56 protein-coding genes (2 of these 56 running past the window's edge) are annotated in these 57363 nt (G+C 63.3%); 18 read left to right on the top strand and 38 right to left on the bottom strand.

The window, feature by feature from the left end; translation table 11 throughout:
• Together VL15_RS29075 and VL15_RS29070 are read right to left on the bottom strand one after the other, a co-directional pair.
• Positions 1–526, bottom strand: the 5' portion of a protein-coding gene (locus VL15_RS29075) for a hypothetical protein (protein WP_048250139.1). The gene continues 659 nt to the left of window position 1, outside the view; the window shows 526 of its 1185 coding nt (coding positions 1–526); the start codon lies at positions 524–526; the stop codon falls past the left edge of the window.
• 175 nt (positions 527–701) lie between these two features.
• Positions 702–1487, bottom strand: coding sequence for an NAD(P)H-dependent oxidoreductase (locus VL15_RS29070; protein WP_048250138.1), 786 nt, complete (start codon positions 1485–1487; stop codon positions 702–704).
• An 86-nt stretch (positions 1488–1573) separates the two neighbouring features.
• On the opposite strand from VL15_RS29070, the gene VL15_RS29065 reads away from it, so the two are divergent.
• On the top strand, positions 1574–2467 hold the full coding sequence (locus VL15_RS29065) for a LysR family transcriptional regulator (protein ID WP_048250137.1): 894 nt from the start codon (positions 1574–1576) through the stop codon (positions 2465–2467).
• A 220-nt stretch (positions 2468–2687) separates the two neighbouring features.
• Entirely contained in the window at positions 2688–3098 is a 411-nt protein-coding gene (locus VL15_RS29060; RefSeq protein ID WP_048250136.1) for a DUF2471 family protein, read from the top strand.
• 113 nt (positions 3099–3211) lie between these two features.
• On the opposite strand, the gene VL15_RS29055 is transcribed toward VL15_RS29060, so the two are convergent.
• Positions 3212–5245: an NADPH-dependent 2,4-dienoyl-CoA reductase gene (locus tag VL15_RS29055; RefSeq protein ID WP_048250135.1), complete on the bottom strand. Its 2034-nt coding sequence runs from the start codon at positions 5243–5245 to the stop codon at positions 3212–3214.
• A 76-nt stretch (positions 5246–5321) separates the two neighbouring features.
• On the opposite strand from VL15_RS29055, the gene VL15_RS29050 reads away from it, so the two are divergent.
• The 6 genes from VL15_RS29050 (at position 5322) to VL15_RS29025 (ending at position 13043) form a co-directional block, all read left to right on the top strand.
• Positions 5322–6431: an AraC family transcriptional regulator gene (locus VL15_RS29050; RefSeq protein WP_048250134.1), complete on the top strand. Its 1110-nt coding sequence runs from the start codon at positions 5322–5324 to the stop codon at positions 6429–6431.
• 608 nt (positions 6432–7039) lie between these two features.
• Entirely contained in the window at positions 7040–9316 is a 2277-nt protein-coding gene (locus VL15_RS29045; RefSeq protein WP_080970988.1) for a GH92 family glycosyl hydrolase, read from the top strand.
• Positions 9317–9854: 538 nt separating this feature from the next.
• A complete protein-coding gene (locus tag VL15_RS29040) occupies positions 9855–10652 on the top strand; it encodes a hypothetical protein (protein WP_048250133.1) in 798 nt (265 codons plus the stop codon).
• Positions 10609–11592 (top strand): hypothetical protein, encoded by a 984-nt coding sequence (locus VL15_RS42850; protein WP_196319636.1) that lies wholly within the window; start codon positions 10609–10611, stop codon positions 11590–11592. Before VL15_RS29040 ends, VL15_RS42850 begins: the two co-directional genes overlap by 44 nt.
• A 306-nt stretch (positions 11593–11898) precedes the next feature.
• Positions 11899–12444, top strand: coding sequence for a hypothetical protein (locus VL15_RS29030; protein ID WP_230684554.1), 546 nt, complete (start codon positions 11899–11901; stop codon positions 12442–12444).
• On the top strand, positions 12441–13043 hold the full coding sequence (locus VL15_RS29025) for a hypothetical protein (RefSeq protein ID WP_048250131.1): 603 nt from the start codon (positions 12441–12443) through the stop codon (positions 13041–13043). The genes VL15_RS29030 and VL15_RS29025 overlap by 4 nt, the downstream gene beginning before the upstream one ends.
• A gap of 97 nt (positions 13044–13140) precedes the next feature.
• Here the strand turns inward: VL15_RS29025 and VL15_RS29020 are convergent, their stop codons facing one another.
• From VL15_RS29020 to VL15_RS29010, 3 genes are all read right to left on the bottom strand, one after another.
• Positions 13141–13620 (bottom strand): aconitase X swivel domain-containing protein, encoded by a 480-nt coding sequence (locus tag VL15_RS29020; protein WP_048250130.1) that lies wholly within the window; start codon positions 13618–13620, stop codon positions 13141–13143.
• Positions 13613–14860, bottom strand: a complete 1248-nt coding sequence (locus VL15_RS29015; RefSeq protein WP_048250129.1) for an aconitase X — start codon at positions 14858–14860, stop codon at positions 13613–13615. Before VL15_RS29015 ends, VL15_RS29020 begins: the two co-directional genes overlap by 8 nt.
• A 230-nt stretch (positions 14861–15090) precedes the next feature.
• A complete protein-coding gene (locus VL15_RS29010; protein WP_048250128.1) occupies positions 15091–15519 on the bottom strand; it encodes a MarR family winged helix-turn-helix transcriptional regulator in 429 nt (142 codons plus the stop codon).
• A 112-nt stretch (positions 15520–15631) separates the two neighbouring features.
• Between VL15_RS29010 and VL15_RS29005 the strand changes: the two genes are divergently transcribed.
• From VL15_RS29005 to VL15_RS28985, 5 genes are all read left to right on the top strand, one after another.
• Positions 15632–16552, top strand: coding sequence for a LysR family transcriptional regulator (locus VL15_RS29005; RefSeq protein WP_048250127.1), 921 nt, complete (start codon positions 15632–15634; stop codon positions 16550–16552).
• A gap of 107 nt (positions 16553–16659) precedes the next feature.
• A complete protein-coding gene (locus tag VL15_RS29000) occupies positions 16660–17091 on the top strand; it encodes a MarR family winged helix-turn-helix transcriptional regulator (RefSeq protein WP_048250126.1) in 432 nt (143 codons plus the stop codon).
• A 64-nt stretch (positions 17092–17155) separates the two neighbouring features.
• Positions 17156–18247 carry an HlyD family secretion protein gene (locus VL15_RS28995; protein ID WP_048250125.1) on the top strand — a complete coding sequence of 364 codons (1092 nt, stop codon included), beginning with the start codon at positions 17156–17158 and terminating at the stop codon, positions 18245–18247.
• 13 nt (positions 18248–18260) lie between these two features.
• On the top strand, positions 18261–19835 hold the full coding sequence (locus tag VL15_RS28990) for a DHA2 family efflux MFS transporter permease subunit (RefSeq protein ID WP_048250124.1): 1575 nt from the start codon (positions 18261–18263) through the stop codon (positions 19833–19835).
• Positions 19836–19845: 10 nt separating this feature from the next.
• The gene (locus VL15_RS28985) at positions 19846–21267 is read left to right on the top strand and encodes an efflux transporter outer membrane subunit (RefSeq protein ID WP_048250282.1); all 1422 of its coding nucleotides are present in this window, start codon (positions 19846–19848) and stop codon (positions 21265–21267) included.
• An 82-nt stretch (positions 21268–21349) separates the two neighbouring features.
• Here the strand turns inward: VL15_RS28985 and VL15_RS28980 are convergent, their stop codons facing one another.
• From VL15_RS28980 to VL15_RS28970, 3 genes are all read right to left on the bottom strand, one after another.
• A complete protein-coding gene (locus VL15_RS28980) occupies positions 21350–21826 on the bottom strand; it encodes a hypothetical protein (protein ID WP_155420317.1) in 477 nt (158 codons plus the stop codon).
• Between the two features lie 160 nt (positions 21827–21986).
• On the bottom strand, positions 21987–22619 hold the full coding sequence (yfcF, locus tag VL15_RS28975; protein ID WP_080970987.1) for a glutathione transferase: 633 nt from the start codon (positions 22617–22619) through the stop codon (positions 21987–21989).
• 142 nt (positions 22620–22761) lie between these two features.
• Positions 22762–23172: a TIGR02594 family protein gene (locus tag VL15_RS28970; protein ID WP_048250122.1), complete on the bottom strand. Its 411-nt coding sequence runs from the start codon at positions 23170–23172 to the stop codon at positions 22762–22764.
• Between the two features lie 272 nt (positions 23173–23444).
• On the opposite strand from VL15_RS28970, the gene VL15_RS28965 reads away from it, so the two are divergent.
• The gene (locus VL15_RS28965; protein ID WP_048250121.1) at positions 23445–23900 is read left to right on the top strand and encodes a carboxymuconolactone decarboxylase family protein; all 456 of its coding nucleotides are present in this window, start codon (positions 23445–23447) and stop codon (positions 23898–23900) included.
• Here the strand turns inward: VL15_RS28965 and VL15_RS28960 are convergent.
• Positions 23851–24753: a LysR family transcriptional regulator gene (locus VL15_RS28960; protein ID WP_048250120.1), complete on the bottom strand. Its 903-nt coding sequence runs from the start codon at positions 24751–24753 to the stop codon at positions 23851–23853. The genes VL15_RS28965 and VL15_RS28960 overlap by 50 nt on opposite strands.
• 174 nt (positions 24754–24927) lie before the next feature.
• Here VL15_RS28960 and VL15_RS28955 point away from each other — a divergent pair, with 174 nt between their 5' ends.
• The 3 genes from VL15_RS28955 (at position 24928) to VL15_RS28945 (ending at position 28533) form a co-directional block, all read left to right on the top strand.
• Positions 24928–25839 carry a LysR substrate-binding domain-containing protein gene (locus tag VL15_RS28955; RefSeq protein WP_048250119.1) on the top strand — a complete coding sequence of 304 codons (912 nt, stop codon included), beginning with the start codon at positions 24928–24930 and terminating at the stop codon, positions 25837–25839.
• Positions 25840–25962: 123 nt separating this feature from the next.
• Positions 25963–27279, top strand: coding sequence for an MFS transporter (locus tag VL15_RS28950; protein ID WP_048250118.1), 1317 nt, complete (start codon positions 25963–25965; stop codon positions 27277–27279).
• Positions 27280–27291: 12 nt separating this feature from the next.
• Positions 27292–28533, top strand: a complete 1242-nt coding sequence (locus tag VL15_RS28945; protein ID WP_048250117.1) for a metal-dependent hydrolase family protein — start codon at positions 27292–27294, stop codon at positions 28531–28533.
• Between the two features lie 262 nt (positions 28534–28795).
• Here VL15_RS28945 and VL15_RS28940 read toward each other — a convergent pair whose 3' ends face one another.
• From VL15_RS28940 to VL15_RS28870, 16 genes are all read right to left on the bottom strand, one after another.
• Positions 28796–29092 carry a hypothetical protein gene (locus VL15_RS28940; protein WP_048250280.1) on the bottom strand — a complete coding sequence of 99 codons (297 nt, stop codon included), beginning with the start codon at positions 29090–29092 and terminating at the stop codon, positions 28796–28798.
• A 290-nt stretch (positions 29093–29382) separates the two neighbouring features.
• A complete protein-coding gene (locus VL15_RS42215) occupies positions 29383–30057 on the bottom strand; it encodes a hypothetical protein (protein ID WP_155420316.1) in 675 nt (224 codons plus the stop codon).
• A gap of 56 nt (positions 30058–30113) precedes the next feature.
• Positions 30114–30671 carry a hypothetical protein gene (locus VL15_RS40775; protein WP_230684553.1) on the bottom strand — a complete coding sequence of 186 codons (558 nt, stop codon included), beginning with the start codon at positions 30669–30671 and terminating at the stop codon, positions 30114–30116.
• A 213-nt stretch (positions 30672–30884) separates the two neighbouring features.
• A complete protein-coding gene (locus tag VL15_RS40770) occupies positions 30885–33791 on the bottom strand; it encodes a KAP family P-loop NTPase fold protein (protein ID WP_080970986.1) in 2907 nt (968 codons plus the stop codon).
• 552 nt (positions 33792–34343) lie between these two features.
• Positions 34344–34634: a hypothetical protein gene (locus VL15_RS40765; RefSeq protein ID WP_080970985.1), complete on the bottom strand. Its 291-nt coding sequence runs from the start codon at positions 34632–34634 to the stop codon at positions 34344–34346.
• A gap of 69 nt (positions 34635–34703) precedes the next feature.
• The gene (locus VL15_RS28915) at positions 34704–36113 is read right to left on the bottom strand and encodes a DUF2130 domain-containing protein (protein ID WP_048250112.1); all 1410 of its coding nucleotides are present in this window, start codon (positions 36111–36113) and stop codon (positions 34704–34706) included.
• Positions 36114–36202: 89 nt separating this feature from the next.
• A complete protein-coding gene (locus VL15_RS42845; protein ID WP_196319635.1) occupies positions 36203–36595 on the bottom strand; it encodes a hypothetical protein in 393 nt (130 codons plus the stop codon).
• A gap of 19 nt (positions 36596–36614) precedes the next feature.
• Complete coding sequence (locus tag VL15_RS42840) at positions 36615–36944, bottom strand: hypothetical protein (RefSeq protein ID WP_196319634.1); 330 nt, start codon at positions 36942–36944, stop codon at positions 36615–36617.
• 104 nt (positions 36945–37048) lie between these two features.
• The gene (locus tag VL15_RS28905; protein WP_048250111.1) at positions 37049–38911 is read right to left on the bottom strand and encodes a methyl-accepting chemotaxis protein; all 1863 of its coding nucleotides are present in this window, start codon (positions 38909–38911) and stop codon (positions 37049–37051) included.
• Between the two features lie 158 nt (positions 38912–39069).
• Complete coding sequence (locus tag VL15_RS28900) at positions 39070–39729, bottom strand: OmpA/MotB family protein (RefSeq protein WP_048250110.1); 660 nt, start codon at positions 39727–39729, stop codon at positions 39070–39072.
• A 39-nt stretch (positions 39730–39768) separates the two neighbouring features.
• Positions 39769–40533: a flagellar motor protein gene (locus VL15_RS28895; RefSeq protein ID WP_048250109.1), complete on the bottom strand. Its 765-nt coding sequence runs from the start codon at positions 40531–40533 to the stop codon at positions 39769–39771.
• Between the two features lie 13 nt (positions 40534–40546).
• Complete coding sequence (locus tag VL15_RS28890) at positions 40547–41791, bottom strand: Crp/Fnr family transcriptional regulator (protein WP_048250108.1); 1245 nt, start codon at positions 41789–41791, stop codon at positions 40547–40549.
• 274 nt (positions 41792–42065) lie between these two features.
• Positions 42066–42494: a lytic transglycosylase domain-containing protein gene (locus VL15_RS28885; protein WP_419188703.1), complete on the bottom strand. Its 429-nt coding sequence runs from the start codon at positions 42492–42494 to the stop codon at positions 42066–42068.
• A gap of 89 nt (positions 42495–42583) precedes the next feature.
• Positions 42584–42973: a hypothetical protein gene (locus VL15_RS28880; RefSeq protein ID WP_048250106.1), complete on the bottom strand. Its 390-nt coding sequence runs from the start codon at positions 42971–42973 to the stop codon at positions 42584–42586.
• 14 nt (positions 42974–42987) lie between these two features.
• Positions 42988–43365 (bottom strand): hypothetical protein, encoded by a 378-nt coding sequence (locus tag VL15_RS28875; RefSeq protein WP_048250279.1) that lies wholly within the window; start codon positions 43363–43365, stop codon positions 42988–42990.
• 196 nt (positions 43366–43561) lie between these two features.
• The gene (locus VL15_RS28870; protein ID WP_048250105.1) at positions 43562–44224 is read right to left on the bottom strand and encodes a glutathione S-transferase family protein; all 663 of its coding nucleotides are present in this window, start codon (positions 44222–44224) and stop codon (positions 43562–43564) included.
• 289 nt (positions 44225–44513) lie between these two features.
• On the opposite strand from VL15_RS28870, the gene VL15_RS28865 reads away from it, so the two are divergent.
• On the top strand, positions 44514–45869 hold the full coding sequence (locus VL15_RS28865; RefSeq protein WP_048250104.1) for a polyhydroxyalkanoate depolymerase: 1356 nt from the start codon (positions 44514–44516) through the stop codon (positions 45867–45869).
• A 107-nt stretch (positions 45870–45976) separates the two neighbouring features.
• Here VL15_RS28865 and VL15_RS28860 read toward each other — a convergent pair whose 3' ends face one another.
• The 12 genes from VL15_RS28860 to kdpA all read right to left on the bottom strand — a co-directional run.
• On the bottom strand, positions 45977–46441 hold the full coding sequence (locus VL15_RS28860; protein ID WP_048250103.1) for a DUF3761 domain-containing protein: 465 nt from the start codon (positions 46439–46441) through the stop codon (positions 45977–45979).
• 62 nt (positions 46442–46503) lie between these two features.
• Positions 46504–46641: an HHHH-motif protein gene (locus tag VL15_RS42835; RefSeq protein WP_164992092.1), complete on the bottom strand. Its 138-nt coding sequence runs from the start codon at positions 46639–46641 to the stop codon at positions 46504–46506.
• A 326-nt stretch (positions 46642–46967) separates the two neighbouring features.
• A complete protein-coding gene (locus VL15_RS28855) occupies positions 46968–47402 on the bottom strand; it encodes a cupin domain-containing protein (protein WP_048250102.1) in 435 nt (144 codons plus the stop codon).
• 86 nt (positions 47403–47488) lie between these two features.
• Positions 47489–48256 carry an ABC transporter ATP-binding protein gene (locus VL15_RS28850; protein WP_042973307.1) on the bottom strand — a complete coding sequence of 256 codons (768 nt, stop codon included), beginning with the start codon at positions 48254–48256 and terminating at the stop codon, positions 47489–47491.
• A gap of 24 nt (positions 48257–48280) precedes the next feature.
• On the bottom strand, positions 48281–48994 hold the full coding sequence (locus VL15_RS28845; RefSeq protein ID WP_048250101.1) for an ABC transporter permease: 714 nt from the start codon (positions 48992–48994) through the stop codon (positions 48281–48283).
• A complete protein-coding gene (locus tag VL15_RS28840; protein ID WP_048250100.1) occupies positions 48991–49680 on the bottom strand; it encodes an ABC transporter permease in 690 nt (229 codons plus the stop codon). The genes VL15_RS28845 and VL15_RS28840 overlap by 4 nt, the downstream gene beginning before the upstream one ends.
• A 175-nt stretch (positions 49681–49855) precedes the next feature.
• Entirely contained in the window at positions 49856–50629 is a 774-nt protein-coding gene (locus tag VL15_RS28835; RefSeq protein ID WP_048250099.1) for an ABC transporter substrate-binding protein, read from the bottom strand.
• 307 nt (positions 50630–50936) lie between these two features.
• Positions 50937–51659, bottom strand: coding sequence for a response regulator (locus tag VL15_RS28830; RefSeq protein WP_048250098.1), 723 nt, complete (start codon positions 51657–51659; stop codon positions 50937–50939).
• Positions 51656–53356: a DUF4118 domain-containing protein gene (locus VL15_RS28825; protein WP_048250097.1), complete on the bottom strand. Its 1701-nt coding sequence runs from the start codon at positions 53354–53356 to the stop codon at positions 51656–51658. Before VL15_RS28825 ends, VL15_RS28830 begins: the two co-directional genes overlap by 4 nt.
• 80 nt (positions 53357–53436) lie before the next feature.
• A complete protein-coding gene (kdpB, locus tag VL15_RS28820; protein WP_048250096.1) occupies positions 53437–55485 on the bottom strand; it encodes a potassium-transporting ATPase subunit KdpB in 2049 nt (682 codons plus the stop codon).
• Between the two features lie 47 nt (positions 55486–55532).
• Positions 55533–56243 (bottom strand): K(+)-transporting ATPase subunit C, encoded by a 711-nt coding sequence (kdpC, locus tag VL15_RS28815; protein WP_196319632.1) that lies wholly within the window; start codon positions 56241–56243, stop codon positions 55533–55535.
• A gap of 10 nt (positions 56244–56253) precedes the next feature.
• A protein-coding gene (kdpA, locus tag VL15_RS28810; RefSeq protein ID WP_048250095.1) for a potassium-transporting ATPase subunit KdpA crosses the window boundary here: on the bottom strand, positions 56254–57363 show its 3' portion. It continues 594 nt past the right edge of the window; the window shows 1110 of its 1704 coding nt (coding positions 595–1704); its start codon lies off the right edge, out of view; the stop codon is at positions 56254–56256.

Below are 57363 nucleotides of genomic sequence, written 5' to 3'. Positions count from 1 at the left end.
GGTTCTTGCGCATCATGTCCATGCGCGCGTCGAACATCAGCGACGACAGCGTCTTGACCGTGCTCGACGTGCCGCACGCGGGTGTCGACGCGGGCCACAACAGGTAGGCGCCCACCGCCAGCGCAACGGCCAGGCCGCCGACGCCAATCAGCGCCTGTTTCCGCTTCTGCTCGCGCTGGATCGATGCGACCGTTTCGTTCAGACGCTGTTCGAAGCGCGGCGGATCGATCTCCTCCAGCAATTTCATCAGGATGAGTTTCGCGCGAACGTCCGAGAAATGGCCGTCGAGCAGTTCCTGCGTCGCCTTCGCCTCCGCCTCGGATGTCGTGTAGCCCTCGGCGATCAGCCAGTCGAGCAGCGTGCGCGCGGAATCGGTGTCGGGCAGCTCGGCCGGTGCGTCCTTCAGACGCTGCGTGACGCGCGCCGCCTGCTCCTCCGTAAGATAACCGCCGGCTTCGAGTGCGATCAGCAGGCTGGCGCGATCGTCGTCGGTCGAATCCGGGGGGCCCGCTTGTTCGAAAGACATGATTGTTGTTCTCCGTCGAGACCGATTCGCTGCGCGGGCACGCAGCCTCGCACCGCCGATTACGCAGACGAATCGCGTCGATCTCCGGAAACTACTTGAATCGGCCGCACGTGTCGATAAGTTCGTGCCCCGCTTTAGCGCGGCCGGTCATCTCGTTCATGCTTGCCGCGCACGATCAGCTCATGTGCGCAAGATGCGCCGCAAACCCCACCCTCCCCGGCGCAATCTCGTCCTTCAACGTCAGCGCCGGAATCTCGTAGTCGCCCGCGTTCTGCCGCCGGAACGGAATCGGCTGCGTGGTCCACAGATCGTCGAGACGCCTGCCGAGCGCCGCGCGCGTTTCCTCGAAGCGCGCTTCGTTCATCTTTCCCGTCCGGTAGATCACGAACGGCGGCAACACGTCGAAACCCGGGTAATACAGCATCCCGTGCTGGATCGGGAACAGCACGTCGTCGATCGGCCCGTTGATGCCGCGCAGGCTGTAGTGCGACTCCCACCCGCCCGCCGTGACGATCACCATCGCCCGCTTGCCGGCCAGCGACCCTTCGCCGTAGCGGTTGCCCCAGCGCGTGTCCGAATGCTCGCCGACGCCGTACGCAAAGCCGTACGCGTACACACGCTCGACCCAGCCCTTCATGATCGCCGGCATCGAGAACCACCACAGCGGAAACTGCAGGATCACCGCGTCTGCCCACTTCAGCTTGCCCTGCTCGCGCGCGATGTCCTCGCGCTGCGTGCCGGTCGCGAACGCATGCTTCGAGTCGAGCGACGGATTGAAACGCGCACCGGCCTCGCGATCGGTCACGTCGTTCGCGTCGATTGCCGCCTTCCAGTTCATCGCATACAGGTCGCTCACCTGCACCGTGTGGCCGGTCGCTTCAAGATGCTCGACGGCGAAGTCGCGCAGCGCGCCGTTCAGCGAACGCGGTTCGGGATGGGCATAAACGATCAGCACATTCATGTTCGTCACTCCGTTGATTGAATGACTGCAGGATGCCGCTTTCGAAGGTATATTTGAAATGAATTCCTGATATTCCAGGTATAGCCATGAATAATCTCAGACGGCTCGATCTGAACCTGCTCGTCACGCTGGACGTGCTGCTCGCCGAGCACAACGTCACGCGCGCGGCCGAGAAGCTGAATATGTCGCAGCCGTCGGTCAGCGTGCAGTTGCAGAAACTGCGCGACCTGTTCGGCGATCCGCTGCTGTTGCCGGGGCCGCGCGGGATGCGGCCGACCGCGCGCGCGGAAGCGCTGCGCGAGCCGGTGCGGGACGCGCTGGAAGCCGTCGAACGCGCGGTGAGCCCCGCCGCGCCATTCGATCCCGCGACCGCGACGCACACGTGGCGCGTGGCCGCGACCGACTACGGCGAATCGACGATCGTGCTGCCCGCGCTGAATACGTTGCGGTCGTCCGCCCCTGGCACGCGGCTGGCCGTCGTCGAGCTCGTACCGCCGCGCATCGAACAGGACGCGGAGCGCAACGGCATCGACCTCGCCTTCCATACGACCGAGGGCTCGCCGGCCGGCATGCGGCGCCTGCCGCTATTCGCCGAGCGTTACGTGCTCATCGGCCGTAACGATCATCCGAAATTGAAGCGGCGCCCCACGCTCGCGCAGTTCAGCACGTTCGAACACGTGATCGTGTCGCCCGACGGCGGCGGCTTCTTCGGCGTGACGGACGAAGCGCTCGCGAAAGTCGGCGCCACGCGGCGCGTCGTGCTGTCCGTGCCGCATTTCCTGTTCGTGATGTCGGCCGTTGCCAGCACCGATCTCGTCGCGATGCTGCCCGAGCGGCTGGTGCGCGACGTGCCCGCGCTGCGTGTGGTGGAAGCGCCGGTCGAGGTGCCCGGCTACGAAATGTCGATGCTGTGGCACGAACGCGTGCATCGCGATCCGGCGCATCGGTGGCTGCGGGAGACGATTGCGGCATCGGTATAAGCCTACGACGGCGGCCGGATTCGGCACGGCGGGGAACGGCGTGCCGGATGGCGCCCGATTGCCGGTTTCGGTCGCCTTCGCCAGGGCCGCCCGGCCCTGCCGCAAGATTCTTCATTCGGGACTTGAAACCGCCTCGAACACTGTATATATTTACAGTGCTTTTGCACCATTTGACCCGAATTCCGTCACCCATCGACGGACGGATTTTTGTGAGGCGACCATGTTCCAGTCATCCGCATTCGATCCCGAGCAACCCGGTTTCAACCCGATCCACTTCGAGCGCGCCGCGCGACAGGCGGTCGTCGATCTTCAACGCGTCGTCGGCGCCCCCGCGCAGCGGGCGCTCGGCCTGAAGCGGCGCAGCCATCCGGCCGCGGTCCGCACGATGAGCTGGCAGGCGCTGTTGAATGTCGAGGAGCTTGCGTTCTCGAACCCCGGTTTCCTGAACCGCAACGATCCGACCGTCGTCGATGCATTCATCCGGCTGCGCGACAGCCGAATGGTCGCGGCAGACATCGAGGAAGCCGTCGACTGGAAGCGCGACGACGACGATCTACCGGCCGTCTATCTGATCGTCAAGGCAATGCTCGAAGCGGAAGAGACAGAAGCACAGCGCGTCGAGATGGAATGACCCCGGCGGCCGGCGCGGCCTTCCGGTCAGGCCGCGCCGGCGCAAGCGCCGAATCCCGGGACAACGCATGCCATCGCGGCCACGCGCAGCCGCGCCATCGGGCAATCTAGCAATCAGAGCCGCGCCGCGAGCCGCGAACCCTGATCGATCGCGCGCTTCGCATCGAGTTCGGCGGCCAGTTCCGCGCCGCCGATCAGGTGCACCGAGCGCCCGGCCGCCTGCAGCGGCGCGAGCAGCGCGCGCTGCGGCTCCTGCCCCGTGCAGAGCACGATCGTGTCGGCTTCGATCAGCTCGTGATCGGTGCGCTGCTCGCCGTACGACACGTGCAGCCCACGCGCATCGATCCGCTCGTAGTTCACGCCGCCGATCATCTTCACCTGCTTCATCTTCAGCGTCGCGCGGTGGATCCAGCCGGTCGTCTTGCCAAGCCCCTTGCCGAGCGGCGCGGCCTTGCGCTGCAGCAGCGTCACTTCACGCGCGGGCGCCGCAACCTGCGCACGCATCACGCCGCCGCGCGTCGCGGCCGGGTCGGTCACGCCCCACTCGGCCTTCCACTCTTCCAGGTCGAGCGCCGGCGACTCGCCGTCCTGCACCAGATACTCGGCGACATCGAAGCCGATCCCGCCCGCGCCAACTACCGCGACCCGCCGGCCGACCGGCTGCTTGCCCGCGAGCACGTCGATATAGCTCAGCACGTTCGGCCCGTCCTGCCCGGGGATCTTCGGGTCGCGCGGCGCCACGCCGGTCGCGAGCACGATCTCGTCGTAGCCGCCGGCGATCAGGTCGCTCGCGTCGACACGGCGATTCAGGTGCAGGTTCACGCCGGTCAGCTCGACCTGGCGGCCGAAGTAGCGCAACGCTTCATGAAACTCTTCCTTGCCCGGCACCTGCTTCGCCATGTTGAACTGGCCGCCGATCTCGGCTGCGCCGTCGAACAGGTCGACATGATGGCCGCGCTGCGCGAGCACGGTCGAGCACGCGAGCCCGGCCGGCCCCGCGCCGACCACGGCGATGCGCTTCGGCTGCTGCGCGGGCGCATAGTTCAGTTCCGTCTCGTGGCACGCGCGCGGATTCAGCAAGCACGACGCGATCTTGTTCTTGAACGCGTGATCGAGACACGCCTGGTTACAGCCGATGCAGGTGTTGATCTCGTCGGCGCGGCCCTGCGCGGCCTTGACGACGAACTCGGCGTCCGCGAGCAGCGGGCGCGCCATCGACACCATGTCCGCACAGCCGTCCGCGAGAATCTGCTCGGCCACCTCGGGCCGGTTGATCCGGTTGGTCGTCACGAGCGGAATACCGACCTCGCCCTTCATCTTTTTCGTGACCCAGGCGAATGCGCCGCGCGGCACCGACGTCGCGATCGTCGGCACGCGCGCCTCGTGCCAGCCGATCCCCGTGTTGATGATGGTCGCGCCCGCGCGCTCGACGGCCTTCGCGAGCTGCACGGTCTCGTTCCAGTCGCTGCCGTCCGGAATCAGGTCGAGCATCGACAGCCGGTAGATCAGGATGAAATCGCGGCCGACCGCTTCGCGCGTGCGCTCGATGATCTCGATCGGCAGCCGGATGCGGTTCTCGTACGAACCGCCCCACTGGTCGGTGCGCTTGTTCGTATGCATCGAGATGAACTGGTTGATCAGGTAACCCTCGGAGCCCATGATCTCGACGCCGTCGTAGCCGGCTTCGCGCGCGAGCTGCGCGCAGCGGACGAACGCGCGAATCTGCCGCTCGATGCCGCGCGCGCTCAGTTCATGCGGCGCGAACGGCGAGATCGGCGACTTGATCTTCGACGGCGCGACCGCGAACGGGTGATAACCGTAACGGCCCGTATGCAGGATCTGCAGCGCGATCTTGCCGTCGTCGGCATGCACGGCATCGGTGATCACGCGATGCCGCCGCGCGGCGCCCGACGTCATCAGCGTGCCGCCGAACGGCTTGGTCCAGCCGGCCACGTTCGGCGCGAAGCCGCCCGTCACGATCAGGCCGACGCCGCCGCGCGCGCGTTCGGCGAAATATTCGGCGAGCCGCGGCAGCGTCTTGCGGCTGTCCTCGAGGCCCGTGTGCATCGAGCCCATCAGCACGCGGTTCTTCAGCGTCGTGAAGCCGAGATCGAGCGGCGCGAGCAGGTGGGGAAAGGTTGTCGTCATGATGATCCTGCCTGATAAGCGATGCCTGCCATCGTAGGCGCGCGCCGCCTTGAACGTGAGGGGGCAAACAGCCATAATGCTTGTCATTTCCGGCCAAAACGACATGACCTCCCCACTCGCCAAGGACCGCCTCGGGCTGCGCCGGCCGACGATTCCGGTCGCCTATACGCGACTGCTGCTGCAGGCGCTGGCCGCGCGCGGCGTCGATCTGGCCGCGGTGCGCGCCGGCACGGGCCTGCGCGACGCGGTGCTGGCCGAACCGGACGCGCGCGTCGCGCCGTCGCAATGGGGGCGGCTCGTGCTCAACGCGATCGAGATCGGCGGCGATCCGGGCATCGGGCTCGCGTTCGGGCTGCTGCTGAAGCCGACCGTGCATGGCTTTCTCGGCTACGCGACGCTGACCGCGCGGGACATCCGCGAAGCGCTGTCGGTCACGCAGCGCTACTTCCGGATGCGCAACCGTCAATATCGCCTGACCTACGCGGAGGACGAACGCGGCGCGACGCTCGAACTGCACGGCGTGCAGGCCAGCCCGGTGCTGCAGCATCACGTGATGTTCGAGTTCGTGCTGACGGGGCTCGCGCAGAACATCTCGCAATGGGCCGGGCGCGCGTCGCCGCCGATCGCGCTGCGGTTCGTGTGGCCGGAACCCGCGTATTTCGCGCGCTATCGCGACCAGTTGCCGCCGGTCGAATTCGGCTGCGCCGCCAACGCGCTGTGGGTCGCGCGGGATGTGCTCGACTGGCCGCTGCCGCTCGCCGACGAAGTCGCGCACCGGCAGGCGCTCGTTCAGGTCGAGCGCGAATATGCGCAGGTGCGTCAGGAGGAAGGCGATCTGGTCGAGCGCGTGCGCGCGGAGCTGGCGCGCCGAGCCGGCGATTACCCCGGGCCGGAGACGCTCGCCGACGCGCTGCTCGTCTCGACGCGCACGCTGCGGCGGCGGCTCGAGGAAGCCGGTTCGAGCTACCGGCAATTGCTCGACGAGGCGCGGTTTCGCGACGCGAAGCAGTTGCTCGCCGCGTCGGATCTCGACCTGAAGACGATCGCCGAGCGGCTGCAATTCACCGACCCGGCGAATTTCACGCGCGCGTTCCGGCGCTGGGCCGGGCTGACGCCGAGTGGGTATCGGGAAGCGGCGGCGGGCGTGACCGTGTCGGCGGCGACCAAAGCCCCGGTGCGCGAATAACGCAGCGCCGTCGGCGGCAGGATACGGCTTGCTGCTGCGCGCGGACTTCAGCATCGCGGCCGCCGCCGGATCGCATGGATCAGGAGCGGAGGGCTCGCCATCGCGCGCTGCGACGCGGCCGCCCAAAAGCAGCGGAACCTGTCGCTGCTTGCGTCGGCGTCGAGCCTGTTTGCGTTAAGTCAACCTTCCCTGTCGCAATCAAATCCCGGTTGCCCCCTGCCCACTAGAATCACCGCCGCGACATCAGGCGGCGTCGACCAGATGCACTGCATCTCCCCGGACGTCACGGGAAAATCTGCCTGGCGTCCTCACGGCTCGATGCGCTCAAAACTCGGGCTTCCATCAGGTCCGGTACGACTCGGATCGGTCCAAGCACTCGACTCGCCCTCCTATTCACACCTCTGGCGGCCCATACAGGTAGTAGTCCTTCAGCAGACGCTCTTGCACCCAGACTTACGCCCGCGTTTACCAACTACCCCGTTCGGCGGCCATTGTTTAGTAAAACAAGCTAAAAATTAGGGAGCCATCTGATAGCAATCCGACACACAGGGCGGTAATATTTCGTAACATTGAGTAATAGACTACTAATTCTAAAGAGGAGACCAACAGTGACAAGCAACACACGCTGGATCGCGACCGCAGTCGCGGTCACCCTGTTGAACGCCGGTTGCGGCGGTGATGCAGCTGACGGGACGGCTGCGGATCACACCCCGATGTACCCCCGTCCGGCGCAGCCAGTCACTGATTTTCAGTTGACGCGCTACGTCGACCCGATGATCGGCACCGATCAGGTGCCGCCGATCGATCCCGAAATTGCCAAATCCGAAGCACATCCTGAAGATTTGCTCGGCGGCTTCACGACGCCTGCCGCCTCGTTGCCGTCCGGCATGATTCAGTGGGGACCGGATACCCCTCCCGTTCCCAATGTGTGGAGTCCACCCGGTTACCACTACAGTCAGACAAAAATCACCGGTTTCAGCGTCACGCACCTGAGCGGTGTGGGTTGTAACGCAGGGGGTGCATTGCCGATATTTCCGACCATTGCCGGCCAGGACGGCCCGGCGGCGTTCAAGCATTCGAACGAAACCGCGAAACCCGGCTACTACAGCGTGACCTTCGACAACGGCATTCGCACCGAACTGACGGCAACATTGCGTTCCGGCGCCGCACGGTTCGCATGGCCGGACGGCAAGAGCGGCCAACTCAACATTTCGGCCGAAAGTGCCGCAAACACGGGGGACGGCGCAATTTCCGTCGATCCGAATGATCCGCAAGCGTTGCAAGGCACGCTGACAGGTGGCGGCTTCTGCGGAAACGGTCAAAATTACACCATTAGTTTTTATATTAAATTTGATCAGGACTTCAAATCAAAAATCAGCAATGACAACGCTCAATTGACGTTCCCTTCAGCCAAGCCGGTGAACGTGAAAGTCGGAATCTCGTACGTCAGCATCAAAAATGCGAAGGAAAACCTGCAACAAGAAAGCGGCCCCCAAATTTTCGACCAGCTTGTTTCGCAGTCCGACTTAATATGGAACAAAGAGCTGAACGCAATCCAGGTAACCGGCGGCAGCGACGAAAATCTGAAGAAATTCTATTCATCCCTGTATCACGCACTGCTTGCGCCCAGCATTTTCAACGATGCGAACGGCGAATATCTGGCGATGGACGGCACAACAGCCAAGGTGCAGCCGGGTCACAACCACTACACGACGTTTTCCACCTGGGACATTTACCGCTCGCTGATGCCGATGATTGCGTGGCTCAAACCAGCTGCCGCAAGCGACATGATGCAATCGCTCGTCGACGACGCTAACGTTTGCGGCGGCAGCTTCCCGAAATGGGTCAAAACCAACACGAATAGCAACGTGATGCCGGGTGACGGAGCATCCATTCTTGTTGCGCAGAGTTACATGTACGGTGCGACCAGCTTCGATACGAAAAGAGCGTTGTCGATCATGCTCGATACGGCAAATGGTGTCGCCACCTCGTGCAATGGAATCACCGCCCTCCCGGGACTTTCCGATTACATCAAATATGGCTATCTGCCTCCGGAAACGATCAGCAACGGCCCCGCATCGACGACACTGGAATATGCCGTGACGGACTATGCCGTTTCTCGTTTCGCACAAGCGCTCGGCGATGACAGTAGCGCCGCAAAAATGCTGAAGCGCTCGGCGAACTGGAAAAACCTGATCAATCCGTCTGCCCCTGCCGAGAACGGCACGACGTTGGCGAGGCTGTCCGATCGCACCGGCGATGGCAGTTGGGTGATGGGCTCGTACAAGGAAGTTGAAGGCAACGTTGAACAATACACGTGGATGGTGCCGTTCGACATCCCGGGTTTGATCAACATCCTGGGGGGTGACAGCGCAGTCGTCCCACGGCTCGATATGTTCCACCGCTTCCTGAACGCCGGCGAAGGTAGCCAGCACATGTGGATCGGCAACGAACCGTCGTTCGCAACGCCGTGGATATACAACTGGACGAGTCATCCGGACAGGACACAGAAAATCGTGCGCCAAATCGTCAACCAACAATACACGACGACCGCATCCGGTCTGCCGGGCAACGACGACGAAGGTGCAATGTCCGGGTGGTTCGTGTGGGCGGCGCTCGGTCTTTATCCGGAAGTCCCGGCTGTACCGGGTTTTACGCTGACAAGCCCCTTGTTCCAACATGCGCTGGTCAGACTCGGCAACGGTAAGACGCTGACGATTGACGCAGACAACCCGGACTTCACCTATGTGAAAAGCGCCATGCTGAATGGTGCTGCGTTGAACAACACGTGGCTTGACCTGGAACAGGTCAGGAATGGAGGCGCACTCGCTTTCGGCCTGAGCGATGTGCCTACGACATGGGGTCACTCGATTTTGACACGGTAATTTTTCAGTAAAGAACTGCACGGCACGTATTTATCTCAGCTGTATATCCGTCATATAAATCCGAGTACTTTATATGAACATTTGACCGGCCTCTATTGCCCCCTTTACTCGATCCGGGGGCAATTTTGTGGCGGGTGTCAGCTTTCTCGACACCCGCTCTTTTTCATACCGCCGAAGGTGCGATGCTCACCGCGAAATGCGCGCTGGTTCAGGCGAGCATTTCCTCAACGGGGATTTACCACAACCCATTGAAGCATTGGACGGCTCTCATCGAGTCTCGTTCTTTGTATCGAGACGCGTAGTTGTCCTCCGCATTTCCATTGAAACACCGGGCAACAAGCCACGCAAATTCCGCTGCCTCGGACGCGTGGTTTTTCTCGCGGGTGGCTTGTATGGCACCCGTCTTTTTCCGATTCAACAATGGGTGTTCGGCTGGCGAATGGACACAGTTTGTTTTTCCTCCAGGGAATTCACGCGAGCGCTGCCATATACAAACCGAGCACCCGGCTATTGAGACCTGACCCACTGACGACACACCATGACCACTGAAACAATCCTCCATCTATCCGCAGATCAGCTTGCCGTCGCGCAGAAGAAAATTGCTGATATCTCTTACGCGATCGGCGCGGTGCTTGGCCTCATTAAGGAGGGGCGCGACATTCAACTCGAACTCGCCACCGACTGCGTCAAAGTGGCCGAGTTCAATCTTGCCGGTCTGTGCAGAACGATCGGCGTCGAAACTGTCAGTTCGAAGGAGCGTGAGCAGCACTGCGCAGACCTTCGTGCAGCCAACATGCGCATCCGTGATCTGGAGACGCAGCTTGGCAACACTGTGCCCCGTGAGGCAATTCAAAACGCCATCAAGAACATCGCGCAGCACCTCAAAAGGTGGTGGAACCGCGACGGGCTCGGTTACGTGCACGATCTCGAATTCGGTGCATACGGTGTCTGTCACGGCAAGTTCTCGTTTCGGCTCAACGGGGGCTTCCCGATCCTCGACCCGGATATGCCGGCCTCCGACAAACGCAACGATGCGTCACGGATGGATAGGTTGCGCGAGCGCGGCTTCGAGATCGTTCAGGATGACCGGGAATGGGCGATCGCCGACAGCGATGCCAGCCGCGCCGCCCTGATCGAACTTTTCGCGAAGAACATTCCGTCGGCCAGGGTCTTCATGATCGAGAACGTCAATCGCTGGCGTGCCGATGGCTTCATCCTGACGGCCGCCGAAGTCTACATTCAGAAGATCGACGAAATCCTCGCACTCCCGATTCCCAAGCCCGACGACCACCATGACCACCAGAAACATTCTTCAACCGATTCCCGTCATTCGTGACAAGAACGGCTGTTTCATGCACCCGGACCTTCGCCACTTCCTCGACGTCACGCTCAACCGCACCACACGCTGCGGCTCGACGGAATGGGCCGCGCTCAAGGCCCGGGCCAGGATCAAGACGTCGGTCCTCCTTCTTGAATCCGAGCCCGACGATCATCCGGCCGTCGACGCCTATTTCGTGCGGGGCGAAGGCATTTCGCTGTGGAACCCCGTGCCACCGTCCGACTGGTGGCTGCTCGCGATCAGCGACGCCTATAAGCCGTACGCCATGTTCGCCACGCACGCCGACGAAAAAAGGCCGGCTCCCGAACTGACGAGCAAAGCAGCGGACAGTGATGCTCACCCTGCGCGCGAACGCACTTTCGCCACGGACACGGCTGACGGCAAGCGGACGCGTTCGAAAGCGAGCCGCTTTGACGCGCTGACCGAAGCCCGCATGAATGAAATCGGAACGTCTGCCCGCATCCTCGCCGAAACCACCGACGACGAAGTGGTGCAATTTGCCTGTGCCATCTTCGCCGCATCCCCTTTCGGGCATTCCCCGGCAACGCCGACAATCCCGGACGATGTGCGTGCGTGGGAATCCGTCGACGGACGCGTGATCACCGACGCGCAGAAGCAGCAGGCACTGCGCGACGGTGACGCACGTGCATCATCGGTACGACCGTATGCGATCGCGCTGATTCGGCGTACTCCCGCTCATGCGACGAAACCTGCGACTACCGATAAGCACGACCTGAGCACGAGCGAAGGTGGCAGGCGCTACATCGCCGAATTTTTCGCGAAGCGCCTGTGCCGACACGATTTTGGCCGATACATCAATGAACGATTAGCGCCCGATTTCGCGTGCGTGCTAGCTCGATATCTGAACGATCGAGACGCTGCCCGAGCAGGAGCAAGTCATCAGCCAGACTGGAATCGAACCCGATCCGCGAACTGAAGCAACTCGCGTGACCGGAACCCGCCTGTTTCGCAGGCTATCGCGATACGTTGCCGCCGGCCGATTTCACATGCACTGCACATGTGCTGTCGATCGCGCGCGACGTGCTCGACCGGCCGCTGCCGCTCGCCGACGAAGTCGCGCACTGGCGGACACGCATGCAGGTCGAGCACGTGCACGCGGATTTCAGCATCACGTGTCGGGCAACCCGTCGCCCGACCATATCGGGCATACAACCGAAAGCGTTGGCGTATGATGGGCGCCACATCAAAACGACGCTGCGCGAACCGGCGCCCGCTCCGACCCATGCCCAATCGCACCACCCTGATCGAGGCCACGATCGACCGTGTCGATACCAACCTCATCCGAGTCAAGGCCGATATCAGGAAGACCCCGTCATACCGCGTGACGATGCAGAACGTCTGCTACTTCGTCACGGCCAGCGACGTCGACGAGGACGCGTTCAAGCAGATCGAACAACTGAAGCCCGGCATGCCGGTGCGCGCGTGCACATTCGAGCATCGCGGCCGTCGCCGGATCGCGTGGATCAGGAGCGACAAGCTGGCGATCGCGCCGTACGACGTGGTCGCGCAAACGCGGCGGAACCTGTCGCTTCTAGCCTGGGCGTCGTGCCTGCTCGTGCTGAGCATGGGGCTCGCTGCCGCGGCACTTCATTCGGGCTGGGCGTTCGTCTCGGCACTGGCCACTGTCGCGGGCATCGTGACGCTGATGGGCACCCTGCTCGCCATCGGCGGCTTGTCCGACCTGATCTTCCAGCCGCAGCGACGCGAAGCCCAGCAGAGCTGGCCCGGCGCACCGTCCGGTTTCGACGTGGAGCGGAGCCGCCCATGACGAACCACGCGATGCAGACCGTCTCGGGCCGCGTGACGGCAATCGGCCAGCAATCGATCGAGACGAAGGTCTGGAGCAACAACCTGGGCTGGACCACGCAAAGTATCGAGGAAATTACGCTTCACCTCGATTCGCCCGCGTCTCCGCTCATGTTCAGGACCAACGGGACGACGCGCCTGTTCATCGCCAACGGCGATCGATTGAACATCGCCTGTGTCGACGGCCAGGATCGCCAGATCGTCTATGGCATCCGCAACATGACCGACGGTTCGACTTATTTGCTGCGCCCCGCCAAAGTCGCCAGCGCCCGGGCCGACGTCACCGTCATGCTCGGCTGCGTGGTCGCCGCCGCGGTGGTCAGCGGGATCGTATCCGTGGTGACGCTCAGCACGGATACGATGTTCGACGTGTTCGCGCTGATCAGCGCGTGTGCAATCGGATTGGGCGTGCTGAGTGCGATCCTGCGCATCCTGTTCGGCGTGATCCTGTGGCCCGAAATCAGAAGACTGGCGCAGCCGGGCGGCAAACGCGAAATGACCGCGGCAACGACGGCGCTCTCGCTCACGCAGGAAGAAACCCGGCACGTGCGCATCATCTGATCGTGCCGGGCGCGGCCACTGCGCGAGCGAACGAAGCACGCCCCGGATTGCAGCGCCGCGGTCACCGCCTGCCTCTCCGTCAGCGCGCGCCGCTCGTTCAGGTCAAATCGGATCCGCGCGACTGCGCATCGTCGCCGAGATAAATCCGCGCGCCACCATCCCCCTCGCCCGCATCGATCCGCACGTCGCCCGTTGCGGCGACGATTGCGTCGTAAACGTCATCTGTCACGCACACCACCGGCACCGCGATCGCATACAGCTCGGCGGCCACGATCGCGCCGATCGAGATGATCAGGTCGCGCTCCTTCAGCACGATCGCAACCGGCCCCGTGCCGTTGCGCACGGCTTCCGCGAGCACGCTGCTGCTCGAACTCGAACCCTTCGCGTGCGGCATCACCATCACCTTGCCGGCGAGACTCGCGCCAGCTTGCGGATGCCCGCGATCGACGATCTTGCCCGCGCCCGAGTCGTAGCCGCCCCAGAAGCTGAGCGGCTTGTCGAGCACGAACGGGCGCGCGCACGCGCTGCCCGGCACGAGCGTATCGCCCGTCAAACCCTTGCCCGTTGCTTCAGTCATCGAATCGCACCTTTCCTTCGAACGCCGATCGCACGCATTCGCGCATGCTGCCGTACGCCACCGTCACGCCGATGTTCGCGGGCGCATACGACGCCCATTTCCCCGAGTTGGTCATCACCAGCCCCGACAGTTGCTTCATTACGGGCGTGATGTACGTGCAGGTGTCGACGACGATCTGGATGCCGCGCGCGGCGAACTTGTCCGCGAGGCCGGTTTCGCCCAGTTCCCACAAAATGAACCGGCTCGTGTTCACGTAGAAGTCGCAGGCCGGCTTGCCGTCGAATGCGTCGAGCAGCCCGTCGAGCGTGCGGAATTCGGCGAGCGAGAAATGCGGCGTGCCGAGCGCCACCGCGACGAGTTCATCACCGTCCGCGCCGTGGTTCAGCGTGCGGCGAATCTCGTCGAGATCGGCCATCGAAACATCGACCGTGCGTTGCGCCGCGCGGCCGTGCAATGCGGCGTCGAGCGTCGGCGCCTCGGGCGTCACGCCGACCGCATGGAACAGCGCGACAGCCCCGCTCGATGCGGCGGCCGCGCCCAGTGCCTTGAGTTCGTCTTCGGTGGTATCCGCCGGCAGCCCGACGATCGCCGGCACGACCGCGCCCGCGATCTTGCCGACAGCCAGGCCGAGCGCGGCGAAATGGATGTCGCGCGACGGCAGGTGACTGAAATCCGGCGCGTTGAACACGATCCGTGCGGCGCGGTTCGCTTCGACGTGCAGCCCCGCATACGGTGCGCGCCCGGTGATCGCGGCGGCCAGATCGAGGAAATCGCCATACCGGCTCGTGCGCGCGCCGAGCACCGAGTTCGCGAACACGATCGCATTGGATTCCGCCCACGCGATCTGCTCGCCTTTCGCGGGACGATGCTTCAACTGATACGGCGCGCACGTGAAGCTCGATTCGCAGCCGAGCTGCAGATGCGCGTCCATCAGGCGCTGCGCGTCGCGCTGGATCGTGCGGTCGCCGTGGTACAGCTCGGGATGGATCAGGTCGAGCGACCCGACGTTCAAGGTGGTCGGCACCGCGACCTTCGCGCCGGTGTGGACGAAATACTCGACGAAATCGAGGCTGGTCTGGCCGTGGTAAAGACAACCGTCGATATGCGCGGACGTGATGTCGATCAGGTGCGGCGCGGACATCACGTGCGCCGTGCGCGCGACGATCCGCATCGCGCGGGCGACGCCGTCGCCGAAATCCCCGCGCAACATTGCGTCGTCGCGGTCACTCAACTGCAGCATCGGTTGCTCCTCGTGACTCGTACCGGCGGCGCCGGCCCGTGAAATCCGTCAGAGGACTCTACAACTGGAAATAAAAACTGTCCAGATCGCCATCGATCCGGGCAGATTCAAAACCAATTTACGATCCGGAATGCGCTGATCTCCGCACTCCGGCCCGCTCAAAGCGGCCGATGGCTCGAATTCCGCTCCAGTTCTCTGCAACGTGCGACGCCGTCCGACAGCCTGCCCGTCTAGCGTTGCGCGGTGAGGCTGAACAGTTCATCGCGCAGCGCCTTCGCACGGCCCTGGCCGAACTGCGTCTCGAATTCGTCCTGCGCGGCCTGCCACGCGACCTTCGCTTGCGCGAACGTGCGCTCGCCGAGCTTCGTGAGGCTCAGCGCATGCGCGCGTGCATCGTGTTCGGACGCGGCCGTCGCAACAAAACCATCGCGCTGCAACGGCTTCAGCGCGCGCAGCAGCGTCGTGCGATCCATCACGAGCGCCTCGGCGAGTTCGCTCATCAACAGGCCGGGCCGATGCGTCAGGTTCACCATGATCGAGAACTGCGCGGGCGTGACGCCGACCGGGGCCAGATGGCGTTCGTACAGTTGCGTGACGAAACGCGCCGCCTGACGCAGCGCGAGGCAGTTGCACGCTTGGGCAATCTTGATGTCGTTCATGCTTCGCAATTTATATGTGCATATGCATAAAGTCAATGTACACTCCGCCGTAACAGGGCCGGCGGCCGGCCGAGCGCATCCGGCGCCCCGCCATCGCGTCAAGGAGACGGACATGGACTACATCGACAAGCTGCGGATCTTCCGGTCGGTGGTGGAGATGCGCAGCTTCACGCGCGCCGCCGACATGCACGGCCTCGCGCGGCCTGTCGTGTCGCGTGCGGTTGCGGATCTGGAGGCGCGCTTCGGCAGCCGGCTGCTGCACCGGACCACGCGCCAGGTGTCGCTGACCGAAACGGCCGAGCGTATCTACGAGCGCTGCGCGGCCGTGCTCGACGAACTCGACGCGCTCGAAGTGGAAGCGCAGTCGCAAACCCGCGAGCCCGAAGGCCTGCTGCGCCTCGTCGCGCACACGACCGCCGCGCTGAACCGGCTCGTGCCGCTGATCGCCGGCTTCAAGAGCGCACATCCGAAGATCCGCCTCGACGTCACGCTGACCGAGCGCCCGGTCGATCTCGTCGGCGAAGGCTACGACATCGGCATCGTCGTGCCGTACATGCTGACGAGCGAAACGACCGTCGTGCGGCTGGTCGAGCGCATTCCGGTCGTGATCGTCGCAACGCCCGCGTATCTGCGCGCGCATTCGCGCCCCGAGACGCCGGCCGACCTGGCCGATCATCCGTTCGTGCCGCTGTCGCCGTCGCTGCGACGGCCCGCGCTGTCGTTTCGCGTCGACGGCGACACGCTGACCCTGCCGTACCGCTTCGACATCTCGTCGAACAGCCCCGTCTTCAATCGCGAAATGGTGAAGCACGACTTCGGCATCGGCGTCGTCCCGAAAACGCTCGTCGAAGCCGAACTCGCGTCGGGTGCGCTCGTGCAGTTGCTCGCGAACGCCGATCTCGTCGATGCGTTCGTCGAGATCAAGCTCGCGTACGCGAACCGCGCGCTGCTGCCCGCGAAGGTCAAGGCGTTCATCGACTACACGGCCGCCTATTGCGACCGCGAAGGCGGGATCGTTCCGGCTGCGGCCTGATCCGGCGCCCGGACGCGCCGGCCTGCCGCCGATTGGTACAGCCACGACACCAATCTGATCCAGCCCCGGCCATCGCTTCGCGTCACCGCAGCCCCTAACATGTGCACATGCACAACACTACGCTCACCGATGACGATTGCTTCGCGGTCCGGCAAGCCGCCCGCCGGATCTCGCAGTTCTACGAGCGTTACCTGTCGCAGGCGGGCGTCACGCCGTCGCAGTACAGCATTCTCGCGTTGCTGCGCGACCGGCCGGACCTGACGATGTCGGCGCTGTCGTCCGTGCTGGTGATCGAGCGCACCGCGCTGCTACGCGCGCTCAAGCCTCTCGTCGGCGCGGCGCTGGTGACGGGACGGATCGAGCCGCCGTACCGCCGCCAGACGTTCGCGCTGACCGCGCACGGCGAAACGAAGATCGCCGACGCGCACGTGCACTGGCTCGCCGCCCAGGAAGCGTTCGAACGGCGCTTCGGCCCGACGCAGGCGGCCCGGCTGAGAGACGAATTGTTCCGGATCACGCACAACCTGCCGGAACGCTAGCCCCTTTCCCGATCGACGACGCGTCGTCGATCGTCTCAATAAGTGCATATACATAGGTGAATCGATGGATACGACCCAAGCCGCTGCCTCCCGCGAAGCAGCCACAATCGACCGGCCGGCGAAGCAGCAACGTCGCGTGCCGTGGATGCGCATCGCGGTGGGCGCCGTCGTCGTCGTGGTTGTCGCGGCCACGCTCGACTGGCTGTTCGTGCTGCGCTTCCAGGAAAGCACCGACGATGCGTATGTCGGCGGCGACGTGACGGTGCTCGCGCCGAAGGTCAACGGCTTCGTCGACCGGATTCTCGTGACCGACAACCAGCGCGTGAAGGCCGGCGACGTGCTCGTGCAGCTCGATGCGCGCGACTACGATGCGAAGCTCGCGCAGGCCAGCGCCGAAGTCGACAGCGCGCGCTCCGCCGTGACCGAACTCGAAGCGAAGCAGCAACTGCAATACGCGGTGATCGGCCAGCAAGCGGCGGACAAGAACGCGTCGTCGGCCGAACTGACGCGCGCCGCATCGGACCGCGTGCGCTACCGCGAGCTCGTGAAATCCGACGCCGTGTCGAACCAGATCGTCGAGCGCGCGGACGCCGATTATTCGAAGGCCGGCGCGGCCGTCGAACGCAGCGATGCCGCGCTGCTCGCGTCGAAGCGGCAGCTCGACGTGCTCGGCGCGCAGCTCGCCGATGCGCACGCCCGCGTGAACACCGCGCTGGCCGCGCAGCGCGTCGCGGCGCTCAACGTCGAATACACGACGATCCGCTCGCCGGTCGACGGTTACGTGGGCAACCGCACCGGCCGCGTCGGCATGCTCGCGAACGTCGGCGTGCCGCTGCTGACGGTCGTGCCCGCTTCGGGGCTGTGGATCGATGCGAACTTCAAGGAAGACCAGCTTCGCAAGATGCGCGCGGGCGATCGCGTCGACGTGTCGCTCGATGCGTCGAGCACGCGCCTGCACGGCCGCGTCGACAGCGTCGCGCCCGCGACTGGCGCGACCTTCAGCGTGCTGCCGCCCGAGAACGCGACCGGCAACTTCACGAAGATCGTGCAGCGCGTGCCCGTGCGCGTGCATCTCGATCCGCAGCCGGGCCTCGAACACGTGCTGCGCCCCGGCTTGTCCGCGGTCGTGACCGTGCATACCGACCACGCGAGCTGAGCGGGAGCCGACGATGACCACCGCGTTTTCCGGCGACCCCGCGTCGCAACCGACGAAGCAGCGCGTCTTCGCGTTCGCGCTGATGTGCGTCGGCTTCTTCATGGCGACGCTCGACATCCAGATCGTCGCGTCGTCGCTGCGCGATATCGGCGGCGGCTTGTCCGCAAGCCAGGACGAGTTGTCGTGGGTGCAGACGGCCTACCTGATCGCCGAGATCATCGTGATCCCGATGTCGGGCTGGCTGTCGAAGGTGATGTCGACGCGCTGGCTGTTCGTCGCGTCGGCCGTCGGCTTCACGATCACGAGCATGCTGTGCGGGCTCGCATGGGACATCAACTCGATGATCCTGTTTCGCGGGCTGCAGGGCGCGCTCGGCGCCGCGATGATCCCGACCGTGTTCACCACCGCGTTCGTGCTGTTTCCCGGCAAGCAGCGGCTGATCGCGTCGACGACCATCGGCGCGCTCGCGTCGCTCGCGCCGGCGATCGGCCCCGTGATCGGCGGCTGGATCACCGACCAATGGTCGTGGCACTGGCTGTTCTACCTGAACCTCGTGCCCGGCATCGCCGTGGCCGCACTCGTGCCGCGCTACGTGAATATCGACGAACCCGATCCCGGCCTCATCAAGCGCGGCGACTATCTCGGCATCGTGCTGATGTCCGGCTTCCTCGGCTGCCTCGAATACGTGCTGGAAGAAGGCCCGCGCAAGAACTGGTTCGGCGACGACGCGATCGTCATCTGCGCGTGGATCTCCGGCATCTGCGGCTTCCTGTTCATCGTGCATGCGCTGACCGCCAAGGATCCGATCGTCGACCTGCGCGCGCTCGCCGTGCGCAACTTCGGGATCGGCAGCCTGTTGTCGTTCGTGACCGGCATCGGCATCTTCGTGACCGTGTTCCTGACGCCGCTGTTTCTCGCGCAGGTGCGGGCGTTCAGCTCGCTGCAGATCGGCGTCGCGCTGCTGTCGGTCGGCGCGTTCCAGTTGCTCGCGCTGTGCGCGTATGCGTTCGCCGCACGCTACGTCAGCATGCGCGCGCTGCTCGTGTTCGGGTTGATCTGCTTCGGCCTCGGCTGCTACCTGTACACGCCGATCACGCACGACTGGGGCTGGCGGGAACTGCTGTTGCCGCAGGCGCTGCGCGGCATCGGCCAGCAGTTCAGCGTGCCGCCGATCGTGACGATGGCGCTCGGCTCGCTGCCGCAGTCGCGACTGAAATCGGCGAGCGGCCTGTTCAACCTGATGCGCAATCTTGGCGGTGCGATCGGCATCGCGGTGAGCGCGACGATGCTCAACGACCGTCTGAACTTCCACTACCTGCGCCTGAACGAGCACGTGAGCGCCGGCGAACCGCAGATCGCGTCGCTGCTCGACCACCAGGCCGCGTACTGGACGTCCGTGGCAGGCAATACGCTGAACACCGCGCAAGCGGGGCTCGCGAACCTGCATCACCTGATCTATCGCGAAGCGCTGACGCTCACCTACGCGGATGCGTACTACGCGCTGTCGCTGTGCTTCGTCGTTGCGCTGCTTGCCGTCGCGTTTTCCAAACCCATTACCTTGAACGCGCCGCCGCCGGATGCGCACTGAGAATCTCATCATGAAAAAGCTACTCGTCGCCCTCGCCGTCAGCGCGTTCGCCGCAGGGTGTGCGGTGCAGCCCGCGCAGCATCCGGCGCTGCACGATTCGGTTCAGACGCTCGCGCCTGCTGCGTGGGATACCGACGTACCGCGCGCGGACATCGACGCCGCCGCGTGGTGGGCGCAATTCCACGATCCCGTGCTCGACCGGCTGATCGCGACCGTGCTCGACGGTAACCTCGACCTGCAGGCCGCCGCCGAACGCGTGAAGCAGGCGCAGGCGCTGACCGTGCAGAAGCGAGCGGTGCTGTTGCCCGAACTCGACGCAACCGCGCATGCGGCCGACGCGCGCCAGAACACGCCGCCGCCGCTCGGTTATGTGCGGCAGGCCGGCGCGGGGCTCGCGCTGAGCTGGTCGCCCGATGTGTTCGGCGGCGAACGGCTCGATTTGCTCGCCGCGCAGGCCGAGCTTGTCGGGCAGAAGCATGCGGAAGATGCGATGCGGCTCGCGCTCGCGGCCGATGCGGCATCCGCGTATGTCGATCTGCGTTGGGCGCAGCAGGAACTGAAGATCCTGCAGGACAACGCGAAGATCCGGCAACACGCGCTTGAACTCACGCGCAAGCGGCAGGCGTTCGGGCTGTCGACGGAACTCGACGTCACACGCGCGCAGAACCAGCTCGATGCACTCGAAGCGCGGATTCCACCGACGCAGGCGCAGATTTCGCATCAGCTCAACCTTATTGCCGTGTATTCGGGGCGCACGCCGGAATCGGTCGATCGGCTCGTGTTGGTGCAGGCGGGCGAGATTCCCGCGCCGCCGGCTGGATCGCCGGGAACGTTGCCTTCGCAGGCATTGTTGCGGCGGCCTGATGTGTTGACTGCTTATGCGCAGGTCGAGCGGCGTGCGGCGCAAGTGGGCGTCGCGAAAGCCGAGCGGTATCCGAAGTTTTCGCTGAACCTGACGGACGGGATTCTGGCGGCGTCGTATCTCGGGTTGCCGACGTTGACCGATAACCTGTTCAGCGCGGCGTTGAGCGCGACGAGCCCGATCTTCAACGCGGGACGTATTACCGCCGATATCACGCAGAGCGAAAGCCGGATGCGCGAGTCGGAACTCGGGTTAAGGCAGACGATGCTGCAGGCGTTGCGGGAAGTCGAGGATGCGCGCGCGAATCTCGTCAGTTCCGATGAGGCGACGCGGAGGCTCGATAGCGCGTTGACTGCTTCGGACAAGGCGCTTGGATTGGCGAATCAGCTCTATAAAGGCGGTGCGACGGATTTTCTGGATGTGCTGTCGGCGCAGGAGGTGTATCTGCGGGATTCGGATTCGCTCAATCAGGTCAAGCGCGAGCATGCGCTGGCGGCGGTCGCGCTTTATCGATCGCTTGGGGGTGGGTGGAGCAAGAATGACGCGGAGGAGGCTGTGGCGGAGAATTGAGCGCCGGGGTGTGCAGAGTTAGCAGATCATTGAACACCTTTGCTGCCCCTGCACGATGCGGCTCCGAAAAAGGAAAGGTCACTCACTTCCTGACGTCACGTACGACAAAGTACAGGTCTTTGGTTTTCGAATTCACGAGATACCCGCCGTGAACATTTTGAAACGACCCGCTTCGCCCCAGCCCGTCGAAATTGAAGCTCACGCATAGGTAGCGCTGTCGGCCATCGCCTGCGATGCTCCACTGTGCCAGCGCGGGATTGAACGCAGTTGGCTTGATTCCGCGGTTGTTTCCAACGGGGATGGCCGCGGACAATCGGTAGAGCTTTCCAGAATAGATCAACGCCTGCGTCGACTTTCCTTCGGCGTAACCCACGTCGGCACCTTCGTGTTTGACGAGATAACTTGCGTTGAAGCCGTCTGCGTAGTCGTCCTCTTGCGATACTTCGTGCGTGTTGATGTCGTGGATAGCGATGGTCGGTGAGACGGACTGCGCCAGAAGACAGCTTTTAACCAAAGCCTCGCCCGGAGGCGCCGCCCATCCGGTGATGGAGGCAGCCATGACCACCACTGCCGAACATATTTTCTTCATTGGTATCCGCTCCCACACGGATTCGGTGGGTTGAATGAAGCGATGCTGTATGCCACCCCGCGCGGGCATACGACGCATCGGCGGGCGGCGCAAACGCCCGCACCACCGACACGCCCCACACACCCGCGAATTACAGCGACGGCCGCTTCAGCTTCACCCAACGCTGCACCGACGGCCGCTCCCACTGCGCGCGCGCATAGTCGGCGAGACGCTGCGGCACCGGATCGTCATTCAGCACCAGACGATTCAGCATCACCGCCAGATCGACATCGGCAATACTCCACTCGCCGAACAGGTTTGCCGCGCCCGGCGCGAGCAGCTTGTCGGCGGCCACGAACAACTTCTGCGCGGCAGCCAGCGCGAGACTCGACAGCGGCTCGCTCGTCGGGCCGTAGAACAGCACTTCGGTCGACCGTTCCGTGCGGATCGGCATCAGGTCGCTGCGCAGCCACGCCTGTACCTGCCGCGCCCGCGCGCGCTGGCGCGGCTCGACCGGATAAAGCCGTGTGCCCGGAAATGTCTCGTCGAGATACTCGGTAATCGCCGACGATTCCGACAACGCGAAATCGTCGTGCACGAGCGTCGGCACGCGTTGCGTCAGCGACGTCGCTGCATAGTCGGGCGCGAAATGCGCGCGGTTGCCGAGATCGACGGTCACCAGTTCGTAAGGCAGCGATTTTTCCTCCAGCGCGACGAAGACCGACATCGCGTAAGGGCTCGCGTATTGCGTATCCGCGTAGAGGCGGAGATTACCGGTTTGCACTGCAGGCTCCTTGTGGGTACGGAGGTCGGCAACCGCGGGTTGGTGCGCCGACAAGCTCCGGATGGTCATGCGGTGTGCGTGACAGATTAGCAGCGGCTTGAAACGCGGTGTGAGTGGTTTCGTGTGCGCGGTGGCAGCGCGGTCATCCGGCGTCGGGCCAGCGGTATCCGATCACTTCGTTCAGCGGATACGCGAGTTCGCGCACTTCTTCCAACTGGTTGCCGCCGAACAGATGCACGTGCTCGTCGTCGTGACGCAGGTAGAACCCGACGTGCCCTTTCCAGCTCGCGGGATCGTCGCGCGTCAGGATCGCGATGCAGCCGTACACCGGACGCTCCAGCGGCCGGCCCCATTCGAGCCACGAACGCGCGAGTGCGGAGCCCGTGCCGCGAATGCCTGCGTGCGTCATGCACCAGTTGACGAACGACGAGCACCAGGAAACTTTGTCGTCGTAGCCGACCAGGTTCGTCTGGTTGTTGTATTCGACGATGCGCGGGTTGATGCTGCCGGGCGGGTGGCGGCGGATGCCGAGTTCGGCCAGCGCGACGGACATCCACGGCGGATGGCCGGCGTCAGGTTTGCTCTCAGGGTTCGATCGGATCACTTCGTTCTCGGGCGACTGTGATTTGTGGTCACAATCTTCGCATGAATGCTGCGGAGCGACGAGTGGCTCCGGCAACGTGATGCCGGACAAATGATCCGTCCCTCACGTATTCCCCACTCCCGGTGGGAAATGAAGCGACCAAACAGGCGTTTTTCAACACGCGCCGCCACCCCACACTGCGTCTGTCCGCCGGTTTTCGGCTCTTTCCGACGAGGTCAACCATGACGCAGCCCCTTCTTCCCCGCGACGACACCTATGCACGCGGTCTCGCGTTGTTCGAGCACCTGCACGGCGCGCATAGCGGCAAGGATCTCGCCGAGTCGCGCGAAACCCTCTGCCCGGACTTCCTGACGATGACGATGCAATGGGCGTTCGCCGGCGTGCTCGACCGGCCCGGGCTCGACCTGGCGACCCGCGAACTGGTCGTGATATCCAGTTGCGTGACGCTCGGGTACGCGTTGCCGCAGTTGCGCGCGCACGTCGAAGCCGCGCTGGTCGCCGGCGCGACGCGCGAGCAGATCATCGAGACGATCCTGCAGACGATGTTCTATGCGGGCGGTGCGGCCGTGAACAACGCGCTGGGCGTCGTGGCCGAAGTGTTCGCCGCAGCGCCTGACACCGACGAACTCAAGACGCCGAATCCTGTACCGCAAAATGATCGAGCGCGAACGCGATGAACGCGCGGAGTTTGGCGGGCGCGCCGGTATCGCGCGCGTAGAGCAGGAAAAAATCGCGGCCGCGCGATTCATACGCGGCCAGCAGCAGACGCAGGCGGCCGGCGTCGAGGTCGGCCTTGACCAGCCCGAACGGCTGCAGGATCACGCCGCCGCCGGCCAGCGCGGCCTCGCGTAGTGCGGGGCCGCTGTCGACACGCAACCGGTACGTGACGGGCACTTCGATCGCGCCGTCCGGCCCGTCGAACCGCCACCGGTAACGCGGCCCCCAGCGCGTATGGCCGAGGCAATCGTGATTCAGCAGATCCTGCGGCGTGGCCGGCGTGCCGTGGCGAGCCAGGTATTCCGGCGACGCGCACACGACCATCCGGTAGTACGACGGCAACGGCCGCGCGATGAGCGACGAATCGGCCAGCGGCCCGACGCGAAACGCGAGATCGATGCCGTCACCGACCGGATCGACCGCCGCATCGGTCAGCACGAGCTCGATATCGACACGCGGATACTGCGCGAGAAAAACGGCGACCGCCGGCGCCAGCTGTGTGACGCCGAACGAAATCGGCGCCGCGATGCGCAACTGGCCGGCCGGATCGCCGCCGAGTGCCGATGCGGCGTCGTCGGCCGTCTCGACCCGATCGAGGATGTCGCGACAGCGCTCCAGATACAGCGCGCCGGCCTCGGTCAGATGGTGACGCCGCGTCGTGCGGTGAAGCAGTTTCACGCCGAGACGCGCTTCGAGCGCGTTCAGATGCTTGCCGACCATGCTCGGCGACAGACCGAGCCGCTCGGCCGCGGTGGTCAGACTGCCGGTGCTGACGATCTCGACGAACACCGACATGCTATCGAAGCGATCCATGGTGGTTGGGTGGGGTGAAATGGGGGTGGGTGAGCGTCTGGGTCGGCACAATCGGGCGCGTGTTGCGCTCAATCTTCGCATGAATACCGCGGCTGGCTGCGCCCTTCCCACCTTGTGTTTTCCTTTCGATCCGCCCGTATCATATCGGCAGCGCCATCGACTTCCCCGCCCGCCATGCGCATTGCCCCCCTACCGCCCCTTCAGTGCCTCGTCGCGTTCGAAGCCGCCGTGCGGCATGCGAGCTTCACGAAAGCCGCCGCCGAACTGCACCTGACCCAAAGCGCGATCAGCCGCCAGATCCAGCAGCTCGAGGAATTCCTCGGCCGCTCGCTGTTCGTCCGCGAGCATCGTTCGTTGCGTCTGACGATCGCCGGCGAGCAATACGCGGCACAGGTCCACCACCTGCTCACCTTGTGCGCGGAAGCCACACACGACGTGATGAAGCCGTACGGCGATCTCGAACTGACGATCGCGTGCTCGTCCGGCGTCGCGCTGCTGTGGCTGACGCCTCGACTACCGGACTTTCGCACCGCGTATCCGAACATCAAGCTGCGCCTGATCGTGCGCGACGGCCTTGCGTCGATGTCGCCGGCGGAATTCGATGTCGGCGTCTACTACGTGCGCCAGCAGGCGCCGGCCGAGTACACCGCGCGCCGGTTGTTCGACGAGGAAGTGTTTCCGGTCTGCGCGCCCGGTTATCTGGCCGGCCGCACGCTGAACGCGGCCGATCTCGCGAACGAAACGCTGCTGCGCCTCGAGGACGGGCAGCGCCAATGGATGTCGTGGTCCGAATGGTTCGGCATGAATGACGTCGACCGCCAGAAGGCACAGCCGCAGGACATCATGATCAATTCGTATCCACAGATCGTGCAGATGACCATTCTCGGCCAGGGCGTGTCGCTCGGCTGGCGCTACATGATCGACGCATGCATCGAGGCCGGCCTGCTCGTGCGCGTGACGGAAGCGACCGCGAGCCACGGCGGCGGTTATTACGTGATCTCGCCGAACGACCGCGCGCAGAATCAGGCCGCCCGCCTGTTCACGCGCTGGCTGTTCGAACAGGCGGAGAAGCAGACCGCACCCTGAGCGCGATGCATGCGTGCAGCGCATGCGTGCATGCGAATCTTTCGTTTCAGAAAAAAATCCGGCTGTCCGTAGCATGGGATTCACGCGGGGCAGCCGTCCCGTCTTCTGACAAAGGAAGAGACCATGCAAGGAACGCTTTCCCCGCGCGCCGCGCCTTCCGTCGATGCGGCAGTGCAGCAACGCCGCCGCGCCATCGTCGCGACCGTGATCGGCAACGGCCTCGAATGGTTCGACTTCACCGTCTACAGTTTCTTCGCGGTGATCATCGCGAAGCTGTTCTTTCCGACCGGCAACGAACTGACGTCCGTGCTGCTGACCGTCGCGACGTTCGGCGTCGGCTTCTTCATGCGGCCGGTAGGCGGCATCGTGCTCGGCGTTTATGCCGACAAGGTCGGACGCAAGGCCGCGCTGTCGCTCACGATCCTGCTGATGGCGGCCGGCACCGCGCTCATCGGGATCGCGCCGACCTATGAGCAGGCTGGCATCGCCGCGCCGCTGCTGATCGTCGTCGCGCGATTGCTGCAAGGCTTCTCGGCCGGCGGCGAGATGGGCGGCGCCACCGCATTCCTCACCGAATACGCGCCGCCGGAGAAGCGCGCGTATTACTCGAGCTGGATCCAGTCGAGCATCGGCTTCGCGGTGCTGCTCGGCGCGGCGACCGGCACGTTCGTCACGACGTCGCTCGACGCGCAGGCGCTGCATAGCTGGGGCTGGCGGTTGCCGTTCCTGCTCGGGATCATCGTCGGGCCGGTCGGTTATTTCATCCGCAGCCATATCGAAGAAACGCCCGCTTTCAGCGCCGTCGAAGCGCAGGTGAAGGAGAGTTCGCCGCTGAAGGAAGTGCTGTCCACCTACCCGCGCGAGACGTTCGCGAGCTTTTCAATGGTCATCCTGTGGACCGTCTGCACCTACGTGCTGCTCTTCTACATGCCGACCTATTCCGTGCGCACGCTGCATCTTCCGCAGTCGACCGGTTTCGCGGCCGGCATGGTCGGCGGGCTGATGATCATGTGCTGCTCGCCGATCGTCGGCCGGCTCGCCGACGTGTGGGGACGACGCGTGTTCCTGTCCGGCTCGGCGCTCGCGGTCTTCGTGCTCGCGTGGCCGATGTTCGCGTGGATCAACCATGCGCCCGGGTTCGCGTCGCTGATCGTGTTCCAGGCCGTGTTCGGCGTGCTGATCGCCGTCTATACGGGGCCGATCCTCGCGGCGTTCGCGGAGCTGTTCCCAACCAAGGTGCTGTCGACCGGGCTTTCCGTTGCGTACAACTTCGCGGTCACGATCTTCGGCGGGTTTGCCCCGTTCCTGATTACGTGGCTCATCGCCCGCACGGGCAGCAACATGGCGCCCGCCTTCTACGTGACTCTCGCGGCGGCAGTCAGCTTCGTCGGGACGCGGTTCGTGAAGGATGCGAAGCGGCCTGCCTCCACGACTCGATAAGGAAATTTCCCCATGACCATTACTGTGCTTCAAGGCGGCAACGTGCTCGACCTCGAACGAGGCGTGTTGCTCGAACATCATCATGTCGTGATCGAAGGCGAGCGGATTGTCGAAGTCACCGATCGGCCGGTGGATTTTCCGAATGCGCAAGTGATCGACGTGCGCGGCAAGACCGTGATGCCGGGGTTCATCGATTGCCATGTGCATGTGCTGGCTTCGAATGCGAATCTCGGTGCGAATGCGACGCAGCCGAATATTCTCGCGGCGATTCGGTCGCTGCCGATTCTCGATGCGATGTTGTCGCGTGGGTTTACCAGCGTGCGGGATGCGGGGGGCGCGGATTGGAGTTTGATGCAGGCGGTCGAGACGGGGCTGGTTTCAGGGCCGAGGATTTTTCCGTCGGGGAAGGCGTTGTCTCAGACCGGCGGGCATGGGGATTTTCGGCCCCGGGGGGATTTGCTGGAGCCCTGCTCTTGTTGCTTTCGGACGGGGGCGATTGCGCGGGTCGTCGATGGCGTTGAAGGGGTGCGGCTCGCGGTGCGTGAAGAGATTCAGAAAGGCGCGACGCAGATCAAGATCATGGCTTCTGGTGGGGTTGCTTCGCCGACTGATCCGATCGCGAACACGCAGTATTCGGAGGACGAGATTCGGGCCATCGTCGATGAGGCCGAGGCTGCGAATACTTATGTGATGGCGCACGCGTATACGGGGCGGGCGATTGCTCGGGCTGTGAGGTGTGGCGTGCGGACGATCGAGCACGGGAATCTCGTGGATGAAGCGGCGGCAAAGCTCATGCATGAGCATGGGGCGTTTGTGGTGCCGACGCTGGTGACTTATGACGCGCTTGCGAAACATGGGGCGGAGTTCGGGATGCCTGCCGACTCCGTTGCGAAGGTGGCTTCCGTGCAGCAGAAAGGTCGCGAGTCACTGGAGATCTATGCAAAGGCCGGCGTGAAGATGGGGTTCGGGTCGGATCTGCTTGGCGAGATGCACGCGTTTCAGTCGGGCGAGTTTCGGATTCGGGCGGAAGTGCTCGGGAATCTGGAAGCGCTCAGGTCGGCGACGACGGTGGCGGCGGAGATTGTGAATATGACGGGGCAACTGGGTGTCGTGGCCGCCGGTGCGATTGCCGACATGGTCGTGCTCGATGGAAACCCGCTCGACGATATCGGCGTCGTGGCCGGTGAAGGCGAGCACGTCGCTTATGTGATGCAGCGCGGGCGGATCGTGAAGGCGCGGGACGGCGGGCGTTGACGCGTCGTTCGCGAATGCACGTGGACATTCGGGACGTCGCTTGAATCCGGATGCATCCGAGTCAATCGAATCCATCCGATTGTTTCGGCACGCACGGTGCGGCCTCACGGGCCTTGCGGTGGTGACAGTTGTTGAAGATGGCTGTGGGCGCGAATCGCAATGTCCGAGGCTATGGCCAGGGCGGTCTCGCCCCGGCGGTCAGTCACGTTCGTGCAAAGCCTGCTATCCACTCACAAGAGCCGCATCAAGCAGCCCTTGCTTGTTATGCCGGCGAGTCTTCCGGTTCAGGATCGTGGTAAGGCTGCTCTCGCAGCGCCAGCTGGCGGTTGTCCGGCGAGATCGTGATCTGCCGGGTGACGTAGTTGACGTCAAGGTATACGCGGTCGCCCGGCTTGAATCCAAAGATCTTGAAATCAATATCGATCGCCTTCATCCACGGCAGGTAAGGCCAGCCACGCTTGGGAAGGTCCGGATAGTTGCGGAGGACCAGCTCAAACGTCTTGTTCATGTTGACCGGTTTGTTCTTCCTGCGACGTGACTTACTATTGGCGTCAGCCATTTCCGACTCCTGAGACGAGTTGGTGGTGGTCAGCGGGTCGTATGGGTTGCCGCCCATGCGGCCCGCGCTTTTTGTTGCCGTGGATTTCCCTACTCTCTCCCTTCGCTGCGTCTTGTTGCACAAGACGGACTTTTTCCGTCCGTCGGTGCGAAGGGGGCTGCGACCAACTCCGATGGGCGAGAAGCAAGGCTTCATGACCAGTGTAGTCGCGCTGGCATCTCAGAAATGGGGAGTTGGGGGGGATTGGCCAAAGGGCATAGGGATGTTCCCGCACAAGACCGACCGAGAAGTCAGGCTACACGGATGACATTTAGAAATTCCTGGGTCAATGGTTGGACAGGAAAATATAAATTCAGTAGGTCCTTTGCTGTTGATATCGGCAGATGGCCATCAAAGCGAAAATGCTTTGTGTACTGCCGTCCATCAACTCGCTCTCCCCGCGACAAAATCTGTTGACGTTCCTCGGCTGTATGCAATTGTGTCGCACCATCGAGGTGGGACACAAAAGAAAGGGACTTATCAATTTGAGCATGAACATAGAAGGTTTCGTCAGAAACATCAAGGAGTTGCCACCCTTGAAATTCTATGAACGAATCACGTTCCTTCGTGTGACCTAGGAGAGTTGCAACTACGGCCTTTCCTTGATAGAGAGTCCAGTCTGGAACGTGAAACATAGATTTCTGAACTCGCCCATGAGACAGCAACGCTCTCGCAAGAGCCTGACTGAACGGGATACCAATTATCGGTGCACGCTTCAATCTAACATCCACTCGGTTAACCCGAAGGCGTGCTCCATTCCAAAGAGTTATATCCGAAAGTAAGTATTCAGTTATCCCTCTACATTCGGGGGAAACGTAAACTTCTTCTTCTCCGTAGAACAGGCGACCGTTAGCTTCGGAGAGTTCACGGCAGTAAACCAGTCCATCATCGTCAAGAGCATCGTCCAAGGAACGTGTGAGCTGCATGACCTAGCGCTCGCAAGGGACAACCCACCAGTAGGGTGTCAAGTTGATGGGGGGGGTTACGGCTGGTGTGCATCGTAGAGGTCCGTCCAAGTAAGCCGACTAATGCCAGACGAGCCGAAGGCAAATACCGCATGCACCGGGATAAGTTCCCCGAATTCGAGGAACTTACCTCGGTCAATTGACTGAAATGCGCGGCTATAGAACGTAATGCCATCCTCTGGCAGAAGTACGGCATATTTGCACCCAACGCGATTGATACGACCTGTTTCCTTCAGGAGTTCCCCAAAGATCTTGTGAACGGTATTGTGTCGATCAGATGAGTTATGGCTTTTCGCCTCAATTACCCAGCAAATCCCCGCTACAGATTGAAACTCAAGATCCGCAAAGCTCTTCGACTTGCAGTTCTTGTTCTGCAACTTCGCAATGCGGAGTTCGTTGTCCGAGTGTGTTTGTAAGGCTGTGAAAAAAGCATCGATTAGTTCTTGTTCTGGTTTTCGGGTTGACACGATAGTAAAATGTAAGAATTGTAGATTTGAACGTTTGTTTTGGCGAATTGACGCTACGACCTCAACCAGACCCGAACGCCCGTTCTCGATCAGCTCAATTTCCGCCATGCACGGGTGGGCATAGCCAGGTAGAAAAGCCGAAGGCTTAAGCGGCGGCCTTGGAGAATCAACACTGACCGTCCGCCTCTCGCTGAGAGTAGCCCTTCAAGCGGTGTGGCTGCAAAAGGTCCATGTAAGTCGCGATCGATAGGCAACAGATGTAAGCCGGTAAGCAATCATCCGACGCGTACAGGCCGAACAGCGGCAATGGCCGAAAATGGATTACCAAAAACCAATTTCAGCGGCTGCTGAAAGTCTGCGCCCCGGCGGCGATTGACTGCAATTCCGAAACAACTCGAACAGCTTCGGATCCTTGCGCCATTCGACTGCATCGTTCTTGTCCAGAAGGAGTTCACCTTCAATCAATTCCGCCCAGCCAGCAACAGTATGAGTTTCGCTTGCTGCGGCCTCAAGTACCTTAAGCCGGCGGACAATGAGAGCGGTACTGTTGTCCTCAACCGACCAAACCGCTTCGTCTGCTCCCCATTGCAACCACCGCATCATGTCGGGCCAGCGAAGCGTGAGCGCGATCCAACGTGCATACTGTTCGAGCGAAGGGGCACGCCAGAAGGGATCGACACGCCGCCGCTCGTTACGCAAAGCCAAGTAGAGACGTGCCAGATTGACCATGCGCTTAATCTCGCGGGGATTACCCGCGCTATAGCGTCCAAGTTCGCGAACGATGCGCCCGACGTCCCTACTGTCGTTCGACGGATCGGCAGTTGCCTCTCGATCAGACTGATGTGTATCACCTTCGCCAGAATCCGCAAACTCACCAGGCTTATTGGTGGCATCCTCAAGCGGACGCTGGTCGTCAATCGTCGAGAGGGCGACGGACGAGGCTGTAGGGGCGACGGACACGAAGCTCGTCGCCGCACCCAGCGATTTAAGATATTCATTGAGATTTGCCTGAGGTGGGATCGTAAATGGCAATTGGACGAACTTGTCCATGAAACGCCAACCGAGCGGCACACCGCGCTCGTAACTAGGCAACCTCTCGCGGATCTCCTCGTGCGCCTTTTCGAGCGCGGCAGCAACCATCTGCGGATCCATACCGATCACGAACATGCACCGGTAAGTATCACTCGCCAGTAGCATACTTACACCCTCTACTACACTTGCGATTTTAGTTGGAGAACAGCGATCGAGATCATCGATAAAAATTACGATTGGTGTGAATGTGTCCACGCCTTCCTTCGGTGCTGCGGCGAGCACCCGTCTCAAGTCAGCGTGAATCTGATGAATCGCCCCTACCGATTGGGCATAGTCCGGCATGGTAAGGTACGGTGCCAAACTGAGTTCAGCTGGTTCTTCGTGAGTTTTCTCGCGAGTCGCCCAATAGCGAAACGCGAGATAAACCGAGAGAAGAACCGGGCCGATAATACCACCCCAATAACCCATTTTGCTGATGCTTGTGGCTAGTGGGCCGAGGTCTGGGAATACAGTTTTAGCAGCCCCTAAGCCGAATAAAGAGAGGATGGCACCGACTCCCACCAGGAGCGCACGCCGAACGTTCGTCCACCAAATGGTAAGTATGCGATCGTAAATCTTTCGCCGCACAACACCATCATCGATTCGAGAAAGATGAAGTCTGAGGAGAAAGGCTTCGCGCTGCACGACAGGGAGCCGATCGCTGATCTGAGATACGATCGCATCGACCAAACCCGCCCACACCTGTTCGCAAGATTCGTACTTCCACGCATTAAACCAAACCGTGAACAGCCCCTTAGGGCGAACCGGTGGTGTTGCAGCCCCTTCTTTTTGAGGTACGGCTTTCGTATAAGCGTCGTGCAGAAAATTGGGGCCAATGTCCTCCTTTCGCTCAAGAAACCGCAGAACCGAGCCGAGACTGAGCGCTCCACCAGCTGTCTCCCCGACCTTGGGGCGATGCGCATCGCGGACGTGCTCCGGATCAAGACGTTCTCGGATCATCTGCATCAGCGATGATTTACCCGTACCCCAGGGCGCTTGCACGCTGACACTTAGTGGTGCAGGGGTACTTGGATTTTCGAGGAACGAAGCGATCGCATGTGCATAGGCAACATATCCAAGTCGATCTTGGATCGACGCGGTATCGTTGTGCAAGCTCATCAGAACCTGCCCGTTCAGCACATCCTCATAGGCTTCGAGGAGTGCATTTTGTTCGATACCCATCACCCGCAAATAGTCGATAAAGATGCCAGTGCTTTCCAGCAAAGCACGGACAAGATCATCGACAGTGAATTGCTTGCGGTTCGATCTTCTGGCGCGCTCCGCAGCACGGTCGAGTATGGTGCCAGCGTTGTTCGTGGTCCGTGCGAAATGACCACCCTCGATCTTTTGGGGGGCGCTCCAATGGCTCCCGAACAGTTGTTTCCAGGCCGCTTCGTAGCGATCCCCTGCTAGGTCTCGAATCGCGGCATCAAAGGCCCCGACGGAGCGATCGCGACCGAGACGCGCAAAGGCATCAGTTTGCTTTGCATCCGCAAGCGCGAATAGCAACAACTCAGATGTTAGCGCGGGCTCATTCTTGGATCGGCCGAGCGCGTGCGCAACAGAGAGCACGGCTTGGGCAGCGAGTGAAGGGCTCCATTTATTCCGTGCCTCTGAATCCTCGTCAGCGAGCGACGACAAGGGTACCAGTTCATAGATAGCCGCAGTTAGAGCGTCAAAATCATCAACTTCCGGGCCAGGCGTCGAAATCGTGATCGAGGTGCCTGGCCTGTCTGTCCAGCCATTCCGGATCAGCACGTTAAGCGTGATCTGGAAACTCTCAACTAGGGGCAGCCGCGCAGTCCCGGTTCCCATCAGAGGTACCCATAATGTACGTAGCGACTGCAGACGGCTATCTCGCAGACATTTCTCGAAATTGTGTTCAAGCAAATGCGCAGGCGGCTGACCGTCGATCGTCACAACATAGCACAGCAGGGCTCGCCCAGCTGGCGTTATGAAATATCCGTCGCTCAGATCGTCGGTGGTGGGAAGGTTTTTTCGACCAAGGCCGAAAGATTCCAGCACGTATTGATTCAGAGCACCGGGTGTTCCGTGAGCATCGATTGAAAGGAAGACTGCATCGCCTTTAGGTAAATCAAGCGACTTCACTACTACGGTTTCACCAAGCCTTGTGTCGATTCTATCGCGCGCTTCCATGCCTGCCCCGATTCAATATTGTCTGGCGGTGAAATTCAGCAACCATTTATCTACCACATTCAACCTACAATGCTACGACTGTCTTGTCGAAAGATTTTCGACGATTTTTGGGAGCGCGTCGACCGGTTGAATCCGCAACCCGTTGCAGCCCTTCGACTTGGCATCGATAGTCCGGCTAGTTATACGGCATGAACGGCCGGTCAACGGAAGCCCCGCTAGGAGGCACCCGCTAATTCGAGCACGTGGTTATGAGTTGCGCGGCGCTCTTACGCGAGGTCGGCGGGCTGTCGCCGCTACTGGCGTTTGTTTCACAGCAGGTGATACGCACAAGCTTAGATCGATTCATGCCTGCCATCTTGCCCCGTTGAGTGCCAATTCTTGAATTATTTCGACACAAGGCTTCATTTCCCTCTAACGACTCAACCTGGTCGGTAGAGTCATTTCAGGCCAAGTTTTATAAATACCTGCGACCACATACAGTAAGTTTTGCGGTGAAAACCGGGAAATTTAATGTTAAATCTCCATGGCACCGTCGTAACCAGTTTAGGTTTATCAGAGTTCCTCGAAGATAGTGACCATGTGTTTGTCGCCTCGACGATACCCAGGCCGCTCACCAACGAAGTGTTCTCCAGTAGTTTTCAAGTCGGAAATCTTTGCAATATTACAAAGATCCCATTCGTGACCTGGGGTGACGTGACCACCTTGCGTTTGGTAGCAGCGCAGGACGTTATTTCCGACCGTCGACACGCCCACAGCATGCGGCTCTACTACTCGGGCGAATCCATCGTATGTGAAAGACAAAACTTCACGGTTACGAATAGCATCAATGAGTATTTTCAGCATCGCAACAGACTCCTATGAGATACGCAGTAGAATATAAATCTCTCTCCCCTCCAATCTGACCGATCTAATTTATTCCGCATCAGAAGGATCATGATTCTTGAGATCAGCGAACTTGGCTGCCATCGTCGGGTTGCCCCGAGTCAATCTCTTGATCGTCACATCCTGCGCCTTGTCATTCGCAAGACGAAGATTCCGATCGGTACCGAGTAGAGCCTCCTTCGTCTTCTGCAGATGGTCGATTGACTTGTCGATCTCATCGATTGCCGTTTGGAAACGCCTGGAGGCAAGATCATAGTTTTTCCCGAATGCGGCCTTGAACGCCTCAAGTTCAGTTTCGAAATTCGTAATGTCTACGTTCTGTGCCTTGACGAGTGCCAGCTCCGACTTGTACTTGAGCGAGTTCATCGCGGCATTCCGTAGAAGCGTGATGATTGGAAGAAAAAACTGCGGTCGGACAACATACATCTTCGGGTAGCGATGGAACACGTCCACGATCCCCGTGTTGTACAGTTCGCTGTCGGGCTCTAGCAGGGAAACCAGCACCGCATACTCGCACCCCTTCTCAGTACGATCCTTGTCAAGCTCCTTCAGGAAATCCTCATTCTTGTTCTTCGTCGCGGTGCGATCGCTCTCGTTCTTCATTTCGAACATGATTGAGACGATCTCAGTACCAGCGTCATCCGAGTCGCGAAAAATGTAGTCGCCCTTGCTACCAGTCCGCGCGTCGTTGTCTTTCTCGAAATATGCTCTGGGAAACGCCGTCGCTCGAATACGGTTGAACTCGGTTTCGCAGTGCTGCTCGAGGGTTTCGCCAACCATCTTGGTTGACAAGCGAGCCTTCATGTCCCGGAGACGCTCAATCGCATCATCACGATCTTTGATCTGCGTCTCGTACTTGTCCTTGAGCGACTTTTCTGCGAGTTGCGTCTCGAGCTTCGCTCGCTCGAGGCCACTCTTCAGTTCGTCGCGCTCTTTCTCGACCGAGCTGACTGCCTCGGTGATCTCAAGTTTCTTCGCAACTTCGATGGCGTCGAGCTTAGCCTTTAGGCTTTGAATCTCAGCGTCCTTCGTGGTCGCAGCTTTCTGCAGTTCATTCGCAAGCCTCGCCTCAGCGAGCTCAGTGGCTGCTTGTATGGCGTGCTTCGTCTGCTCAAGCTCGTTTGCAAGAGCATTACGCTCTTTTTCTACGGTACTAAGGGCCTCAGTCACAGCGAGCTGTCGCGCAACCTCTCCGGCATCGAGCCTGGACCTCAGTTCCTGGATCTCGGCATCTTTAGCTACGGCGGCCATCTGTAATTCGTTGGCGGCCTTCGTTTGGGCTAGTTCGACGGCATTCCGCTTGTCCTGCTCGGCAAACTCGAGCCGTTCGTGCAACTGCTTCTCGAATTCACCATCGCGAACTTGCTTCAATATGTCCGCATACCCAGCCTCGTCGATCTTAAATGCCTTCCCGCAGTGCGGGCAGATGATTTCATTCATGTCTACGTTTCCCCCGCCATTATCAGAATCTGCTTGAGCATCTCGCGAACGGTTCTTTTTTCCTCAGGCACCGCAGTCCGGTAAGCATACTAACTCTCTGCGAGCTGGACTCTGGCCATAGCCTTAACCGTCACAGACGACGTGACGATGTTCGACTGGCAAGAACCACTAATAGACCAGACGCTCAGGACTGGAATCGTCACATCCCTCCAAAGGATATAGACTCGCCCCACCTGCTCGATCGTGACCACCAAGGTATTCGGCCCACCATCCTGGTTATCACCAAGCAACAATGCCTGCACCACCGCATCCGCCGGCTTCCGCCTCACCGGCAACTCGGCAAACCGAAACGCTGCGGCGTCATCGCTGAACACGTCGGTATAAAACATCTCGTTATCGAAGATAACGGCAATATCATCCGTCGACTTGAGCCCCGCATCCACAGTCCCCACCCAAGTCTTCAAAAGTGGAACAATTGTCACAAGAAAACTCTTCTTCCCGTCATCCGACTTGAAGAGCAGCCCGTCCGCTCCCCCCCGGCGTCATCCCGTCATCGGCGATAACGCTCTGAACGCTACTCCCCACCTTCCCGGAAAACCCTTTCGCCTTGACAGTCCCCACAAGCTTTACCAGCTTCGCATTCAACTCGACGGTGTATTTCTTGTCTAAATCCGCCCGATCTTCCATCCGAGCCGCACTCACTGCCTCGGCAGCCTTCTTCCGATCCGCGAGATAAGAATCCGTCGGCGACGCAACCACCTTCGCCCCGACAACAGCAACCAGAGTCAGGAGCACAACCGCCCCGACTTTCAGTTTGGAAATGCTTTTCATTCTTATATGACGTCCCCGAAACCAATCCCGAATGCAAAACGGCTGCCGTGACCCCACGGCAGCCGTCCCTCAGAAACGCCTCATTCTAAATCGCCAAACAGACTTTATTCATCCACCTTGAAAGCCGACACCAGTTTTGTCAATTCCGCCGCCTGCTGTTTCAAACTCGCCGCCGCTGCCGCGCTTTCTTCGACCAAAGCCGCATTCTGCTGCGTCATCTGATCCAAAGACTGCACCGCATCCCCAATCTGATCGATCCCGGCACTCTGCTCCAGGCTCGCCTCGGCAATCTCGCTCATCATCGCGCTGACGCCTTGAACCTGCGAGACGACATCACTCATCACCTTCCCCGCCTCACTAACCAACCGCGACCCGGTATTCACCGTGCCCGCGCTGTGCTCGATCAGCGCCTTGATCTCCTTCGCCGCCTGCGCGCTACGCTGCGCCAGATTCCGCACCTCCGAAGCAACGACAGCAAACCCGCGCCCCTGCTCCCCCGCTCGCGCCGCTTCCACCGCCGCATTCAACGCAAGAATGTTCGTCTGAAACGAAATACTGTCGATCATCACGATGATCTCGGAGATCCGCTGCGACGCGTTGCTGATCTGCTCCATCGTGCTCACCACTTCGCCCACCACCTGCCCGCCGCGCGCCGCCGTATCCGACGCGCCGTTGATCATCTTCGCGGCGGTCGTCGCCGTCTCGGTGTTGTTCCGCACCACGGCCGTAATCTCTTCCATCGACGAAGCCGTGCGCTCCAGGTTGCTCGACTGCCCTTCGGTGCGTTCGCTCAGATCCGCATTCCCCGACGCGATCTGCGCCGAGCCGGTCGCGATCGACGCGGACGCCGCGCGAATCCGGTGAACCAGCGTCGACAGCGACGACACGAAACGGTTGAACGCATCCGACAACTGCCCGATCTCGTCCTGGCTCTCGACCGTCATGCGGCGCGTCAGGTCGCCCTGGCCGCTGGCGATCTCCGACAGCAGCGTCGCCGCACGCCGGATCGGCGCGGCAATCGCGCGCCCGACCAGCCAGATCACGAGCAATGCGACACCGAGGCCCACCACCGCCGCGACCAGCGCCGCGCTGCGGATCGCGCGCGTCACGGGCCCGAGCAGCTCCGCCTCCGGCACCTCGACGACGACATACGCATTCAGCTCCGGAATGAACGACGTCGCGATGAAGCGCGCGCCGCCGTCGCCGTTGTAGCTCAGATACGCATACGGCTTGCCGGCGAGCAGCGTCGACGACGCATCGCCCGGCAGGCCCGGCTGGTCCTTCATGAAATGCTTGCCGTCGATCAGCGACGTATCGCGATGCATCATGATCGCGCCGTCGGGACGCACGAGATACGCGAACCCGGTCTCGCCGATCCGGTAAGCGGCAATGCCCTTCGCGAGCGCATCGACGGACAGGCTCATGCAGGCGGCGCCGATCGGCACGCCGTCGATTTCGACACGGCTGTTGATGAACATCATGTAGCCGCCGAGCGTTACCTCGCGATCCATGTTCACGTCGAACGCCTTGCCGGACGACAGGAAGCCGGTCAGCCATTGATCCTTGTCGGTGACCTTCCGCTGCAGGCCGGCTTCGTTGTAGTAGTTGCCGCTCTTCACGGACACCCACTGCACGGACGCCGCCTTCTGCTCGTCCTTGATGTTCTTCGCCAGCTGGATCCAGTTGCGCGTGCCGGCATCAGGTTCGCCGTCGGCTTCCCACTGCAGCAGGAACGCATCGCGTGCAAGAATACGCGACGCGGCGATCGGCCCGGCCATCTGCCGCTGCACGTCGGCGCGAATGCCGTTCACTGCCGTCGGCAACTCTTCGCGCACGACGCGGTCGCGCACCGCGTTGCCGATCAGACGGATGCTGAGTCCGCTCGAAATCGCGACGAACACGAGCAGGCAACTCGTCATGCTGAGAATCAGCTTGTTCTGAATGGAAAGCTTGCGCCAGAAATGCATGGGGAACCCTCGATAACCGCTCGGTCTGAGCCAGTTTGGGATATCGGCATGCACGCGCGGAAGCGCATCGCTGATTTCAGATATCGATCATGCGAGATTCGTTATGTCGTTGACAGGCGGGCATATGCGGCCGCCTATACGCGCAGGATCAGTACAAATCAGTACGCAACGAAGATCGTCACGCGCCGATTCCGCGCCCGCGCGGCGGCATCGGCGCCCGTCACGAGCGGCTGCGTATCGGCCCGCCCGATCGCCGCGAGCCGGTGCGGCGCCACGCCGCGTTCGGTCAGGTAGCGCACGACGATCCCCGCCCGCGCCGACGAAAGCTCCCAGTTCGATTCGTATTTCGCGTTCGCGATCGGCACGCTGTCCGTGTGTCCTTCGACGAGGATGTCGCCCGTCGCATGCGCGCTCAGTGCCTGCGCGATCTGGTTCAGCACGGGCGATGCATCGGGCAGCAAGCGCGCATCGCCGACGTTGAACAGGATCTTCGCGTCGATGCCGATCTCGACACCGTGCGGCGCTTTCACCAGCGATATCCGGCCGTTGGTCTTCAACGAATCGAGCAACGCGAGCCAGGCCGGTGCGCGTTCCGGCACGGCACTACTCGCAGCACCACCGGCGTGCCGCGCAAGCGTCTGATATCGCGCGTCGAGCGCGTTGTATTTCGCAAGCTGGAGCACATACAGCGCGAGAAACAGCACCATCAGCGTCGTGATGAGATCCGCGTACGAAATCAGCCAGCGTCCCGACTGCGCGCCGTCGAGTTCATCGTCGTCGCGGTCGGCGGTGGTCGCGCCGTCAGTTCGGGCTGTCATGCCGAAGATCCCCGTTCGTCGTACCGCATACGCAGCCCATCACGCGAGCGATTCCGCCGCGCGCCCGCGTACGTCGCCGGTGAGGCGCGTCTCGATCGTATGCGGCGACTCCTTGCGCGAAATCGCCAGCAAGCCGTCGAGATACAGCTTGCGGAACCGCAGCTCGCTATCGATCTGCGCGCGCAGCTTGCCGTAGAGCGGCAGGAACACGAGGTTCGCGAACGCCAGCCCGTACAGCGTCGCGACGAACGCGACCGCAATACCCGGCCCAAGCTGCGCGGGTTCGAGAATATGGCTCGTCACCTGCACGAGCCCGAGCACCGAGCCGAGAATGCCGAACGTCGGCGCATATCCGCCGGCCTGCTGCCACACACGAACGGCGGCCAGGCGGCTGCGCTCGTACGCGTCGAGTTCGCGCTGCAACGCATCCTCGAGCACGGCGGTCGACACGCCATTGGCCAGCAACTCGAGCCCGCGGCGCGCGAACGGATGAATGCCGCTGACGTCCATCGATTCGAACGCGAGCAACCCGTCGAGTTTCGCGCGGTCGCCCCATTCGAGCAGGTCGGACAGGTTCTTGCGATCGACCTCGCGCGCACGCACGAACGCGAGCCGCAACTGCTTCACCGCATCGAAGAAGCGTGCCCAGGTGTTCTGGATCATCACCGCGCCGAGCGTGCCGCCGAGCACGATGACGAGCGCTTCGAACTGGAACAGCATCGAGAAATGCCCGCCTTCCAGCGAAAAACCGAACACGATCGCCGCGCCGCCGAGCAGCACACCGGCCAGGGTCAACAGATCCATACGCGCCTCCGTGTCATGCATCCGATGCCGATGCGACGGACATGGTGCCCGTCGCAGGTGCCTTGGCCGCACGAACGGCATCCAGCACACGTCGCACGATGTCCTCGATCTCGATCGGATCGAGCTTGAGCTCGCGGCGCATCACCCACGACACCTCGTTCCGCCGCGCCTCGGTCATCACGGAAAACAGCTTGTCGGCCACCGCGCGATCGTCGAGGTTCGCGATCAGCTTCGCGAGATCGTACGTATCAAACCCGCTGATCACGTCGAACAACGTGCGCTGGTCGACCCACACGAGATCCTCCAGCGCGCGCACGTCGCCGCCGCGACGCGCGTTGCGCCGCGAGAAGTATGCGACGCCCTTTTGCTCGACGTAGCTGAGCACCTTCGATTTGCGGAACGCGAACACCTCTTCGGCAATCTCGCCGTTGGACAGCTTGTTGAGCAACAACGTCTTCTCGACGCCGATCAGCGATTCGAGATCGGCCAGCTCGATGAGTTCGAGTTCGCTGTTGATCGACACGTCGAGATCGTGATCGGCAACCTGCTGCGCGCGGTCGATCACGCGCGCGGCATCGAACGTGACGACCTGGCGCGCATCCGATGAAGCCGCATAGTCGGATGCACCGCCGGCCAGGTCGGCCTGCGCGGATTCGATCGTGACGAGGTTGAGCTTCTCCATGCGTCGCAGCATCGCGAGCACGTGCGGCCGCGAATGGCCGGCAATCGCGCGGCACTTGCGGATCACTTCCGCGAGCGGCACCGAGGTCTCGGCCGCATGGGCCTGCATCGGCCGACGTGCCCACGAATCGCCGGATTCGCGCACATCGGCGCCGGCCATCAGCGCGAGCACATGCGCATACGACAGCACGCCCGGCATGAAGTCAGCATGCGTATAGGTCGCGAGCTGGTCGTCCTTGCGCTTCACGCGCCGGATCATGGTCCGCACGATATGGCGCAGCAGCGCCGACACGCGCTCGATTTCATCGTCGAGCATGCCGGCCGGCACGACCGTGAGCTGACAGAATGAAAGCGCCTTCGCGGTATGCGCACGCGGCTCGGCGGCGAGCAAGGCCGATTCCCCGAAGAACTCGCCACGGCCGAGCGTCGCGACGATGACGCGCTTGTCTTCGCATCGCGTGGACAGCTCGACCTTGCCGTCGGTGATCAGAAAGATCACGGGCTCACCCGCGAAACCCTCGGCGTAAATGATTTCTCCTGGCGCCGCCGTACGCGTCCACGATTGCTGACGATTCAAGTCGATTCCCCTGCTGCGCTGACTTTTTTGTCCGGCTGCGCCGCGCTTCATGCGCGATCATCGCCGTTCCCCGTGCTCCCGTTTACGACACGAGCTGGGGGGTTCTTTAACGTCATCGCCTGGGCTGCGGACACGTCATCGGCAGCGAAACGTTTGCGCGGCGGATACGACGCGATGCATCAGGGAAAACGACAAACCACCGCATGTCCGGCGGATCGCCCACGCCCGCGGCGATCCTTACTTCCAGCCTTCAACGCACACGAACGCGCGCGGCTCACTCGTGCACGCCCCACGACACGAGCACCGCATGGATGTTTCGCGCGTACTCGTCCCGCAAGCGCGGCGTTTCCGAGTGATACGCACCGATCGCCTGCCAGGTGTTCCCGTAACGGACCATCTTGCGCTTCAGCATCCACGCGGCGACGTAGATGTTCACGCACGTATCCTTCAACGCGCCCGGCGGCACACCGTAGCGGCGCAACTCGCCGAAGTGCACCGAGTTGATCTGGGTCTGGCCGACGTCGATGCTGCCATCCGCGTTGCGATGCACGGCGGCGGGATTGCCCTTCGATTCGTACCAGGCGATCGCGCGCAGGATCTGCGGGTTGACGCCCTGGTAGCCGGCTGCACGCTCGAAGCAGGCGCTGCCGGGTACGGCGTCGTCGGCACGCACCGGCGCAATGTACAGCGCGGTCAGCAACATCGCGAACCACAGCCATGACGCGCAACCTGCCCGCATCGAGACCATCCGCGTCCGGGTCGTCACGTATCCGTCGCTTCGATCCTGCCGCTTCATTGCGTCATCGCCAGCGCAGCTGTGCCGGCCCCCGTCGTACGCCGCTCGTGCGCGCTTTTCGCGAGCGCGTCGTCGAGCTTCTTGTCCTCGGCGGCGAGCGCCGCACGCGACTCGTCGGTCACGACGAGACGCACCTGAAATTCCGGCGCCTTCTTCACGGGCAGCGCGTGGCGCTGCTTCTTCGTGTGACGCCCGCCCGCCGTCGCCGGCGCGGGTGCCTGCGCTTCGTCGTCACCGCCCGCCCCCGGCGGCAGCGACGCGTACGGCGGCAGCGGCGGAAACACCTGATTGGAGGCGGCAGGGGCAAACGGCGCACCGTCTCCGGGTGGCGCCGCAAACGCGGTGCCGCACACGAGCATGGCCGCACAGATCGACAGTCGTCGCATCGTGATATCTCCTGTCACTGGGTCTGGGTCGGTGCGACTTGCACGCTGTACGGCCGGCAACTCCCGGCCGCGACGTTCTCGACGCGCACCGACGCGCCACGCGGCGTCGCGATGCCGCGCCGGAGCGACTGGTTCAGGTAGCCGAAATCCTGCGGAAGCGCGGCCACGCGAATCGTCATCGGCTGCGTCTGCTTCGACGCCAGCGCGCCGACTTTCGCCAGCAATGCGGTCAGTTGGGGATCGCGTGCGCCAAGCGCATCGGCAGGTATGACGAAATCGACGAGCGGCGTCGACGCAGTGGGCACATCGTTGCGCGCATTCGCGTCCTGACGTCCGGATTGAAGTTGGGCGCAGCCGGCCGACATGACCAACGCAGCGGCACTGACAAGCATGAAGAACGGTTTCACGTGATTCTCTCGCGGGCACTGGACCTGCGTTATCGGCAACGCGTCCGCGATGTTTACCCCGATCGCGCGCGAAGCCCGCCGCACGAGACCTCACGACGCGCGTCGATTCCTCCGATTTAAGCGCCCCATGATCAGACGCCATTCGTCCGATCGTTGAACGCGCCGCACGTGATCCGGCGCGTCAGAACTCCATGTCGAGTTCGTCGATGTCTTCCTGCTCCGCCTTCGCCGCGTCGATCCACTCCGCGACGAACGGATGCGCAAGCACGCGCATGCAGTACTCGGCGATCTCCGGTTCGAGCTTCACGTCGTAGGTCAGGAAGCGCGTGACGACCGGCGCATACATCGCGTCGGCGATACCGATCTCCGCGCCGAACAGCCAGGGCCCGCCGTACGCGGCCAGGCACTCGTGCCAGATCGTCACGATCCGCTGGATGTCGTGCTGCGCGCGCGACCAGATCCGGAAGCCGGGGAAATGCGCGCGCAGGTTCATCGGCAGCGCGGATCGCAATGCGCTGAACCCGGAATGCATCTCGCCGCAGATCGACCTGCAATGCGCGCGCGCATGCCGATCGTCAGGCAGCAGCCGCGCCTGCGGCCGGATTTCGTTCAGGTATTCGGCGATCGCGAGCGTGTCCCACACCGCGTTGCCGTCGTGTGTCAGGCACGGCACGAGAATCGACGGCGACAGCAGCAACAACTCCGCGCGCGACGCGGCGTCGATCGGCACGCTGACCGTGTCGAATGCGAGCCCGCTCAGCTTCGCGAGCAGCCAGCCGCGCATCGACCACGACGAGTAATTGCGGCTGCTGATGGTCAGCGTCGTCTGTCCGGTGGATTCCATGTCGCTCCTCTGCTGAATGCCGTTCGTACCCCTGCACCGATAACGGACGCCGCGCGACGTCACCCGCACCACACCTGTGCGGCAGATTCGCCGAACTGGCGCAGCGCCGCACGATGTCGCGGCACGCATCGCGCGCCGAACCGGTACGGCAATGCATCGCCCCCGGCCAGCCGTCGTCGCGTGCCACCTGCGCCACAGCGTTCCCTTACCGCGTGCAACGCGCGTGCCAGCCGCGTGCTGGCACACGGCTTGCCTCGTTCAATGCAACGCAGCGCAACGAGCGAAGGTCATGAATCTGCTTGCCTATCCGTTTTACCAATGGTCTGCAGAATGCCTGCGCCCGGCGCGTGCATGGGCCGCCACCACACGCGCGACGATGTCGCTGTGGCCGCCTGCGACGTCGACCCCGACGGGCCGCATGCTCGACGCGCTGTGCGAACTGCTCGAATGCTGCGCGTTCTCGCATCGAAGGCCGCCGTTCGGCATCACGTCGATCGTCGTCGACGGCGAAACGGTGCCGATCGTCGAGGAAGCCGCGGCGGTCACGCCATTCGCCACGCTGCTGCATTTCCGCAAGGCGCACCCGGTCGCGCGCCAGCCGCGCGTGCTGATCGTCGCGCCGATGTCCGGGCATTTCGCGACGCTGCTGCGCGGCACGGTGCACACGATGCTCGCCGACCATGACGTGTACATCACCGACTGGCACAACCCGCGCGACATTCCGCTGACGGCCGGACGCTTCGGCTTCGACGAATACGTCGTGCACGTGATCGATTTCATCCGCCATATCGGCCCGGACGCACATGTGCTCGCGATCTGCCAGCCGACCGTCGCCGCGCTCGCGGCGGTCGCACTGATGGCGGCCGGCGGCGATCCGGCGCAGCCCGCGAGCCTGACGCTGATGGCTGGCCCGATCGACTGCCGCGTGAATCCGACGAAGGTCAACGCGCTCGCCACGAGCCAGCCGATCGAATGGTTCGCGCAAAACCTGATCAGCGTCGTGCCGGCGGGCTTCGTCGGGGCGCAGCGGTGCGTGTATCCGGGCTTCGTGCAGGTGGGCGCGTTCATGTCGATGAACCCCGACCGGCACGCGGCATCGTTCGCCGACCTGTATTACGAGCGCGCGAAAGGCGACCCGACGAAGGCAGACACGCTGCGGCACTTCTACGACGAATACTTCGCGACGGCCGATCTCACCGCGGAGTTCTATCTGGAAACGGTCGAGAAGGTCTTCCAGCAATACGCGCTCGCGCGCGGCGAGCTGACGGTCGGCGACACGCTCGTCGAACCGGCGGCGATTCATCGCACCGCGCTATTGACGATCGAAGGCGAGAAGGACGATATCTGCGCGGTCGGCCAGACAGTGGCCGCGCAGGAGCTGTGTTCGGGGTTGCCGCCGTATCTGAAGACCCACCACGTGCAGACGGGCGCGGGCCACTACGGCGTGTTCAACGGCAGTCGCTGGGAAACGCAGATCTATCCGATCGTACGCGCGACGATCCACGACAACGAGCCGTACGATCGCACGGCGGATGCGGACGGCAACGCGAACGGCACGCACTATGTCACGCTGCGTGCGCTGCTCGATGCGCGCGCAACCGGGCCCGATGCAGCGGCCGAAACACGACCGCATCACGCCCACTGAACCCGTGCAGCGGCGCAAAAAAAATCGCCCCGCCGTGATGGCGGGGCGAGATAAACGACAGCCTTCAGGCGACGCGCGAAGAAAGGACCTCGCGCGTCCGGCCCGTGTTACGAGCAGGCCTTGCCGTGCGATGCGTGGTAGCCCTTCGCCTTCGCATCCGCTTCCGACATGTAGCTGCCGTGCTTCGTCTTGCCGTAGTACTTGTCGGTCGAGCAGTGGTAGACCTTCGTGCTGTCGTTAGCCCACACCTTGCCCGGACCGCCGCCCGGCGCCGCAGCTGCGGTCGTCGCAGGCGCGCTCTTCGCGGGTGCGGCACCCGACGCAGCGGCTGCGGAAGCCGCCGTCGCCATCGCGGCCGGCGCGCTGGCGGCTGCAGCAGCCGATGCGCCGTACCAGGTCTTCACGCCCTTGTGGCCGGCGCATGCGCCCTTCTTCGACGCGCCCGAGTAGAACGAACCGTCCTTGCACAAACCGGTCGTACCGGCCGGCGCGCTGGCCGGAACCTGCGCGAACGCACCGAGCGACATACCCATGCCTGCGACCAGCGCGGCGATCAACATCGTCTTTTTCATAGTCCTCTCCTGATTTGCCTGAATGGTGAAAGCGTCTCGGGCGTACCCGAGGGATATCCCGGTTACCGCACCCAGCGGCACACGCGATGGTGGTGGTGATCGTAATGGCACACGCGGTGCGAATGGGCTTCGGCAAGCGTCGGCACGAGGACGACGCAGGCAACGGCCGTCGCGGTCAGGATCTTCGCGATGCGGGTCATGACATTCTCCTGGGTAGGGCAGCCGGTGATCCGGCTGGTACCTCCTTAACGCCGGTCGTCGACACCTCGTGCACGCACTTGCGCCGAATTGACGATCTTTGACAGCGCGTAACAAATCGTCACGCGAAGCTGACAAAAACGCCTCGCATGCTTTCGAAGCTTTCACGACTGAAACCCTTCGGAATTCGAATGAAGCGCTCGTGCGTTGAAGTCGGTCGTTGTTACCGGAGCCGGCAGCGTGCGCCGCGAAAAGACCCAAGAAAAAACCGCCCGAAGGCGGTTTGTCACGAGCATGCGCATGACGCGCAGACAGAATCGACCGGCGGCTACGCCCCCGTCTCTCCCCACGGCGTCGGCGCGGGCACTGCGCACGGCCCGTCGACGTCGATCGACTTGAAATCGGCCGGCCCGACGATCTCCAGATACTCCATGTCCGGCGAGTAATCGAACAGGTAGTGAACGATCCCCGGCGCCTGATGCACGCAGTCGCCGGCGGACACCAGCGTTTCCTGCTCGCCGTACATGAAGCGCGCCCAACCCTTCAGCATGATCACGATATGGAACTCGGCCTCGTGACGGTGCCAGCCGGTGCCCGCCGCCGGTGCATGATTCGCCCTGACGAGCTGCGCGACGACCTTGCCGTTCGTCGCGGCGGCGATGCCGAGATCTCGATACAGGAAGAAGTCGCGCAGGCCTTCGCCTTGATACGCGGTGTCCTGCGGCTTCACATGGCAAAAATGGGTGGTCGTCGGCGTGCTCATCGCGATGCTCCTTCATCGAAAGGATCACGCGTGACAAGCATTTAGCGTTCCAGCAAGGACGGACCGACGGCCGCAACGCTGCCGACTTACTTCAACCGCCCCGACAAAAACTGCCCGAGCCGTTCGCTCTTCGGATTCACGAGAATCTCCTGCGGATTCCCTTCCTCCTCGATCTTCCCCTGATGCAGGAAGATCACGTGGTTCGACACGTTGCGCGCGAAGCCCATCTCATGCGTGACGACGACCATCGTACGCCCTTCCTCGGCGAGCTTCTGCATCACCTTCAGCACTTCGCCGACCAGCTCCGGATCGAGCGCCGACGTCGGCTCGTCGAACAGCATCACTTCCGGCTCCATCGCGAGCGCACGCGCGATCGCGACACGCTGCTGCTGGCCGCCCGACAGGTGCGACGGATACATGCCCTCGACGCGCGGCGCCAGCCCGACCTTCTCCAGATACTTGCGCGCCCGTGCGATCGCTTCATCCTTGCCGATCCCGAGCACGGCCATCGGCGCCTCGATCACGTTCTCGAGCACCGTCATGTGCGCCCACAGGTTGAAGTGCTGGAACACCATCGACAGCTTCGTGCGCATCCGCTGCAGCTGCTTCTGGTCGGCCACGCGCAGCGAGCCGTTGCGGTCGCGCGTGGTCTGGATCGGCTCGCTGCCGATCGTGATCTGCCCCGAGCACGGCTGCTCGAGGAAGTTGATGCAGCGCAGGAACGTGCTCTTGCCGGAGCCGCTCGAGCCGATGATGCTGATCACGTCGCCGGCCTTCGCCTTCATCGACACGCCCTTCAACACCTCGTTGTCGCCGAACTTCTTGTGCAGGTTGTCAACGGTGAGCTTGTACATGCTTGGTCCTTCCTTGCGAATGCGTTAATGGCTGCGCGGCGAGAGATACGCGAGCCAGCGCGTCTCGAGCTTGCGGAACACCCAGATGAGCGTGAACACGACGGCGGCGTACAGCACGGCCGCGATGCCGTAGGCCTGGAACGACATGTACGTGGCCGAATTGACGTCGCGCGTGACCTTCAGGATGTCGGGCACGGTCGCGGTGAACGCGAGCGTCGTCGCGTGCAGCATCAGGATCACTTCGTTGCTGTAGCTCGGCAGCGAGCGGCGCAGCGCGGAAGGCAGGATGATCCGCGTATAGAGCTTGAAACGCGACATCCCGTAGGCTTGACCGGCCTCGATCTCGCCGGCCGACGTCGACTTGATCGCGCCCGCGAAGATCTCCGTTGCATACGCGCATTCGTTCAGCACGAACGCGAGCAGCGTGCAGTTCATCGCGTTGCGGAAGAACGTGTCGAGCAGCACGTGGTTGTGCACGACCTGCAGGCTGTAGATGCCCGTGTAGCACATCAGCAGTTGCACATAGAGCGGCGTGCCGCGGAACACGTACGTATAGAGCCACACCGGGCCCGAGATCCAGCGGTTCGACGATGCGCGCGCGATCGCGAGCGGCACGGCGAGCGCGAAGCCCAGCGCGATCGACACGACCAGCAGCCACAGCGTGATCGCGAGGCCGCTGAAGCGGTAGCCGTCGGTGTAGAGATAGCTTTGCCAGTACTGGCTGACGAGTTCGATCACAGTGCGAGCCTCCGGACGCCGACGGAATAACGCTTCTCGAGGTGATGCAGCACGACGTTCGACACCGTCGTGATCGCGAGGTAGATCGCGCCTGCAGCCAGCGTGAAGAAGAAGAAATCGAGCGTGCTCTTGCCCGCGTCCTGCGACGCCTTGACGACGTCGGCGAGGCCGATGATCGACACGAGCGCGGTGGCTTTCACGAGCACCTGCCAGTTGTTGCCGATGCCGGGCAGCGCGAAGCGCATCATCTGCGGGAACAGGATGCGGCGGAACACGCGCCAGCCGCTCATCCCGTACGCGAAGCCTGCTTCGAGCTGGCCGCGCGGCACCGCGAGGAACGCGCCGCGGAATGTTTCGGTGAAGTACGCGCCGTAGATGAAGCCGAGCGTGATGACGCCGGCCACGAACGGGTCGATGTCGATCTGGTCCCAGCCGAGCATGTCGGTGAAGTTGTTCAGCAGGATCTGGATCCCGTAGAACAGCAGCAGCATCAGCACGAGATCCGGCACCGCGCGGATCAGCGTCGTGTAGAAGGTGCCGATCGCCTTGAGCATGCGGTTCGTCGACAGTTTCGCGCTCGCGCCGACGAGGCCCAGCACGAGCGACGCGGCGAGCGACAGCACCGCGAGCTTCACGGTCTCGACCGTGCCGGCCCACAGCAGCGGGCCAAATCCTTGGAAGATCATATAAGGGATCCAGAACGATGTGGCTGGATTGTCAATAGCCATTACCCGCGCATCAAACGATTTCTACGCACTACCTGATGCAACCTGCTCATCAAGCCCGACGCATCCCGTGACGCGGGCGGCGCCCGGTAACAGACGCGGCGCGCACCGCAGCCGATGCGCGCCGCATGGTCGGTCAGCCGCCGTAGACGTCGAACGCGAAGTACTTCTTCTCGAGCTTCTTGTACGTGCCGTCCTTGATGATGTCGGCGATCGCGTGGTCGATCTTCGCCTTCAGGTCGGCGTCGTCCTTGCGCAGCCCGATGCCGGCGCCGTTGCCGAGCGTCTTCGGATCGTCGATGTCCTTGCCGGCATATTCGAAGTTCGCGCCGCGCGGCGTCTTCAGGAAACCGATGTCGGCCTGCACCGCGTCTTGCAGCGCCGCGTCGAGGCGGCCGGACGTCAGATCCTGGTATACGCCGTCCTGGTTCTGGTAAGGCACGACCTGCACGCCCTTCGGCGCCCAGTACGCCTTCGCGTAGGTTTCCTGGATGGTGCCCTGCTCGACGCCGACCGACTTGCCCTTCAGCGATTCGGCCGTCGGCTGCAGGTTTGCGCCCTTCTTCGCGACGAGACGCGTCGGCGTGTTGAACAGCTTGTCGGAGAACGCGATCTGCTCGGCGCGCGCCGGCGTCATCGACATCGACGACAGCACGCCGTCGAACTTCTTGGCCTTCAGCGCCGGGATCATCCCGTCGAAGTCGTTTTCGACCCACACGCATTTCGCCTTCAGGCGGGCGCAGATCTCGTTGCCGAGATCGACGTCGAAGCCGACGACCTTGCCGCTTGCGTCCTTCGATTCGAACGGCGGGTAGCTGGCGTCGACGCCGAACCGGATCGTCGACCAATCCTTGGCGTGGGCACCGACCGCGATGCAGGCAAGGGCAATACTGAGCGCGAGTTTCTTCATGGCGTTCCTGTCAGAGGCGAACTGGGCAAGGGCCCCGTCGGGCGGCCCGCGCCGGCGCTGCCGGCACGGCGACCCCGCCGCGAACCCTTCCAACCCGGAAATCGCCCCTTTTGGCGACATCCGAAGTTGTACATACAACTTTGCCTTTTCGGAGGCATCGCCAGCAATCCGTGTTTATCTCTATGTCTGCAGGTTTTAGCCGCGCGTCGAGAATATCCTTATATTTCAATTAATTACGCATTACACGAGGCTGAATTAAGACTTTCTCGATGCCTACAGGCGCGGCCGAACGGCACGTGGCACCTGTCTATACTTCGCGGGTCGCGCCGACCGTTTCCAGCCCGACCAGCCGGTAGCCGAACTGCAGTTCCGTCAGCAGGTGTCGCGGACGCGCCGGCACGGGTTCGAGTTTCTGCCGCAGGTTCGTCATGTACACGCGCACGTAGTGCGCACGATCCGCGTCGTGGATGCCCCAGACCTCGGCCAGCAGTTGCCGCGCGGCGATCACGCCACCGCGCGCGCGGATCAGCGCGGCGAGCAGCCGGAATTCGAGGCGTGTCAGGTGGACGGGCGCGCCGCCGCGGACGACTTCGTGCCGGCCGAGATCGACGGTCACGTCGCCGAAGCGCACGACCGACGACGCTTGCCCGTCGGCCGACACGAACGCCGCGCGCCGCAACTGCGCACGTGCCCGCGCCAGCAGCTCGGGCACGCCGAACGGCTTCGGGAGGTAGTCGTCCGCGCCCGCGTCGAGCGCCGCGACCTTCTCCACTTCCTGCTGCCGCGCCGACAGCACGATCACGGGCACCGTCGACCACTCGCGCAGTTCGCGGATGAACGTCTTGCCGTCGTCGTCCGGCAGCCCGAGATCGACGATCACGAGATCGGGCTTGCTGCTCGTCGCATACATCCGCGCCTCGCGGGCCGTCGACGCCTCGCAGGTGTCGAGCCCTTCCTGTTCCAGCGCCATCCGCACGAAACGGCGGATGTCCGATTCGTCCTCGACGATAAGTACCCTCGATCTGATCATGTGCGGCTCTCGTGTTCGATGTCGGGCGGCGCGCCCAATGGCAGGCGAATCTCGAACCGCGCGCCGTGCGGATCGAGCGGCACCGCGCGGATCGAGCCGCCGTGCGCGTTGACGATGCTGCGGCACAGCGCGAGCCCGAGCCCCACGCCGCTGATCGACGATTCCTTGCGTTCGCGCTCGAACGGCTCGAACAGCGGCTCGGTGTTGCGTGCGACGAAGCCGGGCCCGTCGTCCTCGACGAACACGTAGAGCGTTTCGCCGAACACGCGCGCGCGCACCGCCACGACCGCGTCCGCACCCGCGTATTTCGCGGCGTTATCGAGCAGGTTCATCAGCACGCGCTCGATCAGCAGCGCATCGACGTCGATCAGCGGCAGGTCGGCCGGCAAGTCGGCACTCACGTCGCGGCCGGCCAGCACGCCGGCCGAATGCGCGAGCGCGCTGCCGACGATCTCGTCGAGCATGTGCCACTCGCGATTCAGCCGCACGCCTTCGCTCTGCATCCGTGCGAGGTCGAGCAGGTTCACGACGAGCCCGTGCAGCGCCTCGGCCTGGTTGCGAATGCCGTGCGCGAGCGCCGCCGGCTGCCCGTCGGCCAGACGCTCGGGCCGCTCCAGCGTCTCGGCCAGCCCGCGGATCGCGGTCAGCGGCGTCTTCAGGTCGTGCGACACGGCGGCCAGCAGCGCGTTGCGCAACCGCTCGCCTTCGATCCGGACGAGCGTGTGCTGCGCGACGCCGACGTAGTGCACGCGTTCGAGCGCCATCGCGATCGACGAGCACAGCGCGTCGATCAGGCGGCGATCGTCGGGGTCCGTCGGCACCGGCTGCGCGTCGCCGAACAGCACGAGCACGCCGCGCACGCGCATCGGCGCCTTCAGCGGCAGGTACTGCGCGGCCGCGCGCTCGAACGGCGGCATCCCGCACCCGGCACTGCGCGCCTGCTCGTATGTCCAGTGCGCGGCCGACAGATCGACGAACCACGCGCCGGGCACGGGCGCCAGCCGGTCGTCCGCATCGGGCAGCACCAGCGCGACGCGCACGCCGAGCAGCGGCGCGATCGTGCCGGTGCAGATCGACGCGATCTGCTCGGTCTCGATCGCGGCCGACAGATCATGTGCGACCCGCGCGAGCGCGGCCGAGCGTTTCTCGTTCGCGCGCGCGGCGCGTGCCTCCGCGCGCAGACGCGCCGCGAGCTGGCCGATCGCGAGCGCGACGGCCAGCATCAGCGCGAACGTGAACACGTACTGCGTATCGGACACCGCGAACGACAGCCTCGGCTCGACGAAGAAGAAATCGAAGCAGCCGACGCAGACGAACGCGGCCCACGCGCCGGCCAGCCTGCCGAGCCGCAGCGCGATCAGCACCACCGTCATCAGGAACAGCATCACGACGTTCGACAGATCGAATACACGCAGCAGCGCGCTTGCCGCGAGCGTCGCCAGCGCGCAAACGAGCGTGGCCAACAGCAGCGGCACCGCGTACTGCGACACCCACACGTGCGCGCGCGGGCGCGCTTCGCGCACGGCCAGCGCCGGCCGCGTGTCGGGCCCGGCGCCCGCGATGCGGTCGGCCATGCCTGCGCATGCGCGCAGCACGATCCGCCAGCGCTCTCGGTGTGCGCCGGCCTCGCGGTGGCGGGCGGCGGTATCCCGCAGCCCCGTTGCCCGTCGATTCGCTTCGTTCACGTTCACATCCATGATCGCTTCCGGCAATTGAAACGCCGAACGGCCCCGTGCACGCCGCGAGGGCGTGAACGGGGCCGCGACGGCGCGTTCGGTCAGATAAACGGCGTCAACAGCATGTCGATCAGCTTGATGCCGATGAACGGTGCGACGATCCCGCCGACGCCGTAGATCAGCAGGTTGCGCCACAGCAGCTTCTCGGCCGGCTCCGCCCGATATTTCACGCCCTTCAGCGCGAGCGGAATCAGCGCGACGATGATCAGCGCATTGAAGATCACCGCCGACAGGATCGCCGACGTCGGGCTGTGCAAGCCCATCACGTTCAGCGCGCCGAGCGCCGGATACGTCGCGACGAACGCGGCCGGGATGATCGCGAAATACTTCGCGAGATCGTTGGCGACGCTGAACGTGGTCAGCGCGCCGCGCGTCATGATCATCTGCTTGCCGACCTCGACGACCTGCATCAGCTTGGTCGGGTTGCTGTCGAGGTCGACCATGTTGGCCGCTTCCTTCGCCGCCTGCGTGCCGCTGTGCATCGCGACGGCCACGTCGGCCTGTGCCAGTGCGGGCGCGTCGTTGGTGCCGTCGCCCGTCATCGCGACGAGATGGCCCTTCGCCTGGTGCTCGCGGATCAGCCGCAGCTTGTCTTCGGGCGTTGCTTCGGCCAGGTAGTCGTCGACGCCGGCTTCCGCCGCGATCGCGGCCGCGGTCAGCCGGTTGTCGCCGGTGATCATCACCGTCTTCACGCCGACCTTGCGCAGCTCGGCGAAGCGCGCGGCAATCCCGTGCTTGACGATGTCCTTCAGCTCGATCGCGCCGAGCACCCTGGAGCCATCGGCGACGACGAGCGGCGTGCCGCCGCGCCGCGCGATATCGTTGACGGCCGTCTCGACCGCCTGCGGGAACACGCCGCCGAGCGCATCGACGTGCGCGCGGATCGCGGACGCCGCGCCCTTGCGCACCTGCCGCTCGCCGATATCGAGGCCGCTCATCCGCGTGCGTGCGCTGAACGGCACCGCGATGCTGCCGTCGACCGCCCTCACGTCCAGCGCGAAGCGCTGCTTCGCAAGCGCGACGATCGAGCGCCCCTCGGGCGTCTCGTCGGCCAGCGACGACAGTTGCGCGGCCTCGGCCAGCGCACGCTCGTCCACGCCGGGCGCCGGCCGGAACTGCACGGCCTCGCGGTTGCCGAGCGTGATCGTGCCGGTCTTGTCGAGCAGCAGCACGTCGACGTCGCCGGCCGCCTCGATCGCGCGGCCCGACGTCGCAAGCACGTTCGCGCGCATCATGCGGCTCATCCCCGCGATGCCGATCGCCGACAGCAGCGCGCCGATCGTCGTCGGGATCAGGCAAACCAGCAGCGCGATCAGCACGGTCAGGCTCACGGCCGAGCCCGACGCGTTCAGCAGCACGCTGAATTGCGAGAACGGCAGCAGCGTCACGCAGACGAGCAGGAAGATGATTGTCAGCGCAACGAGCAGGATCGTCAGCGCGACCTCGGTCGGCGTCTTGCCGCGTTTCGCGCCTTCGACCATCGCGATCATCCGGTCGAGAAACGCTTCGCCGGGTTGCGCGGTGATCTTCACGATGATCCAGTCGGACAGCACGCGCGTGCCGCCCGTCACCGACGAGAAATCGCCGCCCGACTCGCGAATCACCGGCGCGGATTCGCCGGTGATCGCCGATTCGTCGACCGATGCGACGCCGTCGATCACTTCGCCGTCGGCCGGAATCGTGTCGCCGGCTTCGACGAGCACGATGCTGCCGGCTGCGAGCTCGTCGCTCGGTACGCGATGGCTCGTGCTGCCGAACTGCTTCGGCTCGTCGAGCACCTTCGCATACACGCGCTTGCGCGCCGCGCGCAGCGCATCGGCCTGCGCCTTGCCGCGCCCTTCGGCCAGCGCCTCGGCCGCGTTCGCGAACAGCACGGTGAACCACAGCCAGCACGCGACCGCGAAGATGAAGCCGGCCGGCGCGTCGCCGGTGCCGGTCAGCGCCTGCAGCCACAGCGCGGTCGTAATGATGCTGCCGAGATAAACGACGAACATCACCGGGTTCTTCAGCTGCACCCGCGGCGCGAGCTTGCGGAACGCCTCGCGCAGCACGGCCGTCCAGCGCATCGACGGCACGCTGCCGATCGGCATGGCTGCCTGGTGGATCGGGCTTTCGATATGAGACATGAGTGACTCCGTTATTGCTGCGCTTGCCGCGCGCCGGCCGCGTGGCCGAATGTGCGATCGAGTGCGAGATTCAGGTCGAGCACGCGCACGCGCGGTTCGCCGAGCACGCCGAGCTGGCGCGGCACGGCGATCCGGTCGACCAGTGCCGCGACCTGCGCGGCATCGACGCCGCGCGCCTGCGCGACCCGCGTCGCCTGCAGCCGCGCGTTCGCGACCGAGATCTCGGGATCGAGCCCCGACGCGGACGCGGTGACGGCATCCGCCGGCACCGGCGTGCCGGCGGCGAGCCCGTTCTCCTGCCGGTACGCCCGCACGCGCTGCGCGATATCCGCGAGCAGCTTCTTGCTGGTCGCGCCCTGGTTGCTCGCGCCGCTGCCGGCCGCGTTGTACGGCTGGTCGACCGTCTTCGACGAATCGGCCGGATCGGTGCCGGTCGTCGCGCTCGGCCGCGAATGGAAGTAACCGGCGCGCGTGAAGTGCTGCCCGATCACCGCCGAGCCGATCGTCGTGCCGTCGCGCTGGACGAGACTGCCGCGTGCCTGCGACGGGAACAGCACGTTCGCGACGCCCGTGGTGAGCAGCGTATACGCGATGCCGGTGACGAGCATGAACAGCACCGACGATGCGATCACGGGCCGCACGAGGCCGCGCGTCGCCGCGCCGAACGAAGAACCGGGTGCCGGCGCGGCGACGGCCGCTGCCTGGCGATTGCCTTGCATCATGATGTTTCCCTCAGAACAGTTGGCCGCCCGACATCAGCAGGTGCTCGACGACCGGGCCGAGCGCGAGCGCGGGCAGGAACGTGAGACCGCCGACGACGAGGATCACGAAGATCAGCAAGCCGGCGAACAGGCCCGTCGATGTCGACAGCGTGCCCGCGCTTTCCGGCACGCTCTTCTTCGCGGCGAGGCTGCCCGCGACCGCGAGCATCGGCAGCAGCGTCAGGTAGCGCCCGATCAGCATCGCGAAGCCGATCGTCGTGTTGAAGAACGGCGTGTTCGCGTTCAGGCCGGCGAACGCGGATCCGTTGTTGGCCGTGCCCGACGTGTATGCGTACAGCACTTCGCTGAAGCCGTGCGGGCCGAGGTTCGCGAGGCTGTCCATCGTCGAGTGCAGCATCGACGCCAGCGCGGTAAAGCCGAGGATGCTGAACGGATGCGCGAGCACCGCGAGCATCACGAGCTTCATCTCGCGCGCCTCGATCTTCTTGCCGAGAAACTCCGGCGTGCACCCGATCATCATCCCGACGAGGAACACCGTGAGGATCGCGAACGTGAACAGGTTGATCAGCCCGACGCCGTCGCCGCCGAACACGTTGTTCAGCATCATCTGCGCGATCGGCACGAGCCCGCCGAGCGGCGTCAGCGAGTCATGCATCGCGTCGACCGAACCGGTGGTCGCGGCCGTCGTGACGGTTGCGAACAGGCTCGTCTGTGCGATGCCGAAGCGCATCTCCTTGCCTTCCATGTTGCCGCCCGGCTGCACGGCGCTCATCTGCTGGTCGACGCCGAGCCCGGTGAGCAGCGGATTGCCGTGCTGCTCGGCCGGGTAGATCACCGCCAGGAAACCGACGAACATCACGACGAACGCGCCGAGGATCACCCAGCCCTGGCGGCGCCGGCCGATCATCGTGCCGAGCGTGTAGGTCAGCGCGGACGGAATCAGCAGCATCGACAGCATGTGCAGCGTGTTGGTGAGCGGCGTCGGGTTCTCGAACGGATGCGCGGCGTTCATGCTGAAGAAGCCGCCGCCGTTCGTGCCGATATGCTTGATCGATTCGAGGCTGGCAACCGGCCCCATCACGATCTGCTGGCGCACGCCTTCGAGCGTGGTCGCCCATGC

The organism is Burkholderia cepacia (genome assembly GCF_001039005.1).
In the GTDB taxonomy this organism is placed as follows: domain Bacteria; phylum Pseudomonadota; class Gammaproteobacteria; order Burkholderiales; family Burkholderiaceae; genus Burkholderia; species Burkholderia theae.
This window is presented reverse-complemented; position numbering and strand designations above follow the sequence as displayed.

Bases quoted from the DNA above. Each gene is read 5' to 3' on its own strand.
- VL15_RS29070 (WP_048250138.1), bottom strand. From the start codon at position 1,487: ATGAATGTGCTGATCGTTTATGCCCATCCCGAACCGCGTTCGCTGAAC.
- VL15_RS29065 (WP_048250137.1), top strand. From the start codon at position 1,574: ATGAATAATCTCAGACGGCTCGATCTGAACCTGCTCGTCACGCTGGAC.
- VL15_RS29060 (WP_048250136.1), top strand. From the start codon at position 2,688: ATGTTCCAGTCATCCGCATTCGATCCCGAGCAACCCGGTTTCAACCCG.
- VL15_RS29055 (WP_048250135.1), bottom strand. From the start codon at position 5,245: ATGACGACAACCTTTCCCCACCTGCTCGCGCCGCTCGATCTCGGCTTC.
- VL15_RS29050 (WP_048250134.1), top strand. From the start codon at position 5,322: ATGCTTGTCATTTCCGGCCAAAACGACATGACCTCCCCACTCGCCAAG.
- VL15_RS29040 (WP_048250133.1), top strand. From the start codon at position 9,855: ATGACCACTGAAACAATCCTCCATCTATCCGCAGATCAGCTTGCCGTC.
- VL15_RS42850 (WP_196319636.1), top strand. From the start codon at position 10,609: ATGACCACCAGAAACATTCTTCAACCGATTCCCGTCATTCGTGACAAG.
- VL15_RS29030 (WP_230684554.1), top strand. From the start codon at position 11,899: ATGCCCAATCGCACCACCCTGATCGAGGCCACGATCGACCGTGTCGAT.
- VL15_RS29025 (WP_048250131.1), top strand. From the start codon at position 12,441: ATGACGAACCACGCGATGCAGACCGTCTCGGGCCGCGTGACGGCAATC.
- VL15_RS29020 (WP_048250130.1), bottom strand. From the start codon at position 13,620: ATGACTGAAGCAACGGGCAAGGGTTTGACGGGCGATACGCTCGTGCCG.
- VL15_RS29015 (WP_048250129.1), bottom strand. From the start codon at position 14,860: ATGCTGCAGTTGAGTGACCGCGACGACGCAATGTTGCGCGGGGATTTC.
- VL15_RS29010 (WP_048250128.1), bottom strand. From the start codon at position 15,519: ATGAACGACATCAAGATTGCCCAAGCGTGCAACTGCCTCGCGCTGCGT.
- VL15_RS29005 (WP_048250127.1), top strand. From the start codon at position 15,632: ATGGACTACATCGACAAGCTGCGGATCTTCCGGTCGGTGGTGGAGATG.
- VL15_RS29000 (WP_048250126.1), top strand. From the start codon at position 16,660: ATGCACAACACTACGCTCACCGATGACGATTGCTTCGCGGTCCGGCAA.
- VL15_RS28995 (WP_048250125.1), top strand. From the start codon at position 17,156: ATGGATACGACCCAAGCCGCTGCCTCCCGCGAAGCAGCCACAATCGAC.
- VL15_RS28990 (WP_048250124.1), top strand. From the start codon at position 18,261: ATGACCACCGCGTTTTCCGGCGACCCCGCGTCGCAACCGACGAAGCAG.
- VL15_RS28985 (WP_048250282.1), top strand. From the start codon at position 19,846: ATGAAAAAGCTACTCGTCGCCCTCGCCGTCAGCGCGTTCGCCGCAGGG.
- VL15_RS28980 (WP_155420317.1), bottom strand. From the start codon at position 21,826: ATGGCTGCCTCCATCACCGGATGGGCGGCGCCTCCGGGCGAGGCTTTG.
- VL15_RS28970 (WP_048250122.1), bottom strand. From the start codon at position 23,172: ATGTCCGTCGCGCTGGCCGAACTCGGCATCCGCCGCCACCCGCCCGGC.
- VL15_RS28965 (WP_048250121.1), top strand. From the start codon at position 23,445: ATGACGCAGCCCCTTCTTCCCCGCGACGACACCTATGCACGCGGTCTC.
- VL15_RS28960 (WP_048250120.1), bottom strand. From the start codon at position 24,753: ATGGATCGCTTCGATAGCATGTCGGTGTTCGTCGAGATCGTCAGCACC.
- VL15_RS28955 (WP_048250119.1), top strand. From the start codon at position 24,928: ATGCGCATTGCCCCCCTACCGCCCCTTCAGTGCCTCGTCGCGTTCGAA.
- VL15_RS28950 (WP_048250118.1), top strand. From the start codon at position 25,963: ATGCAAGGAACGCTTTCCCCGCGCGCCGCGCCTTCCGTCGATGCGGCA.
- VL15_RS28945 (WP_048250117.1), top strand. From the start codon at position 27,292: ATGACCATTACTGTGCTTCAAGGCGGCAACGTGCTCGACCTCGAACGA.
- VL15_RS28940 (WP_048250280.1), bottom strand. From the start codon at position 29,092: ATGGCTGACGCCAATAGTAAGTCACGTCGCAGGAAGAACAAACCGGTC.
- VL15_RS42215 (WP_155420316.1), bottom strand. From the start codon at position 30,057: ATGCAGCTCACACGTTCCTTGGACGATGCTCTTGACGATGATGGACTG.
- VL15_RS40775 (WP_230684553.1), bottom strand. From the start codon at position 30,671: ATGGCGGAAATTGAGCTGATCGAGAACGGGCGTTCGGGTCTGGTTGAG.
- VL15_RS40770 (WP_080970986.1), bottom strand. From the start codon at position 33,791: ATGGAAGCGCGCGATAGAATCGACACAAGGCTTGGTGAAACCGTAGTA.
- VL15_RS40765 (WP_080970985.1), bottom strand. From the start codon at position 34,634: ATGCTGAAAATACTCATTGATGCTATTCGTAACCGTGAAGTTTTGTCT.
- VL15_RS28915 (WP_048250112.1), bottom strand. From the start codon at position 36,113: ATGAATGAAATCATCTGCCCGCACTGCGGGAAGGCATTTAAGATCGAC.
- VL15_RS42840 (WP_196319634.1), bottom strand. From the start codon at position 36,944: ATGAAAAGCATTTCCAAACTGAAAGTCGGGGCGGTTGTGCTCCTGACT.
- VL15_RS28905 (WP_048250111.1), bottom strand. From the start codon at position 38,911: ATGCATTTCTGGCGCAAGCTTTCCATTCAGAACAAGCTGATTCTCAGC.
- VL15_RS28900 (WP_048250110.1), bottom strand. From the start codon at position 39,729: ATGACAGCCCGAACTGACGGCGCGACCACCGCCGACCGCGACGACGAT.
- VL15_RS28895 (WP_048250109.1), bottom strand. From the start codon at position 40,533: ATGGATCTGTTGACCCTGGCCGGTGTGCTGCTCGGCGGCGCGGCGATC.
- VL15_RS28885 (WP_419188703.1), bottom strand. From the start codon at position 42,494: ATGTTGCTGACCGCGCTGTACATTGCGCCGGTGCGTGCCGACGACGCC.
- VL15_RS28880 (WP_048250106.1), bottom strand. From the start codon at position 42,973: ATGCGACGACTGTCGATCTGTGCGGCCATGCTCGTGTGCGGCACCGCG.
- VL15_RS28875 (WP_048250279.1), bottom strand. From the start codon at position 43,365: ATGCTTGTCAGTGCCGCTGCGTTGGTCATGTCGGCCGGCTGCGCCCAA.
- VL15_RS28870 (WP_048250105.1), bottom strand. From the start codon at position 44,224: ATGGAATCCACCGGACAGACGACGCTGACCATCAGCAGCCGCAATTAC.
- VL15_RS28865 (WP_048250104.1), top strand. From the start codon at position 44,514: ATGAATCTGCTTGCCTATCCGTTTTACCAATGGTCTGCAGAATGCCTG.
- VL15_RS28860 (WP_048250103.1), bottom strand. From the start codon at position 46,441: ATGAAAAAGACGATGTTGATCGCCGCGCTGGTCGCAGGCATGGGTATG.
- VL15_RS42835 (WP_164992092.1), bottom strand. From the start codon at position 46,641: ATGACCCGCATCGCGAAGATCCTGACCGCGACGGCCGTTGCCTGCGTC.
- VL15_RS28855 (WP_048250102.1), bottom strand. From the start codon at position 47,402: ATGAGCACGCCGACGACCACCCATTTTTGCCATGTGAAGCCGCAGGAC.
- VL15_RS28850 (WP_042973307.1), bottom strand. From the start codon at position 48,256: ATGTACAAGCTCACCGTTGACAACCTGCACAAGAAGTTCGGCGACAAC.
- VL15_RS28840 (WP_048250100.1), bottom strand. From the start codon at position 49,680: ATGATCTTCCAAGGATTTGGCCCGCTGCTGTGGGCCGGCACGGTCGAG.
- VL15_RS28835 (WP_048250099.1), bottom strand. From the start codon at position 50,629: ATGAAGAAACTCGCGCTCAGTATTGCCCTTGCCTGCATCGCGGTCGGT.
- VL15_RS28830 (WP_048250098.1), bottom strand. From the start codon at position 51,659: ATGATCAGATCGAGGGTACTTATCGTCGAGGACGAATCGGACATCCGC.
- VL15_RS28825 (WP_048250097.1), bottom strand. From the start codon at position 53,356: ATGGATGTGAACGTGAACGAAGCGAATCGACGGGCAACGGGGCTGCGG.
- kdpB (WP_048250096.1), bottom strand. From the start codon at position 55,485: ATGCCGATCGGCAGCGTGCCGTCGATGCGCTGGACGGCCGTGCTGCGC.
- kdpC (WP_196319632.1), bottom strand. From the start codon at position 56,243: ATGATGCAAGGCAATCGCCAGGCAGCGGCCGTCGCCGCGCCGGCACCC.